Source organism: Pseudofrankia coriaricola (genome assembly GCF_032027725.1).
GTDB lineage: Bacteria > Actinomycetota > Actinomycetes > Frankiales > Frankiaceae > Pseudofrankia.
This window is the reverse complement of sequence record NZ_JASNFO010000001.1, coordinates 57672-115342: the sequence shown is the minus strand read 5'-3', so window position 1 is coordinate 115342 and position 57671 is coordinate 57672. Positions and strand designations below refer to the sequence as shown.

Genomic DNA, 57671 nt, shown 5'->3' with positions numbered 1-57671 from the left:
ATCTGCTGGCGGCCTTCGACCTCACGCCAACCGGCAACCCGACGGTGGCCGTCGCCCTTTTGGACACGTCGGGACGGGTGATCGCGGCGCGCCCGGACGGCGCGGCGATCCCCACCGCCCAGCTGGGCTCCGCCTGGGGGGACGCGCTGCGCGGCGAGCCCGGCTGGTCCTCGGCATTCGACGTGGATGGCCAGGAGGTCCGCGCCGGGCTCGCCCCGATCCACGCCGGCGGCAGCCCCACCGAGGGCTTCGCGGCTGGGAAGGGCGAGCCGCGAGCGGTGCTCGTCTCGCTGTCCATCGACACCGCCGGTGAGCGGTTCCAGGAGCGCCTCGGCGTGCTGGGCAACGGCGCCGGCGCGGGCGGGCTGTCCCAGGTGGACCGCGACGGTGTCGCGATCTCCTCGTGGGCGCCGACCGAGGTGGGCAGACGCATCGTCGACCCGGCCCGGCTGACGGACCTGCGACCAGGCCATTCCGAGGTCTGGCAGACGCGCGGCGCCGACGGCCACGAACGAACCGTGATCGCCGCCGCACAGCTGACCACCGGCTATGTGACCGTGTTCGAGGCCTCGAACGAGCAGCTCTACGGCGACCTGCGCGACCAGCAGGCCAGCCGGAACCACACGCTCGTCGGCGTGCTCGGGGGGTCGGTGTTCGGGCTGGTCCTCTTCGGCGCATTACGCGAGTTAGGAGCCCGCCGGGCCCGCGCCCGGCTGCACAACCTGCTCGGCAACACCCATGACGTGATCGTGCTCGTCCGCGACGGTTCGACCGTGGTGTTCATGAGCCCATCGGCACGGCGGCTGCTGGGCCAGGCCGACGCCGAGTGGGTCGACCGGCCGCTGCTCGACCTCGTCCATCCCGACGACCGCGACCGGGTGGCGGCATCGCTCGCGTGCCTCTCGCCAGGCGAGACGACGCTCGTCGACGTCCGGCTGCGCGCCACGAACGGTGCCGAGCACGGATCCGCCCCGGTTGACGACACCGGCGCGGAGCCAGCCACCGGCGCGGAGGCGGCCTCGGGCGCGGAGGCGGCCACGGACACCGACCCGGAGCACTTCCGGTGGTTCGATCTCACCGCCGTCGACGAACGCGGTGCCCACGACCTGGGCGGGGTGGTCATCACCTGCCACGAGGTGGGCGAGCGCAAGGCCCTTCAGGACCGCCTCGCCCACAAGGCGCGGCACGACCCCCTGACCGGCCTGCCCAACCGCGCGACCTTCCTCGCCCACCTCGCCGGCGCGCTCACGACGTCCGCCGTCGACGGCACGCGGGACGCGCTGCTGTTCATCGACCTCGACGACTTCAAGCCCATCAACGACAGGCACGGCCACGCCGTCGGCGACCACGTGCTGCGGGTCGTCGCCCAGCGCATCGTCGCCACCCTGCGCCCGGACGACCTTGCCTGTCGGTTCGGCGGGGACGAGTTCGGCGCGCTGCTGCGCGAGGCCGAACCCGCGACCGCGCGGCTGATCGCCGAGCGTCTCGCCACGGCCATCGCCCGGCCGATCAGCCTGCCCCCGCCGGACACGGGGGCCGGCGCCGCCTCGGCGCACCAGGCCGACCGCGTGCAGGTCCGCGCCAGCATCGGTGTCGCGCTGAGCACGCCGTCTCTCGACGGCCACGCTTCCCCCGCCGATGCCGACGCGCTGCTGCGGGCCGCGGACCAGGCCATGTACGAGGCAAAGCGCGCCGGCCACGGACCGCGCACGGTGTTCGCACCGGATCTCGCCCCCATCACCGGCCCCGCCGCGGCCCTCTCCGAGGCGGCCGCGGCGGCCATTCAGCCGTCGCCGCGGGCCGGCTCGGCGCCACCGTCGGCGCCGTCAGCGCGGCCGGCGACGGTGTCGCGGCGGGCCGCGGCCGGGGCCGCGGAGACAGCGCCGGCCACGGCGGGCCCGGCGCCGCGGGACGACGCCTCCGCGCGCGGAGGCGGGCCGCGCCGGGCCGCCGCGGGCCGCGCCAGACTCGCCGCTCCGATGGCCGGTCGCCGCCGGCGGGCCTGGCCCAGATGGCTGCGCTCCCTTGTCCCGATTCTCGCGGTCGCGGCGCTCCTGCTGGGCATCCTCGGCATCGGCCTGCGTCAGGAGGCCGATGCCCAGCGCACCGCGCGCGCCGCCGCCCTCGCCCAGAACCGTGCCGTGGCGGCGGCGTTCAACGACTCCGCGGCGACGATCCTGGAGCCAGGGCGGCTGGTGCCACTCGTCTCGGCCGCTCCGTGGACCTTCACGAACCCCACGATCGACCGCGAGATCCTGCGCCGGTTCGCGGCCTCCGCCATCGGCGGCCCGGACACCGATCTGCTGCTGACCTCGCCTGACGGTCAGATTCTCTCGGCGCTTCCAGCGAAGGCGACGATGCCGGTAGACACCCGAGGCACGCTGTGGCGCTCGGTCGTGGCGGGCCAGGCTCAGTGGACCCCGGTCACCGCCGACTCCACGGGGACCGAGCGGGTGTACGGACTGGAGCCGGTGATCCGCGACGGCAGGACCGTCGCGGTACTGGCCATCGGCCGCTCGGCGCACCACGGGCTACCGACGGTGATCTTCCAGTCGCTCGCCTCGCTGGGCTCCCTGGAACTGGTCGACCAGAACGGACGCGTCGGCTTCGGCTCGGACAACACCTTCATCGGGCGTCGCGTCGTCGACCCCGCGACGCTGAGCCGGCTCTCCCCTGAGGGCGAGGCGACCTCCGTGCGCTCGGCCGACCCAGGCCTGATCTCGCTCGCGATGCCGACGGGCCGGATTCCCGGCTACTACACGCTCCTGCAACGAGACCGAACCGCGGTCTTCGACGACCTCGGCAGCTCGCTGCCCGGGCTCGGGCTCCTGCTCGGCATCGTCGCGTTCACGCTGATCGCCGTGGCCGCGTCCGACGACCGTCGCCGGCGGGTGCTGCGCCGTGATGTCGACCGCTTCGAGGCGCTGCTGCGCGGCGCTCACGACATCGTCGCCGTCGCCGCCCCGGACGGCCGGATCAGCGTCGTCGGGCCATCGGTGACCCGCCTCCTCGACCAGCGGACCACCGACTGGGCCGGCCACGACGTCGCCGACCTCGCCCATCCGGACGACGCGGCGCGGCTGCGCGCGTTCGTCCGGGCCACGGCCGGCAGGCTGCCACCACCGCCGCCGCCCACCGGGGCGCCCGCCTCGCCTCGTGCCCCGGCGGCCTCACCGCCCTCCGCGGCGGCGCCGTCGCCGGCCGCGGGGGCCGGGCGGCCCGGTCCGGAGACTCTGCAGGACGTTCGGCTCCGTACCGCCGACGGCCGGCACCGGTGGTTCGACGTCACCGCGTCGGCGTTGACGACGGCGCCCGGCTCGGACGTGTCCGGTGTCCTGATCACCTGTCACGACATCGGCGAGCGCAAGGCGCTGCAGGACGAGCTGACCGCCGCCGCGTACCGCGACCCGCTCACCGGCCTGCCCAACCGGGTCGCCTTCGACCGGTGTCTCGACGAGGCCGTCCTGCGGGCGGCCAGGCGGTGTGCCGAGCGGCCAGACGGGCATGATCTCGCCGCCGGCGGCTCCGGACCCGAGGCTGGCAGCGGCGTCCCGACCGCGTCCGCCGGCGCGTCGCCCTCCCGATGTGCCTGGGAGACGGGCGCCTCGCCATTCGGCGTCCTGTTCGTCGATCTGGACAACTTCAAGCCCGTCAACGACATCTACGGCCACGGCACCGGCGACGAGGTTCTCGAGATCGTCGCGCTGCGGCTGGAAGCCACCGTCCGGGCGGGGGACACCGTGGCGCGGCTCGGCGGCGACGAGTTCGGCATCCTCGTCGCGAACACGGACGAGGGCGAGCTCGTCGAGCTCGCCGAGCGGATCCTCGCCGCGCTGCGCCAGCCACTGCGGACCAAGGTGGCCGTACTGACGGTCGCCGCGACGATCGGTGCCGCGCTCTCCACCGCCTACCCCGACCCGTTGCGGATCATCCGCGCCGCCGATCTCGCCATGTACGACGCCAAACGCCGCGGCCGAGGGAGCGCCGTGCTCGCCGGAGCCGATGGACGCGCCCCGCGACGGCGTGACCGGTGACCAGGCCGGATGACCGGGCCCGCCCCAAACAGCCAGACGTTCACGATGCGGCGTAGCCCGCATCGTATGCGTCGCAATTGGGTATAGGTTACGAGCTGGGCGTAGCCTGCCGATGATCACGCCGGCGGCATCCGGCGAGACACCGGTGGGTGCGCGAGAGGAGCGGGAGTCAGTGACCGACAGCGACGTCGCTGGGGACGGGTCGTGGAACTTCGAGTCGGTCGCGTCCGGCGGCACGGTCCTCGGGCCAGACGGTAAGCCGATCGACCTGCGCACCGACCTCCCGCATATCGCCCGGGTCTACGACTACTGGCTCGGCGGCAAGACCAACTACCCGGCCGACCGGAAGGTCGCCGAAGCGGTCATGGCCGCGATGCCCGCCGTCACCGAGAGCGTCCGCGCCAACCGCTCCTTCCTGCGTCGCGCCGTGCACCTGCTCGCCGCCGAGCACGGCATCCGCCAGTTCCTCGACATCGGCACGGGCCTGCCCGCGTCGGACAACACGCACGAGGTCGCCCAGCGGGCCGCTCCGGACAGCCGCATCGTCTACGCGGACAACGACCCGATCGTGCTCGCGCACGCGCACGCGCTGCTCACCAGCACACCCGAGGGCAGCACCACCTACGTGCATGGCGATGTGCGCCAGCCGGCCGACATCCTCGCCAAGGCCGCCGAGGTCCTCGACTTCAGCCAGCCGGTCGCCCTGATGCTCATCGCGATCATGCACTGTGTGCCGGACGGCGATGACCCGTACTCGATCGTGCGCACGCTGTCCGACGCGATGCCCCCCGGCAGCTTCTTCGTCTTCACCCATCCCGCCATCGCGACCGAGGCCCCCTCGGGCAACGTCCCGGCGGAGGACCTGGCAGCGGCGTACGCCCTGATGCGGGAGGCGTCCACCGGCAGCTTCCACGCGCGGACGCAGCAACAGATCGGCCGGTTCTTCGACGGCTGGGACCTGCTCGAGCCCGGCGTCGTGCTGGCCACGAAGTGGCGGGCCGACGAGCCCGAGTCCACCGTGATCTGGACCGGGGTCGGCCACAAGCCCGCCTGACCCGCCCGGCCGGGCCGATCAAGCGCTAACCCTCGGCGAACGGAGCTGAACAGGCCGCGCAGGTCGCGGTGGGGGCGGTGGCGGCCGAGGCCGCTCGAAGCCGGCGCGGCGGCGGGCGGCCCTCGCGGATCTGGCTGAGCACGGGTGTGCCGATCTCGTTGATGACGACGCGGGTGCCGTCGTGGCGGCGGGCGCGGGTCCAGCTGTCGATCAGCTGGTATGCGGCATGGTCGAGGTAGTCGACGGCGAGGTCGAGCTGGACCGGCGCGGCGGCGGGCAGCCGGGCTAGCTGGCGTGCCAGCCGGGGCAGCGACGGGAAGGCCAGCGTTCCCTCGATGACCACCCGCCACGGCAGGCCGCCAGCCGCTGGCGGGTGGACGTGGACGGCCGTGACGAGAGCGCGCCGCAGCGTCTGCAGCACGGCCACGCCCACTCCGAGCGCCACTCCCTCCAGGAGGTTGAGGACCACGACGCCGCCCGCGGTGACGAGGTAGGTGGCGAGGTCCCCATGACGGGACAGGACCCGGACTCCGGCGAGGTCGACGAGTTTCACGCCGATCACGACGAGCAGCCCGGCGAGGACCGCGAGCGGGATCTGGCGCAGCAGCGGCGCGAGCAGCAGGGCGAACCCGGCCATCCAGAGTCCGTGCAGGATGGTCGAGGCGCGGGTCCGGGCTCCGGCGCGGACGTTGGTGGCGCTACGGACGATCACACCGGTGACCGGGAGCCCGCCCGCGAGCCCCGAAACGGTGTTCGCGGCGCCCTGCGCGACCAGCTCCCGGTCCAGGTTCCCGCGAGGACCGCCGTGCATGTTGTCCACGGCGACGGCCGACAGCAGTGACTCGATGCTGGCGATCAGCGTGACGGTGAGGATGGCGGTCGCGATGCCCGTCGCCGGGCCGCCGGGCAGCTCGGGCAGGGCGAGTGAGCTGAGAACGTCATGGGGCAGCGCGACGCGGGGCACGTCGGATGCGAACGAGGCCATGGTCGCGAGGGTCACCGCCGCCAGCGGCGCGGGCACGCTCGCGAGCGGGCACGGCAGCCGCGGCCACGCCAGCATCAGGACGACCGTCGCCAGGCCGAGCACGGCCGCCACCGGGACGTGGACGGTCCCGAACTGGCGGCCGAGCTCGACGATGTTGTCGAGCGCCGAGGACCTCGCGGCGCCGCCGAGCACGACGTGGACCTGGCCGACGACGATCGTGATCCCGATGCCCGCGAGCATCCCCTGCACGACGGCCGGCGAGATCGCGAGCACGCCGCGGGCGACCCGGCTGACGCCGAGAAGCACCTGCAGGACGCCCGCGACGGCGGTGACGAAACACGCGGCCCGCCAGCCGTAGGTCGCCACGACCGTCGCGACCACCGAGGTGAGGCCTGCCGCCGGGCCTGAGACCTGAAGGGGGACGCCGCCCAGGGCGCCCGCCACGACACCGCCGACCACGGCGGCGATGACTCCGGCGGCGACCGGTGCTCCAGAGGCGACAGCGATGCCCAACGAGAGCGGCAGGGCGACCAGGAAGACCACCAGCGACGCCTCGACGTCGGCGCGCCACCGGGGACGCGCGTCACGCCGGTCCGGCGAGGCTCGCGGCGGGAACTCTCCCGGCTTGCTCAGGTCCCTCGGGCCTCCCGGACTGCTCAGGTTGCTCGTGTCGCTCGTGTCGCTCGTGTCGGGCGCGGGGGACTCGTCGGGCACGTGCGGACTCCAGTCGTAGGCCGGCTGCAGACACCACGACAACGCGTAGCCATAAAGCTACGTTCCGAGGTTGATTGGGTGGGCGGTGTCGAAGATGTGGGCGCCGAGTGGTCAAGTGTCGACTGTTTGCTCATCACGCCTCCCGGGAACACCGGCCCGCGTGGCGGCATGGGACAAGCGCGACGACATGATCGTCTACGAGGAGGAGCCGTTCAACGCGGAACCTCCCGCGGCGGCGCTCGCCGACAGACCGATCACGCCTCTGGACACCTTCTACAGCCGCAACCACGGCCCGATCCTTCAGATCGACCCGGACTCGTGGCGCCTGCGGGTCGACGGGGTCGTCCGCCGTCCCCTGGTGCTCTCCCTGGCGCAGCTTCGCGCCCGATTCCCCGAGCGGACGATGGTGGCGACGCTGCTGTGCGCCGGTAACCGCCGGGCCGAGCTGGCCGCGGTCCGCCCTATCCCCGACGAGGTTCCGTGGGGATCCGGCGTGATCTCCACGGCCCGGTGGACCGGCGTGAGCCTCGCGGATGTGCTGGCCGCGGCGGAGCCCTGGCCCGACGCGGGGCATGTCGCCTTCGGCGCCGCGGACGTCTCCGAACTCGCCGATCCCCCGCAGCCCTTCGGCGGGTCGGTGCCGATGTCGAAGGCGATGGCCGGCGAGGTCCTGCTCGCCTGGGAGATGGACGGCGCCCCACTGCCTCCGGCACACGGCGCCCCGGTCCGGGTCGTCGTCCCCGGCTACATCGGTGCGCGCAGCGTCAAGTGGGTGGAGCACATCCACGTCCAGGAACAGCCCTCGGACAACTACTTCCAGGCCAGCGCCTACCGGCTGCTACCCGCGGACGTCGACCCGGCGGCGGCCGCGGCCGGTGCCGGCCTGTCGCTCGGGCCCCTGGCCGTCAACGCCGCGATCCTCACCCCCGAGGACGGCCAGGCGCTCCCGCCCGGGCCGAACCGGATCAGCGGATACGCCATTGCCGGCGACGGCCGCGGTGTCGCCCGCGTCGACGTGCGGGTGGAGACGCCGGGGTCACGCCAGGGCACCGGCCCGGACGCGAACGGTGCCAGCCCCTGGCGGCAGGCCGACCTCGGCCCGGCGCCGAGCCCCTGGGCCTGGCGGCTGTGGGATACGACAGTGCGGATCCCGCCCGGGCCGGTGGACATCGTCGCGCGTGCCTGGGACACCAGCGCCACCGTGCAGCCGGAACAGCCCGCGACCTTGTGGAACCCGAAGGGCTACGGCAACAACGCCTGGACCCGGGTACGGGTCACCGGCCGAGCCGCCTGACACACGACCACCACCGGCCGTGAGGCGGGCCCCTAGGAGCCGCGAGCTCAGGGGCAGGTGGCTCGGTACGGCAGGTTCGGGAGGTAGCGGGCCCATTCCGTCGGAGTGAGGTGGTCGGCTGGGATGGCGCAGGCTCGCTGGGCGAGTTCGGCGGCGTCGACGGTCCATAGCCGGGCGGTCCAGTCGGTGCTGGTGGTGGCGAGCTGCCGGCCGTCCGGGCTGAACGCTACCCCGTAGACGCGGTCCTCATGGCCGGTGAGGGTGGCCAACGGCCGGGGCTGACGGAGGCTGGTGACGTCCCAGAGCCGGGCGGTCTGGTCACGACTGGTGGTCGCGAGCGTCCGGCCGTCCGGGCTGAACGCCACCCCGTAGAGCTCGTTGGTGTGGCCGGTGAGAGTGGCCAGCGGCACCGGCTGCCGGGGGTGGGCGACATCCCACAACCGGACTGTCCGATCGCCGCTGGCGGTGGCGAGCGTCCTCCCGTCCGGACTGAACGCCAGGTCCAGGACGAAGCTGGTGTGGCCGCTGATCGTCGCCAACGGCGCCGGCTCGCGGGGGTTGCCTATGTCCCACAGCCTGGCCTTCTGGTCGGTGGCGGCCGTGGCGAGCGTCTTCCCGTCCGGACTGAACGCCAGGCCCCAGACGGCACCGTCGTGACCGCTGATCGTCGCCAGCGGCGCCGGCTGCCGCGGGTTGGTCACATCCCACAGCCGGGCCGTGTGGTCGAGGCCGCCGGAGCTCGCCAGGATCCGGCCGTCCGGGCTGAATCTGACGCCGTACACGGACTCGGTGTGACCGGTGATGACCGCCAGCGGCGCCGGCTGGCGCGGGTTGGTGACATCCCACAGCCGAAGCGTGTGGTCTTCGCTGGCGGTGGCGAGCGTCTTCCCGTCCGGGCTGAATGCCACACCGTTGACCTCGCCGGTATGCCCGATGAGGGTGGCTATCGTCGTCGGCCCACCGGAACCGGTGAGGTCCCACAGCCGGGCGGTCCCGTCGTCGCTGGTCGTGGCGAGAACCTTGCCGTCCGGGCTGAACGCCACGTAGATGACGTTGTTGGTGTGACCGGAGAGGACCGCCAGGGTCGCGAGCTTGCTGTCCGCGGCGGCCAGCAGCGCCGCGCGGGCCTCGGACGTCGGGGCCAGCCGGTAGGCCGCCGTCGCCAGCCGGAGCGACAACGCACGGCCGGTCGGCCCGGCCGCCGTGGCCCGCGCGGCGAGTGTCCGGGAGCCGGCTGCCAGGTCATCGGCTGACGGGTCGTTCCCGCCGCTGGAACGGTTGAGCAGCACGACGGTCGTGAGCGCCGCCGCCACGACGAGAGCGACGCCCGCCGCGACCAGCGCCCGGCCGCGGCGTCGCCGGCGGCCCCACGGGATGAAGCCGGGCGGGTTGGCACCCGCGGGTAGGTGCACGTCATCGGGCCGGCCGGCCGGAGGAACCGACAGGGCCGGAGGAACCGAGCCACCCGGGGGAACCGAGCCAGCCGGCGGAACCGAGCCGGCTGGAGGAACCGAGCCGCCCGGAGGAACCGACAGGGCGGTAGGCGGGATGGTCAGCGGCGGAATCCGCGGAAGGGTCGAGATGACGGTGGCCTCGGGCCCGGCTTCGGCGTCATCTGACGGCTCCGGCGCGGCGGGCACTGACGCGCCGAGCAGCATGCCGTAGAGCTCGGCGGCGGTCGGCCGGAGCTCCGGGTCCTTGCGCATGGCGACCGCGACGATGTCCCGCAGCGGCATGGGCAGGCCGGACAGGTCGGGCGGCTTCGTCTCGATGCGGTAGAAGATCACGTCCGTGGGGCCGTCCCCGAAGGGGAGACGGCCGGTGCCGGCGTGCACGACGATGCCGCCCCAGGCGAAGATGTCGGCAGCCGGCGTCAGGTCGGTGCCCGCGACCTGTTCCGGCGCCATGAACGCCGGCGTGCCGACGCGCCGGATCTCCCGGGACAGCGCGGTGGCCGCGTCGAGTGCGCGGGCGATCCCGAAGTCGATGACCCGCGCGCCGGTCGGCGAGAGCAGGACGTTCTCCGGTTTGAGGTCGCGGTGGACCACGCCGGCGCTGTGGATGACCGTCAGCGCCGTCGCCACGCTGATCGCCAGCTGCTCGAGGTCGGGACGGGCGAGCGGCCCGCGCTCCCTGATCGCCTGGGCCAGTGTCGGGCCCTGGACGTAGTCGGTGACCAGGTAGGCGAGCTCGCCGTCCGTGTCGGCGTCGAGAACCTCAGCCGTGCAGAATCCCCGGACCCTGCGGGCATTGGCCACCTCGTGGCGGAACCGGGCCCGGAACTCGCGGTCGGCGGCGACCTCCGGACGGATCACCTTGACCGCGACCGGGCGTCCCTGCTGGCTGTGGCCGTAGTAGACCAGTCCCATCCCGCCGCGCCCGAGGCGGCGAAGCAGTGTGTAGGCGCCGACCTGGCGCGGGTCGGTCTCGCTCAGGGGGGCGCCAGCCGTGCCGCCCCCCGGCGCGCCCAGGGTCACCGCGGCCCCCGCCGCCGCGCCGTCCGCTTCCGGACTCGTGCTCACCTTGTCCCCCTGCGTCGCCTGTTACGGAACATCGTCGCGAGACCCCCGGCAGGCGGTTGCCAGAGTCGTCAACCCGTCAGTTACTCGCGGCTCGCGCGAGGCGGCAGCCCAATGCACGGACTACGTGATCACTAGTGCCTCCTCGGGCATCGTTCGCCCCCGGTGATCGCCGCGCACGTGCCGCCGTCGTCGCGGATGCGGCGGAATCGCGACGCTGGCGACACGCCGGCGGCGATCAAGGCCGGTTCCGGCTGGGGCTGACATCCGCGGCCGCGGCACCAGCTCCCGGGTGTTGACGGATGGGCCTGATGTCGGCGCAGACCGATTTGCTACCGTTACGCCTGTTCCTGGGGAGGGGTGCCCGAGGGAGTGCTTCATGACCTCTGTCTCCAGAAGTCTCACCGGCGTCATGGCCGCCGTCGGCTTGGCCGCGGTCCTCGCCTCCTGTAAGCCGGCCTCGTTGCCGCCGTCCGGCGGTGGGAACCCGCGGCCGACGGCCACCGCGACCCCGGCCATCACCACCTCGCCGGCCGCGAGCCCATCCACCACGAGCTCGCCCACGACCGGGTCGACGGCGCCCACATCGTCACCCGCCGCCCCGCCGGCACCGGCGACGACGCCGCCGAGGACGGTCCCCACGACGCGGCCGCCGACGACGTCGGCCCCACGGCCGACGACGACGTCACCCGCCGCCCCGCCGCCACCCGCCACGGGGACGAAGGCCGACGAGGTCGTCCGGCTCACCAACGTCGAACGGTCCAAAGCCGGCTGCGGCCCGCTCGCCGTCGACGCCCGCCTCACCGCCGCCGCGCAGGGCCACTCCGCGGACATGGCGCAGAAAAACTACTTCAGCCACACGAGTCTTGATGGACGCTCGTTCGCGGACCGGATCCGCGCGACCGGCTTCCCGGGAACCTCCATCGGGGAGAACATCGCCGCCGGCGGGACGACAGCGGCGCAGACCGTCGAGATGTGGATGAACAGCGCGGGGCACCGCGCGAACATGCTCAACTGCTCCTACACCCACATCGGCGTCGGCTACGCCGAGGGCGGCTCCTACCGCTACTACTGGACGCAGGACTTCGGCCGCCTCTGACGCTCCACGCGCCGCATCGAGGGCCGTCCGCGTTCACCGCCGCGGACGGCCCTCGAGGGATGGCACCGCCGGGTCAGGGCGCGAACGCCGTCAGGTCCAGCCGCCGCAGCCGGTCGGGGTCGGCGAACACGTCAATCTCGGTGATCCGTCCGCCGCGCACCGTGAAGCCGAGGATCGCGGTCGGCGTCATGCCAGTCGGGATGACCACGATTCCCGGGACTCCGTTCACCAGCGCCCGCCGCCCGAACGGAGCCATCGGCGCGAACGTCGACACCTCCGCGGCGACCGCCCGGGCGCCGCGGGCCTCGCCCGACGCGCCCAGCCGGGTGCCGGCGTCGGCGCGCAGCACGACGTCGGGGTCCAGCACGGCGAGCAGGCCGTCGAGGTCGCCGTCGCGCGCCGCGGCCTGGAACGCGTCGACGAGCTCCCGGTGCCGCGCGCGGTCGACGTCCGAGGTCACACCGGCGCCACGCACCCGGCGCCGGGCGCGGCTGGCGAGCTGCGTCGCGGCGGCCGGTGAGCGCCGGACGACCCTGCCGACCTCGTCGAACGGCACCCCGAACAGGTCGTGCAGCACGAACGCGATGCGCTCCGCGGGGGTCAGCGTGTCGAGCACCACCAGCAGCGCGAGCCCGATGGCATCGGCGAGCAGGACCTCCTGCTCGGGGTCGGTGGCGTCCTCGCGACTCACCAGGGGCTCGGGCAGGTGGACCCCGAACTGTTCCTCCCGTCGGGCCCGGCGCGCCCGGAGCATATCCAGGCAGATCCGCGCGACCACCGTCGTCAGCCAGCCGGGCAGGTTCACCACGTCCCCGCGGTCGGCACGGGTGAGCCGCAGCCACGCGTCCTGCACTGCGTCGTCCGCCTCGCTGAGGGAACCCAGCATGCGGTAGGCAACCGCCCGCAGGTGTGGCCGATGGGTCTCGAACTGTTCGGTGAGCGGGTCGCCGCCGCCGTCGGTCATGGTTCCCCCTCTGGATCCGTCATACCGATGACGAACCGCGATGGGCGGATCTGACGCGTCTGGAGCAACGATGAAACTAGCGATCTTCGCGGCCACGGGTGGCATCGGGCGGCATCTTCTCGAGCAGGCGACCGCGGCCGGTCACGAGGTGACCGCCGTCGTGCGCCGGCCGGACGCGCTGCCGCCGGTCCCGGCGCGGGTCGTCGCCGCCGACCTCGCGGCAGCCGACCCCACGGCGCTGGCGACCGCGCTCGCCGGCGCGGACGCGGTCCTGTCCGGCCTCGGCGCCCGAGGGAAGAAGGACGCCGGGGTCGCCTGGCGGGGCACGACGGCGATCGCCTCGGCGATGCGCGCGAGCGGCGTCCGGCGAATCGTCGTCGTCAGCGCGGCGCCGATCGGCCAGGTCCCCTCGCCGGGCCGGCCGCGCCCGCCCCGGCACGACGCCGGTGACGGTTTCTTCACCCGCTTCCTGCTCTCCCCCGGCATCAGGACCGTCCTGCGCGCGCACTACGCCGACCTCGCCCGGATGGAGGAGGTACTGCGCGACAGCGACCTGGACTGGACGGTCGTCCGGCCGCCGCGGCTGACCGACGGCCCGTTGACCACCACCTACCGCACGGCCCTCGACCGGAACCTGCGCGGCGGCGTCGCTGTCTCCCGCGCGGATGTGGCCCACTGCATGCTGCGCGCTCTCGACGAGCCCCAGACGGTCGAGCACACCGTCGGCGTCGCCAACTAGCCCAGCCGCGGCGCAGGTCTGCCCACCCGCGCTCATTCATGATCGTCGCGAACGTGTCGCCAGGGTCGCGATTTGACCGGATCCACGACTACGACAACACGTCACTGGTGATCTGCCAGTTGGATGCCGCCGGGCAAACGCTGCCGGGGGGCGGCGCCTGTCACAGGTAGCCACCGCAGCTGGGGACGCCGGGGATCGCCTCGTTCTGGCCGCCCTGGGCGACGGCGGTGGCCGGCAGGTACCCCCAGGCGTGGGTGTAGCCGAAGGCGTTGTCGCGGGCGGTGTCGCCCTGGGTGTAAAGCCACCAGGTGTTGGTGTTGCCCTGGATCGTCGGGTTGGCGCGGCCCTGGTACTGGCAGATCACCCATACCTGGTTGGCGGCGTCCATGTAGCCGGAGTCGTCGAGGGACCCGTCGCTGGTCCTGACGTTCGCGTAGACCGCCGAGCCGACGTAGGTCCGGCAGACGTAGCGGGTGGACCAGCTCCGGTTCCTGTAGTCGGTGGTCGTCACCGCCGACGACGCGCAGGACTCGCCGGCCGGCGGCGCCGGCGGGCTGGATTCCGGCGGCGCGGGTGGCGCCGGTGCGGGCGAGCCTCCGGGCACCGCTTCGGAGGAAGCCGCCGGCCCGCCCGCCGAGCTCTGGATCGCCCCTCCCGGATCCGCGCCCGGCGCGCCCGACGCCGCTGAACCAGACCCTGGGCCGGAGGCCCCGACGCCGGTCCGGGTCCCCGCGCCCGCCCCCGGCGGTCCTGTCACGTCGAGCGCCTCGGTGGCCGCCGCGAGTTCGTCCTTGCCGCTCAGGCCCGCCGCCTTGTCCGCGCGGTCGGTCACGCCGCGGCCGGGCGGCAGCTCGTCGCCGTCCCCGCCCGGCCGGGTCACCAGGACGGCGATCAGGACGGCGATCACCACGACCGCGACGACCGGGAGCAGCAGAACGAGTGACCGCCGCCGGGCAGGTCGGTCCGGCGAGCGGGCCGCCGACGGGCCCTCGGCCGACGTGGCCGACGTGGCCGACGTGGCTGGCTCTGGGCCGGCGGGCCCCGCCAGCGGGACGAGGCCATCGACGGTCGCGCCGCCGAATCCGTCGGTGCTCTCAGGGTGGTAGTTGTTGCCCTCAGGACGGTTGGCGCCGTCAGGATCGTCGGCGCCGCCAAGGCGGTCGGTGCTGTCAGGACCGCCGGCGCTGACAGGTGCGGCGCTGGCCGGCGCCGGCGCGTCGACGCGCGCCGTGGGGCCGCTCGGCTCCGGCCCGTCGATCGCGGCCAGCGAGGTCAGCCGCGCCGAGATCTCCTCCCAGCCCGGGCGCTGGCTGGGATCGGCGGCCAGCAGTGACCGAACCAGCGCGAGGCCATCCGGCGGCAGATCGGGACGGTCGAGCGGGGCGATCTCCCCGGCGAGAATGCGCGGCAGGATCTGCGTCGCCAGCTTCCCCGGAAACGGCGAGCTGCCCGCGAGCAGGACGAACAGGGTGGCGCCGAAGGCGAACAGGTCGGCTGGCGGGCTGGGCGGGTCGCCGGACAGCACCTCGGGCGCCGCGTAGCCGGGGGTATAGGCGGCCGACAGAGTGGCGGCATTCCCGGCGTCGAACACGCCGGCAATGCCGAAATCAGACAGGACCGGGTCGGCGGGGCCACGCAGCAGGATGTTGGCCGGCTTCAGGTCGCGGTGCACGATGCCGGCCTGGTGGGCGGTCGCGAGCGCGTCGGCGATCGGGAGCATCAGGTTCGCCACGGCCGCGACCGGCAACGGTCCCCGCGCCCGCAGGGAGTCGCCGAGCGAGCCCCCGGGGAAGTACTCCATCACGAGATACGGCCGGTTCTCCCGGGTGGTGCCGGCGTCGAACACGGTGATGATGTGCGGGTGCCCGGTCAGCCGGCCCGTCGCGCGGCACTCACGCAGGAATCGGCGCCGCGCGTCGTCGTCATGCAGATCGGCGTGCAGGACCTTGACCGCGACCTGCCGGTCGAAGACCTCCTGGTAGGCGCGGTAGACGGTGCTGAATCCACCACCCCCGACCCGCTCGAACGAGCTGTAGCCATCAATCACGGGGTAACTCCACACGGTGACCGGTTCTCACCCGTCACGCTATACCGGCCCAGTTCGGCCGATACCGGGCGGCCCGTCCGACGATCTCCACCCCGCGCTGACCGGCCGCCGCACCCGGAGACCCCAGGCCCGAGACGGTTCGGCGGACCCGACGCCCGACGCCCGTCGGTCAGCTGTCGTCCCCGTAATCGTGGTCGGGATGGTTCATGGTTCCGAGCCGCCAGTAGCCGCGGGTGGTCAGGGCGGCCGCCGGGACCTGCTTCTCCGTCAACAGGTGCCGGCGGATGCGACGCACGGCACCCGCCTCACAGGCGGCCCAGGCGCTGGTGCCGGCGGTGAAGGAGGAACCGGCCGCGGCCTCGACGAGTTCGGCGCCGTAGGCCGCGGCGTCTCGCCGCGGGTGCCAGGTGACCGAGGTCTGTGCCGGGCCTGGCAACGGAATCGCGTCGGCGGCGTCCGCGACCTCGAGATGCACCTCGGCCCGGGCCGTGGGCGGGAGCGCCTCCAGCAGGGTGGCGACCGCCGGAACGGCGCTCTCGTCGCCGGCGATCCACCAGCGCTCCGCTCTCGGGTCGAGCCGGAAGCGGCCGCCAGGCCCCGCGACGGCCACCCGGTCACCCGCTTTGGCCGCCTCGGCCCAGGACGCGGCGCGCCCGGGGCCGTGCAGGGCGAACTGCACCTCGAGCGTGCCGGTGGCCGGGTCGAAGCGGCGCGGGGTGTAGGTACGTATCACCGGCCGCGGCGCATCCGCCTGCCAGACGAGCCCTTCGGGCCCAGGAGTGGGCAGCACCAGGGCCTCGCCGGGCGGCGGGATGAACACCTTGATGTGCGAGGTGGGTGCGTCGACGGCGAACCCGGCGAGGGCGTCGCCACCGAGCGACACCGACACGAGCCACGGCGCCAGGCGCGCGACGGACACCACCTCGACCGGTCGCGGCGGCGGGCGCCGCCGGCCCGGCCCAGGCGGCCTTCCGGGCCCTGTGCCGCCTCCGCCCGGTCTGCTTCCTTGCTCTGCCATCGACGACCTCCATCGCTCAGCCGTCCGTTCCGCAACGGACGATACGCTCACGATATATCGCGAACATGGTTGCGAGAAGGGCTGGGTGATGTCCTGTGAGGAGCGGCTCAGAGGCGCCGCGGCAGTGCGATCAGCTCGCGCCCGAAGGTGTCCGCGGTGTGTTGACCGCCGCTACCGGTCCTGGTCCGTGGTCAGACGTCGGGATTCCGAGCCACCATGTTCCGGACCAGCACGTTCCGGACCAGCACCTTCCGAGACACGGCACTCACGGATTCACGATCGGGGGCTGGGTGCTCCACGGGAAGTTGATCCACCGGTCGGTGCGCCGCCAGACGTACTCGCACTTGACCAGCGACCGGGACTTCTCGTAGACCACGGCCGACCGCACATCGGCCACCTGGTCCTGGATGAAGTCCCGGACCAGTACGAGGGTCTTGCCACTGTCCGCCACGTCGTCGGCGATCAGTACCTTCTTCGCGGAGAAGTCGACCGTGCTCGGCACAGGCGGCAGCATCACCGGCATGTCCAGAGTGGCGCCGACGCCGTTGTAGAACTCGACGTTCATCACGTGCAGGTTCTTCACCGACAGCGCATAGCCGAGAGCACCCGCCACGAACAGGCCGCCGCGCGCGATCGCCAGGATCAGGTCCGGCCGGAACCCGTCGTCGGCGACCAGCTGGGCCAGCTCCCTCGAGGCGACACCGAAGGTCCGCCAGTCCAGAACCTCACGCTCGTCCGTCACGCGAATGAACGGTACAGAACAGACCTCGACACCCAGGGCCGCCTGCCCGGGCGTACGGATTCCGCACGCCATCCACCCGAACACAGCCACATCGCCCAACCACCTCTGAACGGCCACGACGCCGCTCGTCGGGCGCCATTCATGGCCCCGCGGCGCCCGCTCATGGGGCCCCGCTCGTGGCCCGGGGCGCCGCTCGTGGCGTTCAGGTCCTGGCGGCGGCGGCGAACGCCTCGATCTCGGCCGGGATATCGGGGCCGGACGGTGTGTAGACCACCTCGGTGACCCCCGCGGCGCCCGCCTCGCGCGTCCGGGCCCGGATCGAGGCGGCCTCGCCGGTCCAGCCGGTGCCCAGGATGGCCGGGCCGGCGGCGGCGATGCCGGCACGATCGGCCTCGGTGAGGGTGACGACGTGGCCCTCGTGCACCGCGAGGTGGCGCTGGCCGGCCGGTCGGCTGGCCTCCATCTCGGCCCGCCACTCGGGACCGCCGGGGAGGCTGTCGAGGACGTGTGGGTAGAGCTCCCAGACGCCATGGAAGCTGGTCGCGAACCACGGCCCGACGGCCTCGACGAGCCGAGGGCTGGTGTGGTCCTCGCCGGGGCGCAGGACGGTTCCGTGCGCGAGCAGCGCCCGCGACTTCCAGTCGGTCAGCGGCGTGTTGGGAACGACCGGGAAGATGACGCCATCGACGTCGAGGTCCCGCGCGGTCGCGAACCCCTTGGGTCCCATCGGCGCGGCCCACAGTGGTGTGGCAAGCGGGCGGGACGGTCCCCAGCCCGGCCGGTGCAGCATCTGCGCCTGCGCCCCGTCGATCTCGACGGCCTCGCCGGCGAGCAGGGCGCGCACCTGGCGGACGTAGCGCGCCAGGTCCGCCCACCTCATCGCGGGGCGGCCCAGCGCCACCCTGGCCGTGAAGCCAGTGCCGAACGCGCAGGTGAGGCGGCCGGGGGCGAGCTCCTCGACCGTGCCGACAGCGGCCGCGGTGACCATCGGATGACGCAGGCTGGGCACGGCCACCCCGGTCCCGAGCCCGATGCTTTCGGTCGCCTCGGCGACCCGGCCGAGCGCCATCCACAGGTCGCCGTACAGCGCGGGCGAATCGAACAGCCACAGCCGGTGGTAGCCCAGCCGCTCGGCCAGCCTGGCGTACTCGACCACCCGGACGTTGGGCGGAAGCCCGAGCGACAGAACCGGCTCCGCCTCCGCCGCCTCCGCCGCCTCTGCCGGCTCCGCAGGCTCCGCCGGCTCGGTTGGCTCCTCGCCGCGCGTCGGTACCTGGGACATCGAGGTCGCCACCTTCCAGCGCGCCAGCCGGTCGGTTCCGAAGTCTGGCACACCGGATCTGACGGCGCGTCAGATCCGCCTGCCGGGCGCCGCCCCGCCGACGTTCGCCCGCCAGCACGCGACCGGTAGATCACCACCGTGTCGTCATGGTTGGCGATCATGGATGGTCGCCGCGGCAGGCGGCGCGCCGTCAACGGCGGGCGGCGTAGATCCGGCGGACGACGTCCTCGATGTCGGGCTCCTCGACGGTGAAGTCGAGGACCTCGACCCGTTCGGCGACGGCCGCGAACACGCGGGCGGCGGTGGTGGCCTCCGCGTCGAAGGAGAGCCGCTGGCGCAGGCCGTGCGCCTCGCTGGACAGGTGACGGGCCGCGGGAATCCCGGTCAGGTCCGGGGACGGCCCGACGAGGTCGACGACGAGCACCCGCTCGGCGCCGGTGGCCCGCCCCAGGCCGACCAGGTCGCCGTCGTAGGCGAGACGGCCGTGGTCGATGATCAGAACCCGGTCGCACAGGCGCTGGACGTCGCCCATGTCGTGCGTGGTCAGCAGCAGCGTCGTGCCGTGGGTACGGCGCTCGGCGATGAGGAACTCCCGCAGCCGCTGCTTGGACAGGACATCGAGGCCGATCGTCGGCTCGTCGAGGATCACCAGCCGCGGGGCGTGCAGCAGCGCGGCCGCGACCTCGGCGCGCATCCGCTGGCCCAGGGACAGCTGACGGACCGGGGTGGTGAGGAAGTCGGCCATCTCCAGCCGGTCGACCAGCTCGGCGGTCCGGGCGCGCTCGGTGGCGGCGGGCAGCGCGTGGATGGCGGCCAGGATCCGGAAGGACTCACGGACGGGCAGGTCCCACCACAGCTGGGAGCGCTGCCCGAACACGACCCCGACCTGCCGGGCGAGCCGCCGCCGGTCCTTGACGGGGCGCAGACCGCAGGTGGTCACCGTGCCGCTGGTGGGCACGAGGATGCCGGTCAGCATCTTGATCGTGGTGGACTTGCCGGCGCCGTTCGCGCCGATGTAGCCGACCGCCTCGCCGGGCTCGACGCGTACGGTCAGGTCGTCGACGGCGGTCAGCCGCCGCCGGCGCCGCCCGTCGCGGACGGTGAACTCCCGGGTCAGCCCACGGGTCTCGACGATCGCGCTCATCCGCCCGTTCTCCCGTCGGTCATCTCCCTCGCCCTCTCTCATCCGCCGCCGCCGCGGTAGTGCCGGACGCCCCAGTGCCAGCACAGCAGTGCCATAGCCCACGCCCAGAGCGCGGCGAGCGGCCCGCACCAGCCGAGCCACGTCGGCAGCCACGCGGGCGCCGGCAGGTCGAGCAGCCGCAGCGTCGGAAGGAAGCCGGCGAAGGCCATCGGGAAGAAGAACCCGAACACCGCCTTGAGGGGGCGCGACCACACCGACGCCGGCTGGGTGGCGGCATAGCGCCCGCCGTAGACGAAGGCGTTGGTCATCTCCGCGCCGTCGATGAGGAAGAACTGCAGGGCACCCGCCCAGACGAACATCGCCGCGAACGTCGCGCAGCCGCTGGCCAGGGCGACCACCAGCAGTGCCACGGCGCCCACTCCCCAGGCGATGTCGTTGACGGCCAGACCGGCGATGAGCGCCACCAGGCCAACGGACGCGCGCGCCAGCCGCCGCAGGGTGATGTCGCTGGTGGCGAGTTGCAGCAGCAACGGCTGCGGCCGCAGGTAGAACACGTCGAGGGTGCCGGCGCGCAGATAGGTGGGCAGGTTGTCGCAGTGCCCGACGGCGAGGTCGGCGAGCGAGAAGGCCAGGTCGGCAAGGCCGAACACCAGCAGGATCTGGTGGAACTCCAGCCCGCCGAGGCGGGTGACGGCGTGGAACAGCACCCAGACCTCGGCCAGCTCGACAAGGGCGGCGAGAAATGAGCTGACCAGGTCGAGGGCGAAGTTCGCCCGGTAGGAGGCCTGGGACCTGGCCCGGGACGCGAGCACCGCCCGGTAGGGCCGCAGCCGGACCCGTAGGGCGAGCTCGTCAGTGACCCCAGGACGAGGGCCGCCGGACCTGCGAAGAAAGATCATTTTCGCAGGTCCTTTGGCCTTTCAGCCACCCTGCACCTCCAGATGACGGCGGCCGGCGCGGGTCAGCGCCTGGCCGAGCCCGCCGACGGCGGCCAGCCACGCGAGCTGCACCGCGAGCAGGGTGAGTGCGCCGGCCGGGCCGACGCGCCCCGCGAGGATGTCGATCGGGTACATCATCATCGACGGGAACGGCGTCGCCTGGGCGGTGAGCTCCAGCCAGCGCGGAAACAGCTGGATGGGGACGAACAGCCCGGCCAGGAAGCCCGAGACCACCATGTAGCAGATCTGCGGGCCGCGAGTCTCCACCAGCCAGAAACCGGCGACCCCGACAAGGTAGGCGGCCGCGACGGAGATCACGATCCCGAGCAGCAGGCTCAGCGCGCCGAGCGGGTACGCCGCGGGCGAGGCGGGCAGCGCCATCCCGACGAACCCGCCGATCGCGAGCATGGGGATCCCGCGCGGGATCAGCGCGAACAGCGCCCCACCGACCGCGGTTGTGACCTCGGCGGCCTGCACGTCCAGCGGGCGCAGGAAGTCGACCGCGACCTGGCCATCCTTGATCCGTTCGGCGATGTCGGTCCGGCCGGAGAGGTTGATCGAGCCGAGCAGCGCCTGGGAGAGCCAGATATAGGTGCTCATCCGCCCGAGGTCGTACCCGGCGACGTCGCCGCCCGCCGCGCGCACCGTCGCGAAGAGCACCGCCACCTTGAGCAGGCCGAACGTCGTGTTCGCGACGAGCCCGCCCAACGCCGCCAGCCGGTAGGTGGACTGGCGGCGAAACCCCGCCCCCAGCAGGCGCCAGTACACCCGGGTCATCGCGCGCATCGGAGGGCAAACGGTACACGGCCCGCCGTAACCATTCCGCGACCCGGCGCGACTCGGCAAGCCGACGAGCCCGCTCAGGAGAGCGGGTCAGGACGGAGAGGCCGCCGTCCCGCACCGGCTAGAGGGCCAAAGGGTGTGCGAAAATGATCTTCCTTCGCACACCCGGCGGCCGTTGTCCCCAGGATCACCAGAGGGCCAAAGGGTGTGCGAAAATGATCTTCCTTCGCACACCCGGCGGCCGTTGTCCCCAGGATCACTAAAGGGCGGCGGCGATCGTGCGGAGCGCGTCGACCGTCTTGTCCGGGGTGCAGCTGTCGAGGCTCAGCTGGTTCATGGCGATCGTGTACCGGTCCACGTCCTCGCGCTTGTCCAGGTAGACGGCGCCGGACAGCCGCTCCAGGTAGACGACGTCCGTCATGTCGGCGTCGGGGAAGCGCAGGATGCTGAAGGCCCCGCCGTCGGCCGCGTGGCTGCCGACGGTGAACGGCACCACCTGCAGGGTCAGCTGCGCGTGGTCCGTCAGCTCGAGAAGATGCTCGATCTGCGCCCGCGCGATCTTTGGGCCGCCGATGGGCCGGCGCAGCGCGGCCTCGTCGATCACCGCCCACACGCGGGGGGCGTCCGGCCGGGTCAGCAGCTTCTGCCGGTTCATCCGGACGTCGACCCGTCCGTCGATGACCTCCCGGGACGCCCCCCTGTTGCCGCCGGCGATGACCGCACGCGCGTAGCCCTCGGTCTGAAGCAGGCCGGGAACGAACTGGAGCTCGTAGGTCCGGATTAGCGAGGCCGACTCCTCCAGGCCGATATAGGGCTGGAACCAGGTGGGGAGGACGTCGGAGTAGGGCTGCCACCAGCCCCGTTCGTTGGCCGCGTGAACCAGTGCCAGCACCTGCGCGCGATCGTCCTCGCCGGTCACGCCGTACAGCGTGAGCAGGTCCTCGACGTCACGTTTCTTGAAACTGACCCGGCCCAGCTCCAGCCGGCTCATCTTCGACTCGGAAGCGCGGATGTGGTAACCGGCCTCCTCTCGGCCGATCCCCACGCTCTCCCGGAGCCGCCGCAGCTGGGAGCCGAGCAGGATGCGACGCACGGTCGGCCCGCCACCCCCCGGAACAGCCACGACTGGTTCCCTCGATTCACTCGCTTGAAAGTCGGATGTCAGCTTATCGGGGCGCAGCCGTTCCGCGTTGCCGCCGGCCCCACCAGAAGTACCGGAAGTGGTGAGACGTTAACAGCATAGCCGGCCGCGTCCGGCAAGAGCCTTGCCCGATCGCGCGAACATACTGGTCCGGCCGGGACAAGAAATAGACGACGTGTTTTCGACACGGTTTCGTTGCGCAACTTCACCGCTCACACCATGAATACTCTGCGTGTAGCCACAACCAGCGGAGCGTGAGTACGAACCAGGCGGCGCGCGCACGTGCTGGAAGTCCCGTCACGCGGCCCCTGCCGGCCACGCACCGTCGACCGCCCGGGCGCTGTCGGACATGGACGTGGCGCTCCACGTATCTGTACAGTCGCCTTCCGGGCACATGCGGTCCATCCGGACCCCGACCTGTCGGTACGTCCTCCCAGCGCAGGAGCCGTTCATGTGCACCGACAAGCCGACGGCGGCCGAAGCCGCCCCTGGCTACGGCCCGCACATCCCGCACGGCGCCAGGATCTGGAATTACCGGGTGGGCGGGACGGATAATTTCCCGGCAGACCGGGAGGTCGCCGAGGCCGAAGCTACGTCGTCATCAATGACAGCGTGCACGGGGACGCGGACAAGGCCGCGGACGCCATCGCCGAGGGCGGATATGAATACACCGTCCGCTACTACGAGGAAATAGCGCGGTTCTTCGACGGCACGGAGCTCGCGGAGCCGGGCCTGGTTCCGAACACCCTGTGGCGGCCGAACGCCCCGGGCGCCGAGCCGCTGCCTTCCCACTGCGGGGTGGGCGCAAGCTCTAGGCGTCCGCGAGCGAGTCGCTGACCAGGCAGTGCCGGCCGCGGGGGCCAGCACTGCCTGGTCAGGCGGAGACGAGTTCGAAAAGCCGCTTCGCCACGTCGACGGGTGTGGGCATGGCGTGCATCTCCGCCTGGACCTCCCGGGCACGCGTGCGCAGCTGCTCGTCCCCCACCAGCGCGTCCAGGACGCTGGCCGGCAGGTCGGGGTCGGCCGACAGGTCGAGCGCCATGCCCACGCCGCGCTTCACCACCAGGTCGGCGGTGTGCTGGTGGTCGAACAGGTGCGGGATGACCAGCTGCGGGATACCGACGTCGAGCGCGCCCATGCAGGTACCGGCACCGCCGTGATGGATGACCGCCGCGCAGGTGGGCAGCAGCTGGGTCAGCGGCGTGTAGCCGATGGCTCGCACGTTGTCCGGGAGCTTCCCGAGAACGCCCGGGTCCAAAGCGCCCAGCGCCAGCACGAACTCGGCGTCGACGCTGCCTGCTCGGTCGAGGATCCGCCCGACCAGGCCGTTCCCGCCGGATCGCGACAGCTCGGGGATCAGATTGCCGAGCGTCACGGCGATCCGCGGACGGGCTGGCGGTTCGGCCAGCCAGTCGGGCACCGTGGCGCCGCCGTTGTAAGGGATGTAACGCATGGACCAGCCCTGCGGCTCCTCCGCCAGCATGCTGGGCGGCGCGACGTCGATCGCGTACCGGTCGGCCGGCAGGTCCACCCCGTGCCGGTCGAACACCTCGCCGCCGAGGGTGCGCAGCAGACCGTCAATGCCCGCGGTGCGCAGGAAACCGAAACCATGCTCGACGGCGGGGACGCGCAGTTTCGCGGCGGCGGCCAGCGCGCCGACCGTCATCGGCCCATAGACGATCACGTCGGGCCGCCACCGCTCGGCGAGCGCGACGAAGCCGTGCATCATCTCGAAAAGCTCGGCGATGTCCGCCTCGGGCAGCATCTGGCTGACGCGCGGCAGGAAGCCGGCGTACGAGGGGGCCTCGGCCAGCTCGTCCCGCATGGACGCCGGCGGGGGCGTGGTGGGCTCCGGCCGAGCCGGCGGCGTTTCGGTGAGCCCCTGGTGAGTGGTCGGCCCCGGGTGGGCGGCCGGGTCCGGCTGGGCGAGCGGGTCCGCCGGCGGACCGTCGTTCGGACCGGTCAGCGCGGCCAGGTCGAAGGCCCGGAGGAAGTCGGCGATGCCGCGGCCGGGCAGGAGATCGGCAACCGGAAGACCGGCTCCGGCGACCTTGACCACGTCTCCGCCGCTCGCCACCAGAACGTCGGCGCCAGCAGCCCGCAACGCCCAGCACAACGGCACCGCCGGAAGGGCGTGACTCAGCTCGGGAAGTGTCGCCACCAGCACTCGCATCGTTACCTACCGTCTATCCCGGTTCGCGTCGCTACGCCACCGACCCTATGAGGAGCGCCGCGCCGGCCCGCGTGGGCCTCCGGGCAGCGGTCCGGTCCCAGTCCGACCCGGTTCCGCCCGGTCCGCATTCCCAGCCGGCGATCTTCGGCGCTCCCGAAGCCGCCGCGGTGGCCAGCCGCGAACCGCCCCGCTGACCATGGAAGAATGGGCGCGCTTGACCGTTTTGTGGTGTTCGCGCCGAAGGGGGCTCACCCCCCGGGGCCTGGGGTCGGCCGGATGCACAGCCAGTTCGTCACCAAGGTGAGGAGAGGCTATGCAGGAGAACGACGGGTCCGGCACCTGCCCGGAGCTCGCCGCGGACGGCACCCAGGAAGACGGCACCCAGGAAATGGCGGCGGACGCCCGCATCCGGCCCGCGGCGGCGCGCGGGCCGCGCACGCGGCCTCGCCGGCGCTGGTCGAGGCATGGTGGCGGGGCCCGGCTGGGGCTGAGCGCCGTCATCGCCGCGACCGCCATCGCAGTCGCGGGATGCCTGCCCAGCGCCGGGACACCCGGCGCGTCGGGTCCGGGTACGACGATCGCCCCCGGCGGTCCGGGAACCGTGCCGACGGCGTCCGGCACCTCGCGGCCCCCGACCGCGTCGGCTCCGGCGGCCACGGGCTCATCGTCGCCGTCCGGGCCCGCCTCGTCCTCGTCGTCCCCGACCGCATCGGTGAGACCGACCACCGCGGCGCCGAGCTCGTCCGCCGCCCCGCCACCCCCGCCCCCCGCCGCGGGCTCGGGCAAGAGGGGCATCAGCATCTGGGACTTCGGCGGCCTGCAGAAGGCGCTGAACGATGTGGGAGTGACCTGGTACTACAACTGGGCGGCGACTCCGGGAAGCGCGACGGCACCGCCCGGAGCCCAGTTCGTGCCCATGATCTGGGGCGCGGGGTCGGTCAACGCGGCAACCCTCGGGCAGGCCTCCGCCCAGGGTGACACCCTGCTGGGCTTCAACGAGCCGGACCTGGGCGGCCAGGCGAACATGACGGTCGACGCGGCGCTGAACCTCTGGCCGCAGCTGCAGGCGACCGGCAAGCGGCTCGGCAGCCCGGCCGTGGCCTACGGCGGAGCCGACCAGGGCGGCTGGCTGGACCGGTTCATGACCGGGGCGAAGCAGCGCGGCTACCGGGTCGACTTCATCACGCTGCACTGGTATGGCGGGGACTTCAACACGTCCCGCGCGGTCGACCAGCTAAGGACATATCTGCAGGCCGTCTACAACCGATACCGCCTGCCGATCTGGCTGACCGAGTACGCGTTGATGGATTTCTCCACTGGCACCGCCAAAGCACCCTCGACACAGCAGCAGGCGGATTTCGTGACCGCCTCGACCACGATGCTGGAAAGTCTTCCGTTCCTGAGCCGGTATGCCTGGTTCGCCCTCCCGGCGACGCCGGGCAGCCTCACCGGCCTGTACGACGAACAGGGCAACCCGAACGCGGCCGGGCTCGCCTACCGCCGGGCCGGTTCCACCGGGTAGCCCAAGCGAGCGGCCCACACCACACGTCACTCCCCGCGCTCCGCCGGGTCGCGGGGACCCACCCGGCCACGGTCGCGATGAGTTCCGGCGCCCAGCGGGGTCGAACGGTTATGGAAGCGACCAACCTTGCCACCCTGTACGACCTGCCCGCGCTCGACTGGTCCGGGATCACGGCCCGGCTCGACGCGGGCCTGAGCCAGGCCCCGGGCACGGGCGGCCCGGACCGCCACACCTCCTGGCTGGTGACGATCAACCCGGACGGAAGTCCGCACGCCACCGGCATCGGCGCCCTGTGGGTCGACGGCTGCTTCTGGTTCGAGACTGGCCGGGACACCCGCAAGGGGCGCAACCTCGCTCGCGACCCGCGTTGCGTGCTCAGCGTGGCCGCTCGGGAGTTCGATCTCACCGTGGAGGGCGAGGCCGATCTGGTCACCGACCCGGGCACGGTCGCCGACCTCGCGGCGCGCTGGGCCGCGAATGGCTGGCCGGCCCGGGTCGACGACACGGGCCTGGCGCTCACGGCCGAGTTCAGCGCGCCCTCGGCCGGGTCGCCCCCCTGGCACGTGTACCGCCTGCGGCCGCGCGCGGCGACCGCGCTGGCCACCGTCGATCCCGGAGGCGCGACGCGGTGGCGGTTCTAGCCACACCGCCGCGGGAACGCCGTCGCCCGCGTCGTCACCGCCCGGGCGAGCGGGCTGCGAGATCGACACCGAGATCAGGCCAACCGCCAGGAGCGTCACCGCCGGGACGTTGCGTGGTCCGCGGAAGGCCGCGAGCAGGATGACCAGCACCATCTCCAGGGCCAGCATGACGACATGTCGGTTCTTCCATCACCGAAGCCGCGCACGGGCTTCGGCGAGCAGGTCGCACTGCCGGCGCCAGTCGCCGCCCGCGAATCCCATGACGAGGTGCCGTGCGCCAGCGGCGTGATAGGCCGCCAGGCGCTCGGCCGCCTCGTCCGGGCTGCCCGTGATCGGGATCGTCGTCGCCCGGTCGGGCGGGATCTCGTAGGCCTGGCTCAGCCTGGCGGCGATCTCGTCCCGGGTCGGGAGCCCGGCGCCGTTGCCGAGCGCGCCGGTCGCACCGACGGCGATCGTGGGCACTCGCCGACCCAGCTCGACGCAGAGCTCGCCGAGACGGCCGGCGCCGGACAGGACGTCGGCGGCCGGCACGACGGAGGGAAACCATCCGTCCCCCAGCCGGGCGGCGCGGCGGATCGCGGCCGCGGAGGCGTTGCCGACCCAGAAGGGCGGTCGCGTGACCGCGGCGTCGAGGGCCACCTCGGGCTGCCCCTGCTCGTCCACGAGCTGAACGGGCCCGCCGGCCAGCAGCCTCGGCAGGAGTTCCAGCGCCGTGTCCGTGCGCCGGCCACGCTGCTCGTAGGGCACCCCGGCCGCGGCCCACTGGTCGGGGCCGCCGCCCGAGCCGACGCCGAGGACCAGCCGACCCTGTGAAAGGTGCTGCAGGCTGGCGATCTGCTTCGCGGCCCAGGCGATCGGCCGGATCGCCGGGATGAGGACCGAGGCGCCGACCCGGACCCGCTCGGTGGCCGTCGCCGCCGCGGCGAGCGCGATCGCGCAGTCCAGCGTGGCCACGCCGACCGCGAGGTGGTCGCCATGCCACACACCGTCCAGCCCGGCGCCCTCGGCGTACCGCGCTGCGGCGGGGATCCGCAGGGCCTCCCGCTGCTGGACGGCGACCGACGGAAGGATGACGCCGATTTCCAGATCGATCACGGACGTTCCTTTCCTGTGTCTCGGGTCAGCCGACGAGCAGGACGACCTTGCCGCGTCCATGGCCGGTCTCGACGTCGCGGTGCGCGTCGGCCGCGCGTTCCAGGGGGAAGGTGCGCCGGACCTCGGCGTCGATCGGTCCGGGACCGTCCTCGACGGCCAGCCCGACGCTGGCCCGGGCCCAGCAGCGCCGGCCGCCGATGGCCGCCGGGTCACCCCGCGGCACGATCGCCGCCGTCAGACGGTGTCGAGCGTGACCTCCACGTTGCCCTTGATCGCGTTCGAGTAGGGGCACACCTGGTGTGCCTTGTGGACGAGCGCCGCCGTGGTCTCACGGTCGAGGTTGGGCGCGTGCACGACGATCTCGACGGCCAGGCCGAAGCCGCCCTGCGACAGAGCTCCGATGGACACGCTGGTGGAGACCTCGGAGCCGGTCAGGTCGGCCGATTCCGCGTTGCCGACGAGCTTGAGGGCCGAGTGGAAGCAGGCCGCGTAGCCCGCGGCGAACAGCTGTTCGGGGTTGGTCGCGCCACCGGGACCGCCCATCTCCTTGGGGATCCGGACGTCGAGCGCAAGTAGTCCGTCGTCACTCTCGGTGTGGCCGTTGCGGCCGTCGCCCGATGCGGTGGCCGTGGCGGTGTAAAGGGCGTCCATCAGGTCCAGCTCCTCTCCAGATCTATCGTTTGCGATAATATTGCGCGCAATCTAACCGCGCAAGAGGAACCTGCTACCGTTTGACCATGGCGGGTCGCCTACCCCAGCTCGAACTCACGAACCAGCTCTGCTTCGCGCTGTACAGCGCCAGCCGCGCCTCGATCCGCGCCTACGGCCCGCTCCTCGCCGAGCTCGGGCTCACCTACCCGCAGTACCTGACGATGCTCGTGCTCTGGGAAGCGCCCGAGCCACTCACAGTCGGTGACATCGGGGCGCGGCTACACCTCGACAGCGGCACCCTCACCCCACTGCTCAAGCGGCTGGAAGACCTCGGTCTGGCCGACCGGACCCGCGATCCGGCGGACGAACGCCGCGTCCTCATCACCCTGACCGAGGCGGGACAGGCGATGCGCGCGAAGGCCGCCGGCATACCCGAGCGCATCTTCCCGCGGTATGGCATCGACGTGGCGACCGCTCAGCGGCTCATCCGGGAGCTGACGGAGATCACCGACTCGCTGACGCACCCCAGGTAGGACAGGACGCCAGGCGGCGACGCGTCGGCCGGCCCGGCCTCGCGGACCGACTCGGGCGACGGACCGTTCGACGGCGGCACCGTGTGTATTGGTGACAAGTACCGCGCGGGACCCCCTGGCTTTAAAACCCCGGTGCCCGGCCCCAGGGGGCGCGGCCGCCGTCGGCGACCGATGAGTCCGGGCTGGTCACGCGGTCCGAGTAGGTGAGCTTGCCGGCGGAATGCCGGCCGGGCGCCTACACAAGAGCGGGAGTCGCGTGATGGCCACTGAAACCACCGCCGCCAAGGCCAAGGGACCGGCGTCCTATTTCCCGTCGATCGAGAAGAAGTACGGCCGGCCGATCGCCGAGTGGAAGACGATCATCCGGGCGAGCGACCTCACGCGACACATGGAACTGGTCAACTGGCTCAAGGCGGAATACGGCCTGGGCCACGGTCACGCGAACGCCCTCGTCGCCGACACCCTCGCCGAACGACACTGACGCGTGCCACCCCGCCCAGGCCACCCGGGGCGACGGTGCCCCTCCCCCGTCGGCGGCCCCGGGCCACCGGCGGGCTCAGTCTCCTGAAGGCTCAGTCCTCGGTGCTTCAGAGACATCACGTGGTCGTCACGGGCGCCACTCCGGCCGGCGGGTCGAAGTAGAACACTTCTTCTCGGGTGATCGCACCGTCGGCGACCGTGTAAAGGCACATCTTCGCCGCCGTATTCCGGCGTCCGGTCGGTAGGTGGGTCTCATCGAAGGAGAATTGGACAGCGAACCTTTCACCATCGAGGAACGGCCCATCGACCTCGACGCCATGGATTCGCAGGTCATGGTTGAGCCGTTCGCTGTTCGCCATGATCTCGGCGAGCCCGCGTAGTTCCCGGCGCTCACCGCCGGTTTCCAACGGCGCGGCCCGCACCACATCAGGGGACATCAGCCGCAGGGCGACGTCCATCCGTCCCTGCCGAAACGCCGAAACATAGCTCTCGGCGATATCCGTCATCGATGTCGGCCGCAGGTCGTCCACGTGGTCGCTCGCCCACTGCTCGAAGGTGCGGGCCGGCACCCCGGTGATCTCCTCGACCGCCCCGGTCACCGGTTCGGGCGTGTCGACCAGGGAGGCCCAGTAGCTCAGCGCCGCGTCCGCGAAGTCCTCGTCGGCCCAGGTCAGCATCGAGGCGCGAGCCTCGTCGGGGGTGATCTCCTCGACTCGCGCAGGCTGGCCGGCGACCTCGCCGAGAACGCGCACCTGCTCCGCCTGGGTGATGGCCGCGGGACCGGTGACCAGATACGCGGCCCCCTCATGCCCTTCCTCGGTCAGCGCCCGCACGGCTACCTCGGCGACGTCCTTTTCGTGGATCAGCGACCTGGCCGCGCGTGGATACGGGACGCGGACGGGCTCGCCGGCACGGACGGCCCCGGCCCAGGCGAGGGTGTTGGTGGCCAGCCCGCTGGCCCGCAGGAACGTCCAGTCGAGGTTGGTACGCCGGATGGCGGCCTCGATCTGGCCCCAGACCCCGTTCTCCGCCGGCGCGCGGTCGTCGCGCACGTTGGCCGCCGAGACGTAGACGACGCGGCGGGCGTGGCGGGCGATGGCGTCGACGACCGCGGGCGCGCCATCCGCCGTCAGGAACGGCCACGGCAGAAAGACCCCGTCCACGTCGGCGAACGCATGTTCGAGGGTGGCCGGGGCGGTCAGGTCACCGACAACGGTTTCGACGCCGGCCGGAAACCGGCCCGCGGCCGGAGACCTGGACATCGCTGCGACGGCGGCACCGCGGGCATGGAGTCCGGCCACGACGTGGCGGCCGATGTTGCCGGTGGCGCCGATAACGAGGATCTTGTTGGAGTCCGCCATGGCACCAGGCTCGAACCTCAACCAAACTTCAAGTCAAGCGCCGGCCTCCGCCGGCGCAGGACCGCGACCGGACGCCGCGGTCGTCGGCACGCCGCCGCCGTAGGTTGGCCGAAGGTGTCGTTCGCAGCGCCATCGCGGTCCGCAGGCCTTCGTCGGTGGAGTCGGGCGGCAGTCGGATATCCAGGATCACGACGTCGGGACGGCTGCTCGCGACCGCGGCAGAAACCTTCTCCGATTCGCGGGCAAACCAGCCGCCTCGACCTGCTGATCCCGCCGCGAGGCGGCGCGGGAGCACGCCAGCCTCGACATGTCACGCCCGGTCTCGGCTCCGTCGTGAATGCGGCCGGGTCATGGTTGGCCATCGGCGCGTTCATGCCCGCCTTCGACGACCGCCGCCAGGCGAGACAGCATCCCGCGCCAGCCAAGCGCGGTCTGCTCCGCTTCCTCAGGCGCTACGCCGTCGTCCAGGAGCTTCACCCGGCAGCCGCCGGCCGTCGCGCTGACGGTGAAGTCATGGGCTCGGCCACTCGTTCCCGAGGCGGCGCCGAAACGGAAACGCCACGGCGGTGACCATTCGACGATCGGCATCGTGCCGGAGGCGCCCGGCGCGAACGTCAGGGTCACCGACCCCGCCGCTCCGGGCTCCACACTCGCCGCCACGAACCACGCGGAAAGCCCGGGGCCGGTGGCGATCCATTCCCAGACCTCGTCCGGCGACGCGGACACCTCCACGGACTCCTCGATACCGACCATGGACGTCAGGGCCCTCCTCGGTGTGCCGCGTTGGCGTGAACCCGCCGGGGCCGACCGTATATCGGCGCCGCCCCGCACGGAGATTCGCCCTCGGATGAAGGCAACATGGCGCCTGGAAGGCCGGCGCGACGCGGCGACGGTGTCAGGTGGCGGCCACCAGGATGTCCTCTCCGCTTGACGGGCGGAGGCCGTCGGACCGGTCGGCGAAATAACGCTCGGCGAGCATGGACCCCGCAACATGCTGGGCTTTCTTGAAACCGGCCTCGCGGGCCAGTGCCAGCATGCCGTCCGGGGCATAGAAGCTCATGAACGGTGTTCCGGATCCTTGCGCGCCTTTTTTCGACGCCTCGAGTCCGGGGCGATCGGCCTCGTCGACGAGGTCGATGGCAGCAGGAACGTCATGGCGAGGGTCGAACCGGGGGCGAGCGCGGCGATCTGGCGCAGGGTCGCCGCGGTGGCCTGCCTGGTGAGGTACATGGTGACGCCGGTGGAGACGACGACCGCCGGCCGGCCGGGATCGAAGCCGGCGACCGACAGCTGCCTGAGCCAGTCCCCGTCCACCTCGAAGTCGACCGGCACCAGCCGCAGCCAGTCGGGGATGCCGTAGCCCGGCCGGTCGGCGGCGTTAGGCGCGAGCGGGCTGGTCGTCCAGCTCTGGAGCCAGGACGGCGGCGAGCAGGCCGGGGAATCGCGCCTCGAGATCTTCGTGGCGGATCGTGACGACTCGGCGGCGCCCCTCCACGGTGGTCGAGGTGAGGCCCGCCTCGCGCAGCACCCGGTAGTGGTGGGAGATCGTCGGCGCGCCGACCTCGATCCCGTCGGCGACGACGGCACAGTCGTGCGCGCCCGGTCGCGCGTACATCGCCCGCATCAGCGTGAGCCGAACCGGATCGGCCAACGCCGCCAGGATCGTGATCAGGTCGAGCGAGTCACGGCTTGGCTGCGGAAGCTGTCGAGGCACGGTCGGCCGCCCCGTTCAGCTGCTCGGTCGGCCGATGCGCCGACCCAAATACTTTGACACCCGTCGAACGTTACCCCTAGCCTCACGTTGTGACGATTCGACAAGCATCGAATGAAAGTGCCGTCGCGCCCGCCGACGGGCTGCGTGGCTGGCAGCTCGGCGTGCTGGCGGCCGGCACCTTCGTACTGGGCGTCGACGGGTTCGTGCTGAGCGGCCTGCTCCCTGGGATCGCCACCGACCTGTCCGTGAGCGTGTCCACGGCGGGCCAGCTCACCACGATCTTCTCGATCACCTACGCGCTGGGGTCGCCGATCATCGCGACCCTCACGGGACGCTGGGACCGGCGCGTCCTGCTCGGTGGCGGGCTCGCGCTGTTCCTGCTCGGCATGGCGGGCCAGGCGCTCGCCACCTCGTTCGCCGTCATGGCCGCCGGCCGGGTCGTCGCGGCCGTCGGCGCCGCCGCCTTCCAGTCCAACGCCTACGTCATGGCCGGCCTGCTGGCCAGCGAGCAGCGCCGTGGCCGCGCGCTGGCCGCCGTCACCGCGGGGACCTCGCTGTCGACGGTGCTGGGAGTCCCGTTCGGCGTCCTGATCGGGCAGTGGTGGGGATGGCGGGTGGTGCTCTGGACGATCGCGGCGCTCGCGGCGCTTACCGCGGTCGCCGTGCCGAGACTGCCGAGGGCGCATGTCCCGCCGACGTCGATGCGCACTCGGCTGGGTGTGCTGACGCGGCCCGCGGTGCTCGCGGTCCTGGCCGCGACGGTCGCCGTGGTCGCACCGGCGTTCGTGCTGATCTCCTACCTTCCCGCGGTGCTCGGCGGGTCCGGCACGGGTGGCCGGCTGGTGATCGTCCTGCTGGCGTCCGGGCTGGGCGCCGTCCTCGGCAACCGGCTGGTGGGAAACCTGGTCGACAGTCGCGGCGCGCTGCCGGTGCTGCTGGTCGGCGTCGGCGGGGTCGCCGTGTTCGACGGCCTGCTGGTGCCGGCGCATTCCTGGTACGTCCCGGCGCTGGCCCTTGTCTTCGCCGTCGGGGCCTTCGGCGGACTGACCATCACGCCGCAGCAGCACAGGCTGTTCGTCGTCGCCCCGGATGTCGCCACCGTCGCGCTCGGCCTCAACGGGTCCGCGATCTACCTCGGCGCGGCCCTCGGCGCGGCCCTCGGTGGCGTGACCCTCGATGTGGCCGGCGCCTCGGCGATACCGGCCGCGGCGGCCCTGCTCGCCGCGGTGGCATTCCTGCTCGTCGCCGCCACCGCCCCGGAGCGGCGGGCGCGAGCCGCCCAGGGCCTCGGGGCGGAGCCGGCCGGACCGACCGTGGCCGCGCGCCCGGCCAGGCTTCCGTAAAACCGGCCAGGCGGCCGTGAAACCGAACAGGCGTCCGTGAAACGGTCGGACGTCCGTGAAACCGTGCTGAGGTCACGGTGAAACCGGTCGCCCACAGAGTCGTTCCCAAGGGCCGGTCATCAGAGAACGGCCCGGAAGGAGCAACTCGATGACAGCCGCGGTCAACGCGCATGGTCTGGTCAAGGCGTTCGGCGACGTCCGAGCCGTCGACGGCATCGACCTTGACATCGGTGAGGGCGAGATCTTCGGCGTGCTCGGCCCCAACGGGGCCGGCAAGACGACGATGCTGAAGATGCTGGCGACGCTACTCAAGATCGACGAGGGCGAGGCGTCCATCTTCGGCGTCGACGTCCGCCGGGAGCCGCACCGGGTGCGGCAGCTGATCGGCGTCACCGGCCAGTACGCCTCCGTCGACGAGAACCTCACCGCCACCGAGAACCTGTGGATGTTCGGGCGCCTGCAGGGCCTGAGCTCGCGCCGGTCCCGGGACACCGCCGCCCAGCTGCTCGAGCAGTTCGGTCTCACGGACGCCGCGGACAAGCGGATCGCGCAGTTCTCAGGCGGGATGCGGCGACGGCTCGACCTGGCCGCGAGCCTGATCACCCGGCCTCCGCTGATCTTCCTCGACGAGCCGACCACCGGCCTCGACCCCCGCACACGCGGGCAGATGTGGGAGACCATCCGCGACCTGGTCGCCAGCGGGTGCACCGTCCTGCTGACCACGCAGTACCTCGACGAGGCCGACCAGCTCGCCGGCCGGATCGCGGTGATCGACCGCGGCCGCAAGGTGGCCGAGGGCACCCCGGACGAGCTGAAGACCTCGGTGGGCAACCTGACGCTGCAGCTGCGCCTGGCCCCGGGCGCGGACTTCTCCCTGGCCGCGGACGTGGTGCGCCGCCAGCTCGGCGAGGAGCCGGTCCTCACCCCGGAGTCCGGGCAGCTCAACGTCGCGCTCGAGACGGCCGACCGGGTGGCCGACGTGCTGATCGGGCTGCGCCAGGCCGGCGTCCACATCGCCTCGGTGGGCGTCGACAAGCCGACGCTCGACGAGGTCTTCCTCGCGCTCACCGGCCACGACACCGCCGAGGACGAGAGCGAGCAGCCGGACGCGACCGTGCCCGGACCGATGCGCAAGGAGATCCCACAGGAGGTGGCCCGATGACCACGATCACCATCGACTCCCGCGCGGCGGTCGCCCGCGCCCAGAGCCGGCCCAGCCCGGCGGACACGTTCCGCCAGATCATGACCATGGCCTGGCGCGCCACCAAGAAGATGCGCCGCAACCCGGAGCAGTTCTTCGACGTGACCCTGCAGCCGATCCTGTTCACGGCGATGTTCGCCTACATCTTCGGCGGGGCGATCTCCGGCAGCGTGAAGAGCTATCTGCCGCTGATGATCCCCGGCATCCTCGCGCAGACCGTCCTGACGACCAGCATGGCCACCGGCACGCAGCTGCGCGAGGACATCGACAAGGGCGTCTTCGACCGGTTCCGGTCGCTGCCGATGGCCCGGATCGCTCCGCTGGCGGGGCCGATGGTCGCCGACCTGCTCCGCTACACGATCGCGGCGACGATCACCTTCGGCATGGGCCTCGCGCTCGGCTACCGGCCCGGCGGCGGCGTGCTCGGCGTGGTCGGCGCGATCCTGCTCGCGGTCATCACCGGCTGGTCGCTGGCCTGGGTGTTCACCTGCCTCGGCACCGTCGCGCGCAGCGCCCAGAGCGTCCAGGGCATCTCCATGATGATCATGTTCCCGTTGACGTTCCTGTCGAACGCGTTCGTGCCCGTCGACACCCTGCCGGGCTGGCTGGCCGCGTTCGTCAAGGTCAACCCGGTGTCCCACCTGGTCTCCGCCGACCGGGACCTGGCCAACCACGCCCACGTGTCCGTTGAGGCGGGCTGGACGCTGGTCGCCTGTGTGATCGTCATCGCGGTGTTCGCGCCGCTGTCCGTCAAGCTCTACAAGCGGCACCTCTAGAGGACCGAGGGTGCGCGGCAACGCCCCGCTCTCGCGGACCCCGCGGACGCCCCCGCCGGAGTCACGGGAGGCGATGGTGGTGGCGGTGGTGGCGGGCTCAGCCGGCCTGGCCGACGAGGCGACGTGCCTCGCCGGTCAGGTCGGGCCCACGCCGGACGCCGTACTCGGCGCGCAGCTCGGCGATCCGGCCGGGCTCGCGCTCCTCGGCGCAGGACGCGATCTTCTCCCAGGACATCGTCGGAATGGTCCGGCTGTACGCGAACCGCTCGGCCAGCACCAGCAGCCGCACCGCCTCGGCCGGTGGCATCGCGGACCGCAGCAGACCCCATACCCCCAGCGCGAACAGCGCCATGCCGCACACCGGGTAGTCGAGGTAGGGGTCGACCAGGCCCAGGACGCGCTCCGTCCGGGCCAGGCACCCGCGGAACACCTCCGCCCCCTCGGCGATCTCCTCGCCCGTGCCGTGGTACGCGAGCGCGGTCAGCAGGCTGGCGTCGGCGAACATCAGCCAGGGCTCCACGCCGGTCGGCCGCTGACCCGGAAAGACGAAGGCGCGCATGCGCGTGGAGGCCCGCCGGAACGCCGCGAGCCCGGCGGCCACGTCGCCCCGCGCGAGCGCGACCTCCCCCGCGACCGTCCCGAGCGCCAGCAGGCCACCGAGGACGTTGTCCGACTCCAGGAGCCGGTTCACCGTGTGGACGTGCTGGTCGGCCTCGTCGAGGCGGCCGGCGGCCACCGCGCACAGCCCGAGGACCGAGCGCAGCTGGATCTGGTCGTCGAGGGCGCCGAGCCGTTCGAGCACCGGCAGCGCGGCCTGCGCGTGCGGGCGGGCGATGGCAGGATGCCCCAGCTGCATGTGCAGGCCGGCGAGGTGCGCGTGCAGCATCGCCACGGCCCACGGGCCCTCGGCCGTCTCCCGCACCAGCGCAAGCGCCCGCTCGGCCGCGTCGATCGCGGCCGCCGGGTCGCCGGCGTTCTCCAGAAGGTAGCTGCGCCACTGCAGCGCGGCGATCGCGACGGACGGATCCGGGGAGGCGACGAACTCGTCCAGCCGCACATCCAGGCGGGGTTCGGCGTCGGGCCGATCCGGGTCGAAGGCCAGCAGCACCGTCGCCATGGCGTTGATCCGCGGGTCGCCGCGGTCGTCCGTCCCGAGCCGGACGAGCAGTTCACGGACCGGCCTGGCCCGGTCCCCCGGCGTCCCGATCATCGCGTTCTGCAGCACGATCACCATGGCCGCCCGGGTCTTGTCGGCCAGCTCGTCCGGTGGTTGCCAGCCGGCCACCACCTCCGCGACGGTACCGGCCAGCGTGGCCACCCTCGCGTGATCGCCACGCAACGACCACAGCCCGCCCAGGCCGCGCAGCACCTCGACGACGACCTCCCGGTCGGCGTGGGCGAGCGCGTGGCGCAGTACATCCGCGAGGTTCGCCTCCTCCTCGCCGAGCGCGTCGATGCCGGCGAACTGGTCCGGCCCGAACAGCAGCTCCGCCGCGCCGGCGGCGTAGCGGATCGCCCACTCCCGCCGCGCCAGCAGCGCCTGCTCCTCCTCGCCGGCCTGGGTGAGCCTCATCCGGCCGAACTCGCGCACCGTCTCCAGCATCCGGTAGCGGACGCCGGCGCTCGTCTCGGCGACCGTCAGCAGCGACTGGTCGACCAGCGCCTGCACCGCGCCGAACGCGTCCTCGCCGAGCACCTCCTCGGCCGCGGCCAGCGTCACTCCGCCCTGGAAGACCGCCAGCCAGCGCAGCGCGCGGCGTTCCGGGTCGGTCAGCAGGTTCCACGACCAGTCGATGACGGCGAGCAGGGTCTGGTGCCGGTCCGGGGCGTTCCTGACCCCGCCGCGCAGCAGGGCGAACCGGTTCTCCAGCCGCCGGCTGATCTCCTCGACGGACATCATGCGGGCCTTGGCGGCGGCGAGCTCGATGGCCAGCGGGAGGCCGTCCAGGCGGGTCACGATGTCGGTCACGGCCTCGTCGGGAAGCTGGACGTCGGGCCGGGCCGCGACGGCTCGCTGCCGGAAGAGCTCGCCGGACTCGGTCTCGCGCAGCGAGCCGAGCGGGTAGACGCGTTCCGCGCTGATCGCGAGCGGCGCGCGCGACGTGGTGACCACGCGCAGGTCGCTGGTGGTGGCGACGAGGAACGCGACCAGGTCGGCCACGGCGTCGACGAGATGCTCGCAGTTGTCGAGGATCAGCAGGCTCGGCGCCGCGCTGAGGTGCTGGGCGATCCGCCCGCGCACGTCGGCGAGCTGCTGGGGTGTCAAAGTCCGGCGACCGTGCACCGAGTCGCGCACCCCCAGCGCCGAGCCGACCTCGCCGATCAGGTCCTCCGGCGAGGTGACTCCCACCAGCCCGACGAAGTGCACGACCGGCAGCTCGACGGACCGGCCGAGCACATGTGCCAGCCGGGTCTTGCCCAGCCCGCCCGGGCCGACGATCGAGACCACGCGGGCCGTGTTGACGAGCGCGGTGAGCTGCCTGAGGTCATCCGTGCGCCCGATCAACGCGCTCGTGTCGTAGTGCAGGCCCGCGCGCACCGGCTCGTCGAGGCGGAGCAGCTCCTGGTGCACCCGCTCGAGCCCGGAGCCAGGGCTGACGCCGAGCCGCTCGCGAAGCTCGGCCCGGTATCTCTCGTACCGGTCGAGCGCCGCGCCCGCGCCCCGCACCGCCGCCTCGCTTCGCAGCAGGCAGACGAGCACCGCCTCGTCCGACGGATCTCGGTCGAACGCCTCACCCAGGCGCGGCAGCGCGGACGTGTGCTCTCCGCTCAGGCTCAGCGCGCGGCCCAGCAGCCCGGCGAGCTCCGCCCGGTGCGCCGAGGCGCCCCGGCGCAGCTCCGCCAGCGGGTGGTCGTCCCCGTCCTGGGCCGCCGTCCGCGCCTCCGTCAGCGCCATGGCCTCGGTCGCGACCGCGCGGGCCGCGAGCACGTCGCCGGCCGCGAGCAGGCGCCGTGCGCGCAGAGTCAGGTCTCGCAGCCGTAACGCGTCCACCTGGTCGACGGGGACGCCGAGCCGGTAACCGTCGCCGTCCCGGACGACGGCGTCCGGGCCGCACTGGGCGCGCGTCCGCGAGATCAGGACCTGCAGCGCCTTGCCGGCGTTTCCCGGGCCGTTCTCGCCCCAGACCGCCTCGGCCAGCCGGTCGCTCGGCACCGCCTGGCCGCCGCCGACGACCAGGGCGGCCAGCAACGCCTGCGGGCGCTCGCCGACCACCGGCTGACCGCGCCAGCGCACGCGGTCGAGGACGGTCAGGACGATCGGCACCCGCTCAGTCTAGGGAGGGCCAGATCAGCCGGAGGCCTTGTCAGCTCCCCCAGATCCTCGCTGGCACCGACATCGGGCGCCGCCAGCAGCGGCGCCGGTCAGGCGGTGGGGACCGAGGCGTGCCCGTCGAGCTGGGCGAAGTAGGCGGCCATCGCGTCGGTGTGCGTGGGGAACACGAGCGGCCGCGGCTCTGTGAGCACCAGCCACTCCGTGGTCTCGTCCGTGGCGGTCACCGGCGGCAGCTCGGCCCACGGCCGCTCCGGCAACAGGCCGAACACCAGCAGGACCCCGCCGTCCCGGCCGCTGTGCACGTCGAACAGCCGCACGTCGGCCGCGTCCGCGAGGATTCCGGTCTCCTCACGCAGCTCCCGGACCGTGGACTCCCGCCAGACCTCGCCGACCTCCATGAAGCCGCCGGGCAGCCCCAGCTCACCACGACCGGGGTCGATGTCGCGGCGTACCACCACCAGACCGCGCCCACCCTCGGGCATGACGACGGGCAGCAGCGCCACCGCGACCGGAGTCGGATTGCGCCACGTCGTCTCACCGCAGGCGGCGCACACCCGTGGCCACGTCGCGTCGGGCCCATACCTCGTACCACAGTACGAGCAGAACGAATTCTGCATGGGCCCCGACCATAATCGGTCCACCCTGGATGCCGCGACCGGCGACGGAGCAGCCCGACGGCGAGAGCGCTCGCCGGTGCGCCGCACAGCCGCCCCCAAGGGCGCACCCAGGTCACCGAATGTGCTCTAGCACACCCTTTCCGTCATGTGGCATAACGCATAGTGGTGACGACGTTGAGGGGAATGTCATAGCCTGACATTGGCTTTCGGGCGGCGGTGCCCTCCAGGTGGGCAGCGGGCCCTTGAGGCGACTGGACACGTCCGGGAGGTCCGATGACCGCGCCGCTGCTTCCCTCTCAGCCGTTTCAGTTGCCCCCGCCCTCGGGCCAGCCGCGGGACGGCGCTCGCCCGGCGCCGGGCCCGCGGGCCGGCGGCGCCGGGGACTCGGGCAGACCGGAGGACGCCGGGGAGGGCTCCAGCGAAGGCAGGGTCGCGTTCGTCCTGCAGGGCGGGGGCAGTCTCGCCGCGGCCCAGGTCGGCATGCTGCGGGCGTTGACCGAGGCGGGCATCGTCCCGGACCTCGTCGTGGGCGCCTCGGCCGGCGCGCTCAACGCCGTCGCGTACGCCAGTGACCCCACCGTCGAGGGCATCGAACGGCTCGCCGGAGTATGGGCATCGATGCGTCGCAAGGACGTGGCGCCACTGTCCCCCCGCGCGTTGGTGGGTGGCCTGATCGGCCGGCAGGACGGGCTGGCCTCCAGCACCGGGCTGCGCCACCTGCTGGAAAGCGGGCTGGTGGTGTCCCAGCTGGAGCAGACGGTCATCCCGGCCCACGTCGTCACCACCGACCTGGCGACCGGGCACCCGGTCGTGCTCTCGAACGGCGACGCCGTCGAGGCCCTGCTGGCGACCTCGGCCTACCCGGGTGTCTTCCCCCCGGTCACCATCGAGGGGCGACGGCTCATCGACGGCGGCGTGAGCGCCGACACGCCGGTCCGGCAGGCCGAGAGCCTGGGGGCGACGACGACCTACGTGCTGCCCTCGGTCGGCCCGACCCCGAGCGCCGCCACCCCCGAGCTCGTCCCGCGCGGGGCGTTCGCGCTGGCGCTGCGCGCGGTCAACCAGATCCTCGGCAACGCCGCCTGGGCCGACATGTCCGCCGTCCGCGGGACCGTGTACCTGCTGCCCACACCCGGCTCGGCGACCGTGAACCCGTTCGACTTCCGCGGCACCCGGAACCTGATCGCGGGCGGCTACCGGCTCACCGTGGACTGGCTGCGTGATCCGGCACCGGTCCCGGCGCCGTCTCCGGCCCCATCGCCGGCCTGGCTCCGCCGCACGATCACGGCGCCAGCGCCCGGACTGGCCTGACGGCCACGGCCACCGCGGCCGCCATGGATGCCTGGTGCCGCTTCAGCGAACGTTCGCCCCGCGGCCTGCTCCAGCAGGTCAACGATCAGTCAGACGCTACGCGTCACCGAACTTGACGCGGCCGGGCCGCTGCCTCGTCGTCAACGTGGAATACCCGGGGCTCAGCTGCGTCATCGCCGGTCCCTGGCCGAATCACCGGCCGCTGGCCGACGCGGCCTGGCCGACGCGGCCTGGCCGGCGATGTCGCGCCGGGAGGAGCCGAGGCGGGCGGGGCCATGGAGGTGTTGCGGCCAGACGGCGCGGCGAACTCGCGGCGAACTCGTTGAAGGGGCGCCGTCGCATTGAGCCAAGGCCGGCATCGCGGATTTGGGCTGATTCCTCGGTCCGCTCGTTCTCCCGCCGCGCCTCTGCGCCGCAGGCTACGCACACCGCCCCGTCGGATCTCGGTCGCCTCAGCGGCGCGTCAACGCCTGAACTGTTTCGGAATGCCCGCTCCGGAGCCCACCGCGGACCGGGCAGCCGCATTCCGGGCGCGCGGGATGTGACGCGACGGACGCGACGGACAGACCCGCGACCAGCGCTTCGGCGGTGCGCGGGGCCGAACGGGAGGTATCGGATGGACGGCCTCGCCGCCGGGCGCCGATCCGCGGTGTTTACCCCCGATGCTCCCGGGTACCGCAGCGGACGTAGCAGGAGAAACGTAACAGGCAGGCAGTGATCATACGGAGGTTGCGCCGTGTCGGCATTGGGATGGACCATTCTGGCGCTCTGTGTGATTGCGCTGGCTGCGGTCGCGCTCGTGTTCGTCCACCGTATCGGCCGGCCCGGGGGCGGAACGCATATGCTGCGCCGCCGGTTCGGCCCGGAATACGACCGCGCGGTCGAGCAGAGCGGTGACCGGCGCACGGCCGAGCTCAAACTCGCGGAAATCGCGCGCCGCCGCGACGAACTCGACATCCGCCCCCTCGACGACCGCGAGCGCGCCGGCTACGTCGCCCGCTGGGACGGGCTGCAGAGCCAGTTCGTGGACGACCCGGCCGAGGCCACCCGGCAGGCGGACCTGCTCATCGCGGACGTAATGCGGACCCGCGGCTATCCGGAGGCGGGCTTCGACGAGCGCGTCGAGCTGATCTCGGCCGACCGTCCCGAGGTCGCCGGGCCCTACCGGCAGGCTCAGGCCGCGGCGTCCAGCCAGGTCAACGGTGGGGGCACCGAGAAGCTGCGGTCGGCCTTCGTTCAGTACCGGGAGCTGTTCGCGTGGCTCGTGGACGGCTCGGAGCGGGCGACGCCGCAACGGGCGAGGTTGCAACGGGCGGGCGCCGAAGACCGTGGCCGGCCCCCGGCCATGTCCGGGATTCGGCGACGCGCCGCCGTCCCGCCCGCGGCCGGGCACGAGTCCGTCCGCCGGTGGGCGAAGGAGCCGACAAGCCCCGATGCCGACGCCGGCATGGCGGGCATGCACCGCCCGCCGGCCCATGAGCCGCGCGTGCGGCCCTGAGCGAAGGAGCCGGGCGGGAACCCCCGCCAGCATGACCCCGAGGAGGACGCGATATGAGCCTGTTCGAACGACGACCATCCGCGGACGAGGCGGCGTCCCCGAACACGCCCAGGCCCGTACCGACGAACCAGCCAGTGCCCGCGGATACCACCGCGGAGCATCGGATCGTGGCCCTGGACGGGGCGATGGTGCCGACTCCGCAGGTCTCGCCCCCCGGCATTCGTGGCGCCACCGGCGACAGCCGCGCGGATGAGCCGGCGGCCGCGGGTCTCCCGGGTACCCGGGCATTCGACAAGGCGAACGCGCCTGAGGCCGGCACCGACGTGGACGACACCGGCACCGCTGCCGACACTCCTGTCGGCACCGACTCCCGCGCCCGCACCGATGCTGGCACCCCCGTCGGCGTCGGCACCGCCGCCGACACCGACACCGACACCGACACCGACTCTGCCGCCGACACCGACATCGCTGCCGACAAGGGCACCGCGGGCGACGGGCAGTCTGGAGCCTGGCGGCAGGTGCTGCTGGAGTTCGTCGACCATCCGCGGGAGGCCGTCGAGAAGGCCGATCGACTCGTCGACGACGCCGTGCGGACGCTGACCGAACGGATCAACCGTGAGCACTCGGGACTGCGGGACGCGTGGCACACGCACGGCGAAGCGTCCACGGAGGACCTGCGCCGGGCACTACGCGGCTACCGGGACTTCTTCGAGAAGGTCCTCAGCAATCGCTGAGTACCCGACCGACCGCCCGACCGTCCCATTGACCTGACGCGTCGCCATCCCACGCCCCGTCCAGGCTCGGACCACAGGTCCCGCCCGGCCGGGGCGTCGGCGTTGCATCCGCGCCGTCGAGCCGCCCTGGTTCCGTCATCGTCATCGTGCTGGCGGTCCGCTGGTAGTGCCGGGGCCTACGTAAGCTCGGGGCAAGCCCTGTGGAGATGCCCGGTCCCGGGTAACGGCCCCTGGGAGGGGCGATGCTGGTCGTGCACGGCGTCCGCGCGGCCACCGGCGGGGTCCGGCTGTGGGCCGAGGACACGCGGCGATGGGGCCAGGCGCCGCGAGGAAGCGACGGCGGGCCGTCACCCCATCCCTTCGCGGCCCGGCCCTCGGAGCTGGCGCCGTTCGTCACCGGCGGATCCGCCGCGGCCGGGCAGCTCGCCGTGCTCCTGCCGAGCGCGGCCACGGGACCGCTGGCGTCGCCGGACCTCGCGGCCGCGGTGGCCGACGCCGCGCCTGGGCCTGGCGGGGAGGGGGCGGATGCCCACAGCCCGGTCCTCCGCCGCTGGCTGGTCGACACGATCCGCCTGGATGCCCCGCTGGCACTCGGCCCACCGCGGGAGTCGGGCGAATCGTTCCAGCTCGGGGCCTCCGCGCTGTTCCTGCTGGCCGTCGACGCGTTCGCGGCGGGTCTGGTCGACCGTGGCCGGGTCCTTCCGGCGGTCGGGTGGGACGGCGCGCAGCCGCTGGCACACTGGCGGCCGGTCCTCACCGGGCCGGACGCCGAACGGTTCGACGAACTGACCGCCGCCATGCCGCCGGCGTTCCGGGCCGCCGGCGAGGACGCCGCCGCCGGGAACGATCCGGCCGAGGCACTGGGCGCCACGCTCGACGATCTCGTGGACGCCCACGCCCGCGGCCGGCTTCGGCGGGCCCGCCTTGCGCCAAGGGCCCCGGCGGACCCGGCGGCGCCCAGGGCACGGCGCTCGCCGCTGGGCAGCGCGACGGCCGGCTGGCTGCGGGCCCTCGGCGGCGACCCGCGCTTCACCACCGCCGCCGGCACCACCGCGGGCGCCGCGGCCGGCGAGCTCGCCGCGAAGGTCGGTGCGTGGCATTCGGGCGGCACCAGGGCGTGGCCGGTGCGGGTGTGCTTCCGGCTGGGCGAACCGGGCGCCCTGTCGAGGACGGCCCCGGGCGACGACGAGGCCTGGCGGGTCGACTTCCTGCTGCAGGCGGTCGAGGACCCCGGTGTCCAGGTGTCCGCCGGCCAGGTCTGGCGGCGTCGGCCCGCCGGGCCGGCGGCGTGGGCCACCGACGCCGAGGAGTCGCTGCTCGCCGGGCTCGGGCGGGCCGTCGCCGTGTGGCCCGGGCTCGGCCGGGCCCTGCGCGAGGCCCGTCCGACCGGAATGGACCTGACCCTCGAACAGGCACAGGAGTTCCTGGGCGTGACCGGTGCCCTCGAGCAGGAGGGCTTCGGGGTGCTCGTGCCGTCCTGGTGGACGCGGCCAGTCCGGCCGGCGCCCCGGCTCACTGTGCGCGCGGTGAATCCGGTGACGCCGATCCTGCGTGACATCACGACGGACCTCGGCCAGATCGTCGACTTCCGCTGGGCCGCCAGCCTGGGCGATGTCGAGCTCAGCCGCGCCGAGCTCGACGGCCTGGCGGCGGCCAAGGCCGAGCTCATCAAGGTCAGGGGCCGGTGGACCCGGGTGGACCCGGGCACGCTGGCCGGGCTCGACCTGGCTCGGCAGTCCGCCGGCGGCCGGATGACCGTCCGGGACGTCCTCGCCTACACGGGTCTTGGCCCCGGCTGGGACGGTGACGAGGCCTCCGGCGCGGAGGTCGAGGTGGCGGCGGACGGCTGGCTCGGCGCACTGCTCGCCGGCGCGGACCGCCAGCCGGGCGCGGGGCCGCCGCCGCTGGTCGAGCCGCCCGCCGGCCTGGGCGTGCGCCTGCGCCCCTACCAGGCGCACGGCCTGGCCTGGCTCGCCCTGCTCGACCGGCTCGGGGTCGGCGCGCTCCTCGCCGACGACATGGGCCTGGGCAAGACCATCCAGGTCCTGGCGCTGGAGCTGCTCACCCGGGGCACCGCACAGGGTGCCGCCCGCCGCGAGCCCACCCTCGTCGTCTGCCCGGTCTCGGTGCTGGGGAACTGGCTGCGAGAAGCGGAGCGGGTCGCGCCTGGCCTGGGAGTCCATATCCACCACTCGGCCCACCAGCCGCGGAACGTGGCGATGGCCGATGCCGCCGCCGGGCATGACCTGATCCTCACGACCTACACGCAGCTCGCCCGCGACGTCGACGAGTTCCGCCCGGTCGCGTGGGAGCGGCTCGTCCTGGACGAGGCACAGCAGATCAAGAACTCCGCGACCGCCCAGGCCCGCGCGGTCCGCCAGCTGACCGCCCGCCACCGGATCGCGCTGACCGGCACTCCGGTGGAGAACCGGCTCGGCGACCTCTGGTCGATCATGCACGTGGTCAACCCGGGCCTGCTCGGCTCGGCCAGCTCGTTCCGCGCCCGCTACGCGGTGCCGATCGAGCGCTACGGCGACACCGACGCGACCATCCGGCTGCGCCGGCGGATCCGCCCGGTCGTGCTGCGCCGGGTGAAGACCGACCCGTCGGTGCTGCGTGACCTGCCGGCGAAGGTGGAGCTGCGCCAGCTGTGCACGCTGACGACGGAGCAGGCGTCGCTGTACCGGGCGGTCGTCGACGACATGATGGCGCGGCTGCGGGACGCCTCGTCCCCGGTGCGCCGCAACGGCGTCGTACTCGCGGCGATGACGCGGCTCAAGCAGGTCTGCAACCATCCGGCCCACCTGCTCGGGGACGGCTCGGCGCTGCCCGGCCGGTCCGGGAAGCTCGCCCGGCTGGAGGAGGTGCTCGCGCAGGTTGTCGCGGGCGGCGAGCGAGCGCTCTGCTTCACCCAGTTCGCCCGCTTCGGCGCCATGCTCGCGCCTTACCTGTCCACCCGGCTCGGGGTCGAGGTGTCCTTCCTGCACGGCGGCCTGCGGGCCACCGAGCGGGACGCGCTCGTCGAGCGCTTCCAGACCCGGCGCGGACCGGGCGTGTTCCTGCTCTCCCTCAAGGCCGGCGGCACCGGCGTGAACCTGACCGCGGCGAACCACGTCATCCACATCGACCGTTGGTGGAACCCGGCGGTGGAGGCGCAGGCGACAGACCGTGCCCACCGCATCGGGCAGCGGCGCGACGTGTGGGTCCAGACGCTGCTGTGCATGGGCACGCTCGAGGAGCGCATCGACCGGATCCTCGCGGACAAGGCGGCGCTGGCACGGACCATCGTCGGCGGTGGGGAGAGCTGGCTGGCGTCGCTGTCCACCGACGAGCTGCGAGATCTCGTCGCACTCGCGCCCGAGGCCGTCCATGACTGACCCGGGCGCCCGCGGGGGCGGCGGAGGCCGCGGCCATCGAGGCGGGCGGGCCTGGTGGTCGTCCCGGTTCCTCGCGCTGATCGAGGGCATGAGCCTGCCCGATCCGCTGCGTGCCGGTCGCGTCCTGGTACGCACCGAGGCCGTGCTGAGCGTGCGGCGATCGGGCAACCTCGTCGTCGCGATGGTCCGCGACCAGGGCGAGGACCTGCACAAGGCCCGGCTCGCCGTCCGGACGTTCGGCGACGCCGACTGGCGCCGCGTCGAGGACGCGCTCGCGTCCGAGGCGCGGTACGCCGCCGCGCTGCTGGCCGGCTCGATGCCGGCGGGTATCGAGCCGGCCTTCGCCGCGCTCGGGCTGTCCCTCTTCCCCACCCGTGCCGACGACCTCGCGATGGACTGCACGTGCTCCGACTGGCAACGGCCATGCGCGCACCTCGTGGCGGCCTGCCACCAGCTCGCCGACACGATCGACCTCGACCCGTTCGTGCTCCTGGCGCTGCGCGGCCGGGAGCGCGACGCCCTCCTGGGGGAGATCCGACGCCTCCGCCCGCACCCCGCCGCCCGCGCGGGACGCGGCACGCGCACCTTTTCCTGGCCGGCGGGACCGGGATGGCCGCGGGCGGAACCGGGCCCGCCGGACACCCCGACGATGGCGGCGACGACGGCGACGGGCCCGGCTGACGAAGGCGCGGAGCCGCTCCCCCGGTCTGTCTCCGCGTTCTGGTCATCACCAGTCCCGGCCGATCGCCGGGGCGCCGCATCTGATCGACACGCGCCGGCGGCGCGCCCCGACATCCTGCTGGAGTTGTGCGGGCCACTGGCGGTGGAACCGTTCGGCGACCTCCGCGAGGCGCTGCGCCCCGCATACCAGCTCTTCACGGCACAGCGACGAGCGACGAGCACGCAGGACACGCCGAGAGACCCAGGCTGACCCCGCGGGTGCGGGGTGGGGAGTCAGGCCACCAAGTGGGTCAGCACGCAGCTGTACGCGCCCCCGACCCCCGACGCCAGGTCAGCGTCTACGGCGCCCTCGCCCGCAAACCCTGATCCCGCTTTCCTCCGGCCCCAGGCCCAGGGGCTCAGGCATGTGCTCGCCTTGTACGGGTTTGGCGACCGCCCAGATGTCCGCGCCGCGTCGCGGGACGCCTCTGGGCCCCGGATCGCGAACAAGACTCCGCGTCTCGCCAGCTTCCTGCCCGATTTCGGGCAGGAAGCTGGCTTTGGCGCCCGACGGGCCGGCATCGTGGCCCGCATGCCCGTGTCGCTGCCCGCCGACCTCGTCGCTCACGTGGCCCAGACGACGGACCTGAGCCAGGCCGAGGCGGCCCGGGTCGTCGCCGATGTTCTCGCCTACTACGACGAGACGCCCGACTGCTGGGTCCGCCGCCGGCACCGCGAGCTGCAGCGCCAGGGACTGACCAACGACACGATCTTCGGGCAGATCGGCCGGGAGCTGGCCGACCAGCGGTTCCGGTCCGACGGCCTGACCTCGCGGCAACTGCGTCGCCTCGTCTACGGCTGAGGACCTCCCTGCTCAGGACATCTCGACGTCCACTAGCACCCCGGAAGGGGCAGATCACATGTGCGGGATCGTCGCCTACATCGGCCGCCGGCCAGCCGTCCCTCTCGTCGTCGACGGGCTGCGGCGGCTGGAATACCGCGGCTACGACTCGGCCGGTCTCGCCATTCCGGACCGCGGCGACAAAATGGCGGTGCACAAGACGGCCGGCCGGGTCGACGACCTCGCCGCGCGGCTGCCGAAACGTCTGACGGCGACGACCGCGATCGGGCATACCCGCTGGGCGACCCACGGCGTGCCCAGCGACGTCAACGCGCACCCGCATCTCGACACCGCGGGCCGGGTCGCGGTCGTGCACAACGGGATCGTCGAGAACGCCGCGGAGCTGCGTGCCCGGCTCACCGCGGAAGGCGTCGTGTTCGCCTCCGACACGGACACGGAAGTGCTCGCGCACCTGATTGCCCGAGAGTTCGCCGCGGGTGAGCGGGGACTCGCCGACGCGGTCCGGATCACGCTAGGCCACATCGCCGGTACGTACGGCATCGCCGTGCTGGACGCGACCCGGCCCGACGAGATCGTCGTCGCCCGCAACGGCAGTCCGCTGCTGCTCGGCGTCGGCGAGCGCGAGGTACTGGCCGCCTCCGACCTGTCCGCGCTGGTGACCCACACCCGCCGCGTCGTCCACCTTCAGGACGGCGACCTGGCCGTCCTGCGCGCCGGCGGCTACGAGGTACATCGCGACGGTGCGCCGGCGAGCCGGGTGCCGGAGGTCGTCGACATCGAGCCGATGGCCTACGAGCTGGGCCCACACCCGCACTGGATGCACAAGGAGATCCACGAGCAGCCCGCCGCCGTCGAACGGGCACTCACCGGCCGGATCGACGACCGGTTCGCCACTGCGCACCTCGGCGGCCTCGGCCTCTCCCCGCGGGAGACGAGGGAGATCCGCCGGGTCGTCATCCTCGGTTGTGGCTCTGCCTACCTCGCGGGCCGGCTCGGCGCGCAGCTCGTAGAGGAGATCGCCCGCATCCCCGCCTCCGCCGAGCCGGCCGCCGAGTTCCGCTACCGCAATCCGGTCATCGAGCCGGACACGCTGTACGTCGCCGTCAGCCAGTCCGGGGAGACCTACGACACGCTCTCCGCGGTCCAGGAGGTCCAGCGCAAGGGCGGCCGGGTCGTCGGCGTGGTCGGCATGGTCGGCAGCGCGATCGCCCGGGAGTGCGGCAGCGGCATCTACCTGCACGCCGGGCCGGAGGTGTCGGTGACGTCCACGAAGACCTACACGGCGACCGCGGTCGCCTTCGCGCTGCTCGCGCTTCACCTGGGCCGGGTGCGGGATCTGTCACCCGCGGACGGGCGGCGGCTGATCGCCGGGCTGCGGGCGCTGCCCGGCCAGATCGCCGAGATCCTCGCCTCCGAGGAGCAGATCCGGGAGGTCGCGGCCCGCTGGGCCTCCTACCCGGGAATGCTGTACGTCGGCCGGGTCCGCGGCGCGGTCGTGGCCTCGGAGGGCGCCCTGAAGCTCAAGGAGGTCGCGTACCTGCACGCCGAGGCCTATCCGGCGTCCGAGCTCAAGCACGGCCCGCTCGCGCTGATATCCCCCGACCGGCCCGTCGTCGCGGTCATCCCCGACGACGAGCTGCGGGACAAGAACCTGGGGACGGTCGCCGAGGTGAAGGCACGCGACGGCCGGGTCCTCGCCGTCGGCCATGACCCCGAGCTGAAGGCGGCCGCCGACGAGGTGCTCGTCGTCCCTCGGAACGAGCCCGAACTGGACCCGGTCCTCCTCGGCATCCCCCTGCAGCTGCTCGCCTACCACGCCGCCGTGACACTCGGCCACGACGTTGACCGCCCCCGCAACCTCGCGAAGTCCGTCACCGTCGAGTAGCCCACCGGCGGTCGCGTCGACGACGGCACAGTCGGCGACGTCCAGTAGTCGTGAGAGCTCTACCTCCGCGCCCGTCTACCGCTGCCGCCCCGTCGCTGTCGGTTCGGTGGTCCCAGTCGCGGCCCAGGCCGAGGCGGTTCGGCTTCCGGCTTCACCTCCGTAGCGGGGCGTGGGCGAAGGTGGTGATGCCCTCGGTGAAGGAAACCGCCGCCTGGTAGCCGAGGAGCTCGCGGGCGCGGTCGGACGAGGCGACGATGTGCCGGACGTCGCCGGCCCGGTACTGGCCGGTGACGACGGGCACAGGCCCGCCGAAGGCGCGGGACAGTACGCACGCCATCTCGCCGATGGTGTGGGCCTGCCCGGAGCCGACGTTGACCGGTACGAGCCGGCCAGGCATGGAACTGTGCCGCAGCGCAGCCACGTTGGCGCGGGCGACGTCGTGGACGTGGACGAAGTCGCGGAGCTGGCCGCCGTCCTCGAACACCCGGGGTGGCTCGCCCCGTTCCAGGGCGCTTCGAAAAATCGACGCGACGCCGGCGTAGAACGTGTCCCGAGGCATCCGCGGGCCATAGACGTTGTGGTAGCGCAGCGCCAGAACGGTGCCACCGGTGGCCGCGGCCCAGGCGGCCGCGAGGTGTTCCTGAGCGACCTTGGTGGCCGCATAGACACTCCTCGGGTCCAGCGGCGCGTCCTCGGTGACAGGCGTCGATCGCAACGGGGCACCGCAGCATGGGCAGGGCGGTTCGAACCTGCCGCCGTCCAGGTCGGGTGGCTGCCGGGGGCCGGGGCGCACCGGCCCGTCGGCCGCGCAGCGATATCCACCTTCGCCGTAGACGACCATCGAGCTGGCCAGTACGAGCCGCCCTATGCCGCGGCGGGCCATCGCGGCGAGCAGGACCGCGGTGCCAAGGTCGTTGTGGGTGGTGTAGACGGGCAGGTCGTCAAGATCGACCCCGAGGCCGACCATGGCCGCCTGGTGGCAGACGGCGTCCACCCCGTCGAGCGCCGCGTCCACCGCGGTCTGGTCGGTCACGTCCCCGGTGATGAACTCGGCGGCGTCGTTGACTGAGGGTTTCGTGCGGTGCACGGCTGGAAGCAGGGCGTCGAGCACCCGTACGGCATGACCAGCGTCGACCAGTGCGTCGACGATATGGGAACCGATAAAGCCGGCGCCGCCGGTGACAAGGACCCGCATGTCCGCGACGCTAGCGGCGCTGGGGCCCGCCGGATCTTACGAGCCGCGGAAGCCTGCTCCTCCCGAGGAGCTCCCGAGGAGCTCCGGAGGAGCTCAGGCGGCCGGGAGGGCGACGACGAAGCGGCAGCCGCCGTGCTGGTTGTGGACGGTGACGTCGCCGCCGTGGGCCTCCACGATGCCTCGGACGATGGCCAGCCCGATGCCGGACCGTACCCGCGGCTGATGAGGATGATCGCCACCGTCACCCGGGGTACGCGCGGTCTCCCCGCGGAAACCGAGGTCGAACAGCCGGGGCAGGTCCTCGGCGGGGATGCCGCCGCACCGGTCGGCGACCGCGACGATCGCCCGGCTGTCGTCCGCCGCGCCCTCCCCGCCGCCGCGTGCCGCACCGCCCGCCCGCTCGACCTGGACCTCGACCGTGCCGTCGTCGGGGGTGTGGCGGATGGCGTTGACCAACAGGTTGATCAGCGCCCGGCCGACCTGGGTGGCGTCCGCGTCGACATAGACGGCGTCGTCGGCGCTACCGGTGACGACGACCCTCCTGGCGCGGGCGATGGGATCGACGGTGGCGACGGCGTCGGACACGATGTCGGCCAGGCAGACCTTCTCCAACGCCAGCTCGAGCGCTCCAGCCTGGAGCCGGGCGAGCTCGAAGAGGTCGTCGACCATGCCGGTCAGCCGCTCGGCGTCGGCGAGCATCTGCCGGTGGTAACGCGCCGTCGTCCCGGCGTCCGTGACCAGGCCGTCCGAGAGCGCTTCCGCCGTGGCCCGGATCCCGGCCAGCGGCGTGCGCAGGTCGTGGCTGATCCAGGCCACCAGTTCGCGCCGGCTGGCTTCCAACGCGCGTTCGCGTTCGCGCGCCTCCACGAGGCGAACGTGTGTCGCGTCGAGCGTGCGTGCCAGGGCGGTCAGCTCGGCCGTCGGGACCCGGTCGGCCCGCTGGTAGACCGGGCCGCCCAGTGTGTCCGCCGCGCGGGTCAGTGAACTGGTGGCCGCGACGACCGGCCGGCCGAGGCGCACCGCGGATGCGGCCGCGACCACCGCGGAGACGGCGACGACGATCAGCACGACCCGTAGGTCGTGATGCGAGAGGAACATGGCGCGGGCGGTACCGGCCACGCCGGCCGCGACCGCCAGGATCGGAACGACGCAGAGCACGCCCGCGGTGGCCCACAGCGGCCGGGCGCGCAGCAGGCGAAGCAGCGGGACACCGGTCAGCGCTGCCACCGCCGAGCAGGCCAGGGCGATTCCGACGACCTGCAGGTCCGCGCTCATGACAGCGTCTCCCTCCTGGCGAACGGCAGGACCTACCCACCGGCCTTCTGGCCGGCCTGCCGGGACCTACCCGTCGGCGGCGTGGGACCGGCCCGCGGGATCTGGGTCAGCCGCGGCCGGCGGGTCATATCGGTAGCCGACGCCCCACACGGTGACCAGCAGCCGTGGGGTCGTCGGGTCGTCCTCGATCTTCTCCCGCAGTCGGCGGATGTGCACGGTGACGGTCGACGGGTCACCGTAGGTCCAGCCCCATACCTGTTCCAGCAGCTCAGCCCGGGTAAGGGCGCGGCCGGGGTGGCGCAGCAGGAACACCAGCAGGTCGAACTCACGGACGGTGAGCCCGAGCGGAACGCCGTGGCGGGTGGCGGTGCGGGCGGCCGCGTCGACGACGAGGGTGCCGGCACGCAGGACCCCGGCCCCGGCCGGCGGTGGCTCGCTCGCCCGGCGCAGCACGGACCGTACCCGCAGCGTGAGTTCTCGTGGGGAGAACGGCTTGGTCACGTAGTCGTCCGCGCCGCACTCGAGGCCGGCGATGCGGTCGCCCTCCTCGCCCCGCGCGGTGAGCATGATCACCGGGATGGGGGCCCGCTCCCGCAGCCGGCGGCAGACCTCGATGCCGTCGAGACCGGGGAGCATCAGGTCCAGGACAACCAGGTCGGGGGCGGTGGCCTCCGCCATCCGCAGTGCCGCGAGCCCGTCCGCGGCCCGGTCGACGTCGAAGCCGGCGTTGCGCAGGTAGCGGTCGACGACCTCGGCCACAGTGGCGTCGTCATCGACGACGAGGACACGGGGCACACCGTCACCATAGGTCGCCGGAGCCCGATACGGGCCGCGCCGGGCAGGCCGTCACAGGTTCGTAAGCAGACCTAGGCCCGCCCTCGAGTGATGGTCGCCTGCCTGCCGGATTTCCTTATTCGGTAAGGGTCGATGTTGGCGGACGGTCACTAGAGTCGCGATCATGCTCACGCAAAGTCACCAGGGGTCGGTGTCGGTGGACGTCGTGCTCCCCTGCCTGAACGAGGCCGAGGCACTGCCCTGGGTCCTCGACCGGATACCACCCGGATATCGCGCCGTCGTCGCCGACAACGGCTCCCGCGACGGTTCGGCGCGGCTGGCCCGCGAGCGGGGCGCCGTGGTCGTCGACGTGCCGCAGCGCGGCTACGGGGCGGCGGTGCAGGCGGGCCTGCTCGCGGCGGACGCCGACGTGGTCTGCGTATGCGACGCCGACGCGTCGCTGGATCCCGCGCAGCTTCCCCGGCTCCTCGCCGAGCTGGTGGCCGGACGCGCCGACCTCGTCCTGGGACGCCGCCGGCCGACCTCCGCCCGGGCCTGGCCGCCGCATGCCCGGATCGGCAATGCGATCGTCGCCCAGCGGCTGCGCCGTCGCGGCGTCGGAGTCCACGATCTCGGGCCGATGCGGGCCGCGCGCCGTGAGGAGCTGCTGCGCCTGCCGGTCACCGACCGCCGCTTCGGCTACCCACTGGAGCTCCTGCTGCGCGCCGCCCAGGCCGGCTGGCGCATCGTCGAGACGGACGTCGACTACCACCCCCGGGTCGGCCGGTCGAAGGTGACCGGGACGCCGCTCGGCACTGCCCGCACGGTGCGGGACATGACGGCCGCGCTGGCGAGTCTGCGGTGACCTCTCATCAGTGGCCCGTGGAGCCGGCTCCCGCGGTGACGTTGCTGGTGGTGGCGAAGGAACCGGTCCCCGGCCGGGTGAAGACCCGGCTGACGCCGCCGTTCACCCCGGCTCAGGCCGCGGCCGTGGCCGAGGCGGCCATCGCGGACACGTTGACCGCCGTCGACTGTCTTACCCGGCTTCCCGGCATCGGGCCGGTCAGGCCCGTGCTCGTGCTCGACGGCGCGGTCGGCCCGTGGCTGCGGACGCCGATCGAGGTGGTCCCGCAGGCCCCGGGACCGTTCGACGCCCGGCTTGCCGCCGCGTTCGACGCCGCCGCCGGCCCAGCGCTCCTCATCGGCATGGATACCCCACAGGTGACCCCGGCGCTGCTCGCCGACGCCTGCCGCGCGCTGGCCCGCGCGGACGCGGTGTTCGGCCCCGCCGCCGACGGCGGGTGGTGGGCGCTCGGCCTGCGCCGCCCCGACGGCCGCCTGCTGCGCGGTGTCGCCACCTCCCGGCCGGACACCGGGGCCCGGCAGCGGGAACGACTGGCCCAGGCCGGCCTGCTGGTCACGACGCTGCCTGTCCTGCGGGACGTTGACACGGATGCCGACGCCGACGCGGTCGCGCGGCTCGTCCCCCACGGCCGGTTCGCCGCGGCCGTGCGGACCATCCGGACCGGCGAGGCAGGGACTGGCGCGGCCCGTCCGCTGGTCCGGCGATGACGACGGCCGCGGCCGATCGCCGAGCGGCCGCCGCGGCGGACAACCGGCGCGGCGGGCCAAGCCTGCCGGTCGCGCGGGGCAGCTCGCCGACAGCGGTGTACGAGGCGGCCCTGCGGTCCGCGGACGGCCGGCTGTGGGTGAGCCACCCCGACGGGCGGCGGGACCTGTTGCCGGTGCTCGCCTGGCGTGGCGGGCTGGCTCCGGGTGACGCGTCCCTGCTGCGGCGCTGCGCCGGTCCGACCCTCGACATCGGCTGCGGCCCGGGCCGGTTGGCCGCGACCCTCGCCGCTCGCGGGGTGCCCACGCTGGGCATCGACGTGGCGGCGTTCGCGGTGCGGCTTGCCCGCCGGGCTGGCGCGACCGCGCTGCGCCGCGACGTCTTCGGCCCGCTTCCGGCGGAGGGACGCTGGTCGACGCTGGTGCTGGCCGACGGCAACATCGGTATCGGCGGCGACCCGGGCCGGCTGCTCACCCGCGCCGCCGAGCTGCTCGGCCCGGCCGGCCGGGTGCTCGTCGAGCTACAGCCCCACCCGGCGCCGCCCGGTCAGCTACTCGTCCGCCTGGAAGGGCCGGACGGGCAGATGTCGAGATCCTTCCCCTGGGCATTCGTCGGATCCGGGGAAATCCACGGCTACGCCTCGATCGCCGGGCTGAGCCTCGCGGAGACCTGGCACAGCAAGGGCCGGCACTTCGCGGCGTTGGGCTGGCCGTAGACCTCGGTGAGCTGGGTGCCTCGCGTGGTCCGCGTTCAGGACGGGTCCGGCGGGGCACCCCGCGCCCGCCGGGCCCGCATCATCCGGACGGCGATCAGGGCCGCCGCGCCGGCCCACACGGCGCCGAGCACGATCGCCAGGTTCCGCCCGTAGGGCAGCGGGTTCACCGTCGGGTTGTCCGGCGAGCCGCCGTAACCACGCCAGAGCGGGAGGGAGGCCAGGGCGACGGCCGCGCTGACCAGCAGCGCGCCCTGCACGACCGCTCGGTACGGCGCACGCACGAACCTGATGAGCAGAAGCCCCGTGGCGGCCGTCACCGGGACGATGACCAGGTCATGTACCAGGATTCCACCGATCAGCCAGCGAGCTGCCTGCGGCGGGTGGGTGGCCCGCGCCATCGTGACCAGCCCGTGGATGCCGTATCCGATCACGGCCAGGCCGGCCGCCGCGAGCACGATGCGCGAGATCGCGGCCAGCGGCGCCCTCACAGCATCACCACCCGGTGCACCCACTTGGTCTGCAGCACCCCTGGCCGGTTGGGGGCGATGAGCCGGGCCGGGTATCCGTGGTCGAGGTCGAGCTCGGCGCCGTTCAGCCCGGTGGCGAGCAGCGTCAGCGGGTCCCGGGCATGTGGCGGGTTCACCTCGCTGGTGCGGTAGCCGCCGCGCGCTTCGAGCGACTCGACCCGCACCGTCGCGTCGGGCGGGATGCCCGCGGCGTCGAGCAGGTCACGCAGCCGCGGGCCGTGCCAGGTCGCGTCGGCGGCCCATCCCTCCACGCAGGTGATCGGCAGCTTTGACGTGTGCTGGCCGAAGGCCCGCAGCTCGTCGAGGCTGAGGGCGAATGGGCGAGGCCCGACGATCTCCAGCTGGTAGTTCGGGTCGCGGGCGACCGCGGCGACCCTCGCGGCGGCCGCGGTCCGGTTGACCGGCAGCCGCTGCGGACCGATGTCGGGCCGCCGCGGCGCGAGCAGGTCGAGCCGGGACAGCCCGGGCACGAACTGACCGGCGGTGGTCAGCGTGATGACTCCGGCCGCGGTGCCGACGGCGATCCCGAGGCCACGCCGGGACAGCCCGTCCCCCGGGGGTTCCGGCTCGCTTCGCCGGTCGGTGAGGTGCGCGCGGCCGGCCCGGCCCGCGCCGACGTTCGCCCGCACCACCGCGACCTTCGCGGCGACGTGCACCAGCAGCGCGCCGATTGTGATCCAGGCGACCCAGTAGTGGGTGACGGTGAAAAAGAACCGGAAGCGGTACCACTGGGCGATGTTCGCTATGCCGGTGGCAAGCTGGAAGACGGCGCCCGCGATGAGCGGCACGATTGTCAGCCGCTCCAGCGCGTGGGCGGCCGAACGCACCGGCGGCCATTCCCACAGCCTCGGGTAAACGGTCCACAGCTTCGCGAGCAGCAGGGGAACGCTTGCCAGCCCGGTGGCCACGTGCAGGCCCTGCGTCACCCGGTACAACCAGACCGGACGGGCAGGCCACACCACCCACGACGGCGGGTGCTGCATGAAATGCGAAACCAGGCCCGTCAGGAAGCACACCCCGAACGCGATCCCGAGCCATATGCCCAACAGCGCGGCGACCCGGGGATCATGTAGTCGGCTCGAGAAAGCGCCCTCACGTAGCGGGCCCTGCCGCAGGACCGCGGGTGGATGCGGAAATCGTCTGGTCAGCACGCGCACCCACGCACCGTAGGTCCCCATCGCCCGGCACAGCGGGCCACGAAGCCTTACGGAACGGAGAAACCCCGGCTCGGCATGCCCACGCCGGCCGGAATGGCTGCCACTGTCGCTGCATGCCGAGTGCCCTCACCACCGCCGAGAACCAGGGCATTCCCCCGCCCGCGGCCGGGCGGGCGGCAAGGTCGCGACCAGGGCGCCTGGGGCGCCCGCTGCGCCTGGCGGCGCTGATCGGGGCAGCCGTCGGACTCGCGGG

Annotated in this window: 52 protein-coding genes (2 of these 52 cut by a window edge); 25 read left to right on the top strand and 27 right to left on the bottom strand. The window is 73.0% G+C overall.

The window, feature by feature from the left end:
• Positions 1-4034: the 3' portion of a diguanylate cyclase domain-containing protein gene (locus QOZ89_RS00475; RefSeq protein WP_312622646.1), read on the top strand. It extends 445 nt beyond the left edge of the window; the window shows 4034 of its 4479 coding nt (coding positions 446-4479); its start codon lies beyond the left edge, outside the window; the stop codon is at positions 4032-4034.
• A gap of 172 nt (positions 4035-4206) precedes the next feature.
• A complete protein-coding gene (locus QOZ89_RS00470) occupies positions 4207-5088 on the top strand; it encodes an SAM-dependent methyltransferase (protein WP_241841790.1) in 882 nt (293 codons plus the stop codon).
• A gap of 25 nt (positions 5089-5113) precedes the next feature.
• On the opposite strand, the gene QOZ89_RS00465 is transcribed toward QOZ89_RS00470, so the two are convergent.
• On the bottom strand, positions 5114-6787 hold the full coding sequence (locus QOZ89_RS00465) for a SulP family inorganic anion transporter (RefSeq protein ID WP_312622645.1): 1674 nt from the start codon (positions 6785-6787) through the stop codon (positions 5114-5116).
• Positions 6788-6947: 160 nt separating this feature from the next.
• Here QOZ89_RS00465 and QOZ89_RS00460 point away from each other — a divergent pair, with 160 nt between their 5' ends.
• Entirely contained in the window at positions 6948-8081 is a 1134-nt protein-coding gene (locus QOZ89_RS00460; RefSeq protein ID WP_241841789.1) for a sulfite oxidase, read from the top strand.
• A 47-nt stretch (positions 8082-8128) separates the two neighbouring features.
• Here QOZ89_RS00460 and QOZ89_RS00455 read toward each other — a convergent pair whose 3' ends face one another.
• Complete coding sequence (locus tag QOZ89_RS00455) at positions 8129-10603, bottom strand: WD40 repeat domain-containing serine/threonine protein kinase (protein ID WP_312622644.1); 2475 nt, start codon at positions 10601-10603, stop codon at positions 8129-8131.
• A gap of 376 nt (positions 10604-10979) precedes the next feature.
• Here QOZ89_RS00455 and QOZ89_RS00450 point away from each other — a divergent pair, with 376 nt between their 5' ends.
• Positions 10980-11699, top strand: coding sequence for a CAP domain-containing protein (locus QOZ89_RS00450; RefSeq protein WP_312622643.1), 720 nt, complete (start codon positions 10980-10982; stop codon positions 11697-11699).
• A 73-nt stretch (positions 11700-11772) separates the two neighbouring features.
• On the opposite strand, the gene sigJ is transcribed toward QOZ89_RS00450, so the two are convergent.
• Positions 11773-12663 carry an RNA polymerase sigma factor SigJ gene (gene sigJ / locus QOZ89_RS00445; protein WP_071049367.1) on the bottom strand — a complete coding sequence of 297 codons (891 nt, stop codon included), beginning with the start codon at positions 12661-12663 and terminating at the stop codon, positions 11773-11775.
• Positions 12664-12733: 70 nt separating this feature from the next.
• On the opposite strand from sigJ, the gene QOZ89_RS00440 reads away from it, so the two are divergent.
• Positions 12734-13402 carry an NAD(P)-dependent oxidoreductase gene (locus QOZ89_RS00440; RefSeq protein WP_071049366.1) on the top strand — a complete coding sequence of 223 codons (669 nt, stop codon included), beginning with the start codon at positions 12734-12736 and terminating at the stop codon, positions 13400-13402.
• Between the two features lie 160 nt (positions 13403-13562).
• Here QOZ89_RS00440 and QOZ89_RS00435 read toward each other — a convergent pair whose 3' ends face one another.
• The 8 genes from QOZ89_RS00435 to QOZ89_RS00400 all read right to left on the bottom strand — a co-directional run bounded on the left by QOZ89_RS00435 (position 13563) and on the right by QOZ89_RS00400 (position 22479).
• Complete coding sequence (locus QOZ89_RS00435; RefSeq protein WP_071049365.1) at positions 13563-15449, bottom strand: serine/threonine-protein kinase; 1887 nt, start codon at positions 15447-15449, stop codon at positions 13563-13565.
• Positions 15450-15618: 169 nt separating this feature from the next.
• Positions 15619-16368: a siderophore-interacting protein gene (locus QOZ89_RS00430; RefSeq protein ID WP_241841788.1), complete on the bottom strand. Its 750-nt coding sequence runs from the start codon at positions 16366-16368 to the stop codon at positions 15619-15621.
• A 364-nt stretch (positions 16369-16732) separates the two neighbouring features.
• Complete coding sequence (locus QOZ89_RS00425; RefSeq protein WP_071049363.1) at positions 16733-17209, bottom strand: phosphoribosyltransferase; 477 nt, start codon at positions 17207-17209, stop codon at positions 16733-16735.
• 202 nt (positions 17210-17411) lie between these two features.
• On the bottom strand, positions 17412-18542 hold the full coding sequence (locus QOZ89_RS00420) for an LLM class flavin-dependent oxidoreductase (RefSeq protein ID WP_312622641.1): 1131 nt from the start codon (positions 18540-18542) through the stop codon (positions 17412-17414).
• A gap of 139 nt (positions 18543-18681) precedes the next feature.
• Positions 18682-19635, bottom strand: a complete 954-nt coding sequence (locus tag QOZ89_RS00415) for an ABC transporter ATP-binding protein (protein WP_071049362.1) — start codon at positions 19633-19635, stop codon at positions 18682-18684.
• Positions 19636-19673: 38 nt separating this feature from the next.
• Positions 19674-20534 (bottom strand): ABC transporter permease, encoded by an 861-nt coding sequence (locus QOZ89_RS00410; protein WP_071049361.1) that lies wholly within the window; start codon positions 20532-20534, stop codon positions 19674-19676.
• A gap of 21 nt (positions 20535-20555) precedes the next feature.
• Entirely contained in the window at positions 20556-21359 is an 804-nt protein-coding gene (locus QOZ89_RS00405) for an ABC transporter permease (RefSeq protein WP_312622640.1), read from the bottom strand.
• A gap of 256 nt (positions 21360-21615) precedes the next feature.
• Positions 21616-22479 (bottom strand): Sco1979 family transcriptional regulator, encoded by an 864-nt coding sequence (locus tag QOZ89_RS00400; RefSeq protein ID WP_312622638.1) that lies wholly within the window; start codon positions 22477-22479, stop codon positions 21616-21618.
• 367 nt (positions 22480-22846) lie between these two features.
• On the opposite strand from QOZ89_RS00400, the gene QOZ89_RS00395 reads away from it, so the two are divergent.
• Both QOZ89_RS00395 and QOZ89_RS00390 read left to right on the top strand, forming a co-directional pair.
• Positions 22847-23191, top strand: coding sequence for an SAM-dependent methyltransferase (locus QOZ89_RS00395; RefSeq protein ID WP_312622637.1), 345 nt, complete (start codon positions 22847-22849; stop codon positions 23189-23191).
• Positions 23110-23334 (top strand): SAM-dependent methyltransferase, encoded by a 225-nt coding sequence (locus QOZ89_RS00390; protein WP_071049358.1) that lies wholly within the window; start codon positions 23110-23112, stop codon positions 23332-23334. Before QOZ89_RS00395 ends, QOZ89_RS00390 begins: the two co-directional genes overlap by 82 nt.
• A gap of 37 nt (positions 23335-23371) precedes the next feature.
• Here QOZ89_RS00390 and QOZ89_RS00385 read toward each other — a convergent pair whose 3' ends face one another.
• Positions 23372-24670, bottom strand: coding sequence for a nucleotide disphospho-sugar-binding domain-containing protein (locus QOZ89_RS00385; RefSeq protein WP_312622636.1), 1299 nt, complete (start codon positions 24668-24670; stop codon positions 23372-23374).
• A 313-nt stretch (positions 24671-24983) separates the two neighbouring features.
• Between QOZ89_RS00385 and QOZ89_RS00380 the strand changes: the two genes are divergently transcribed.
• Positions 24984-26192 carry a glycoside hydrolase family protein gene (locus QOZ89_RS00380; RefSeq protein WP_312622635.1) on the top strand — a complete coding sequence of 403 codons (1209 nt, stop codon included), beginning with the start codon at positions 24984-24986 and terminating at the stop codon, positions 26190-26192.
• Between the two features lie 110 nt (positions 26193-26302).
• Complete coding sequence (locus QOZ89_RS00375) at positions 26303-26833, top strand: pyridoxamine 5'-phosphate oxidase family protein (RefSeq protein ID WP_312622634.1); 531 nt, start codon at positions 26303-26305, stop codon at positions 26831-26833.
• A 189-nt stretch (positions 26834-27022) separates the two neighbouring features.
• Here the strand turns inward: QOZ89_RS00375 and QOZ89_RS00370 are convergent, their stop codons facing one another.
• Genes QOZ89_RS00370 through QOZ89_RS00360 form a run of 3 tightly spaced genes read right to left on the bottom strand, consistent with a single transcriptional unit; the run spans position 27023 to position 28579 of the window.
• Positions 27023-27928, bottom strand: a complete 906-nt coding sequence (locus QOZ89_RS00370; protein ID WP_198543278.1) for an LLM class flavin-dependent oxidoreductase — start codon at positions 27926-27928, stop codon at positions 27023-27025.
• Positions 27929-27953: 25 nt separating this feature from the next.
• A complete protein-coding gene (locus QOZ89_RS48180) occupies positions 27954-28151 on the bottom strand; it encodes a zinc-binding dehydrogenase (RefSeq protein ID WP_071049355.1) in 198 nt (65 codons plus the stop codon).
• Positions 28152-28162: 11 nt separating this feature from the next.
• Positions 28163-28579, bottom strand: coding sequence for an organic hydroperoxide resistance protein (locus QOZ89_RS00360; RefSeq protein WP_071049354.1), 417 nt, complete (start codon positions 28577-28579; stop codon positions 28163-28165).
• 86 nt (positions 28580-28665) lie between these two features.
• Here QOZ89_RS00360 and QOZ89_RS00355 point away from each other — a divergent pair, with 86 nt between their 5' ends.
• Positions 28666-29112: a MarR family winged helix-turn-helix transcriptional regulator gene (locus QOZ89_RS00355; RefSeq protein WP_312622632.1), complete on the top strand. Its 447-nt coding sequence runs from the start codon at positions 28666-28668 to the stop codon at positions 29110-29112.
• A 259-nt stretch (positions 29113-29371) separates the two neighbouring features.
• Entirely contained in the window at positions 29372-29593 is a 222-nt protein-coding gene (locus tag QOZ89_RS00350) for a DUF4287 domain-containing protein (protein WP_312622631.1), read from the top strand.
• Positions 29594-29708: 115 nt separating this feature from the next.
• On the opposite strand, the gene QOZ89_RS00345 is transcribed toward QOZ89_RS00350, so the two are convergent.
• The 5 genes from QOZ89_RS00345 to QOZ89_RS00325 all read right to left on the bottom strand — a co-directional run bounded on the left by QOZ89_RS00345 (position 29709) and on the right by QOZ89_RS00325 (position 32667).
• Entirely contained in the window at positions 29709-30953 is a 1245-nt protein-coding gene (locus QOZ89_RS00345; RefSeq protein WP_312622630.1) for an NAD(P)H-binding protein, read from the bottom strand.
• A 348-nt stretch (positions 30954-31301) separates the two neighbouring features.
• Positions 31302-31706: an SRPBCC family protein gene (locus QOZ89_RS00340; protein ID WP_312622628.1), complete on the bottom strand. Its 405-nt coding sequence runs from the start codon at positions 31704-31706 to the stop codon at positions 31302-31304.
• 142 nt (positions 31707-31848) lie between these two features.
• The gene (locus tag QOZ89_RS48175) at positions 31849-32013 is read right to left on the bottom strand and encodes a hypothetical protein (protein ID WP_312622627.1); all 165 of its coding nucleotides are present in this window, start codon (positions 32011-32013) and stop codon (positions 31849-31851) included.
• Positions 32010-32285: a class I SAM-dependent methyltransferase gene (locus tag QOZ89_RS48170; protein WP_312622626.1), complete on the bottom strand. Its 276-nt coding sequence runs from the start codon at positions 32283-32285 to the stop codon at positions 32010-32012. The genes QOZ89_RS48175 and QOZ89_RS48170 overlap by 4 nt, the downstream gene beginning before the upstream one ends.
• 46 nt (positions 32286-32331) lie before the next feature.
• Positions 32332-32667, bottom strand: a complete 336-nt coding sequence (locus tag QOZ89_RS00325; protein ID WP_071049350.1) for an ArsR/SmtB family transcription factor — start codon at positions 32665-32667, stop codon at positions 32332-32334.
• A gap of 89 nt (positions 32668-32756) precedes the next feature.
• Here QOZ89_RS00325 and QOZ89_RS00320 point away from each other — a divergent pair, with 89 nt between their 5' ends.
• The 3 genes from QOZ89_RS00320 to QOZ89_RS00310 all read left to right on the top strand — a co-directional run bounded on the left by QOZ89_RS00320 (position 32757) and on the right by QOZ89_RS00310 (position 35987).
• A complete protein-coding gene (locus QOZ89_RS00320; RefSeq protein WP_083418757.1) occupies positions 32757-34010 on the top strand; it encodes an MFS transporter in 1254 nt (417 codons plus the stop codon).
• A 148-nt stretch (positions 34011-34158) separates the two neighbouring features.
• The gene (locus QOZ89_RS00315) at positions 34159-35172 is read left to right on the top strand and encodes an ATP-binding cassette domain-containing protein (protein WP_071049349.1); all 1014 of its coding nucleotides are present in this window, start codon (positions 34159-34161) and stop codon (positions 35170-35172) included.
• Complete coding sequence (locus tag QOZ89_RS00310) at positions 35169-35987, top strand: ABC transporter permease (RefSeq protein ID WP_071049348.1); 819 nt, start codon at positions 35169-35171, stop codon at positions 35985-35987. Before QOZ89_RS00315 ends, QOZ89_RS00310 begins: the two co-directional genes overlap by 4 nt.
• Positions 35988-36084: 97 nt before the next feature.
• Here the strand turns inward: QOZ89_RS00310 and QOZ89_RS00305 are convergent, their stop codons facing one another.
• Positions 36085-39252: an ATP-binding protein gene (locus tag QOZ89_RS00305; RefSeq protein ID WP_071049347.1), complete on the bottom strand. Its 3168-nt coding sequence runs from the start codon at positions 39250-39252 to the stop codon at positions 36085-36087.
• A gap of 98 nt (positions 39253-39350) precedes the next feature.
• Positions 39351-39815, bottom strand: a complete 465-nt coding sequence (locus tag QOZ89_RS00300) for an NUDIX domain-containing protein (protein WP_241841785.1) — start codon at positions 39813-39815, stop codon at positions 39351-39353.
• Positions 39816-40151: 336 nt separating this feature from the next.
• On the opposite strand from QOZ89_RS00300, the gene QOZ89_RS00295 reads away from it, so the two are divergent.
• The 7 genes from QOZ89_RS00295 (at position 40152) to glmS (ending at position 50205) form a co-directional block, all read left to right on the top strand.
• Entirely contained in the window at positions 40152-41189 is a 1038-nt protein-coding gene (locus tag QOZ89_RS00295) for a patatin-like phospholipase family protein (RefSeq protein ID WP_071049345.1), read from the top strand.
• A gap of 736 nt (positions 41190-41925) precedes the next feature.
• Positions 41926-42687, top strand: coding sequence for a hypothetical protein (locus QOZ89_RS00290; RefSeq protein ID WP_312622625.1), 762 nt, complete (start codon positions 41926-41928; stop codon positions 42685-42687).
• Positions 42688-42740: 53 nt separating this feature from the next.
• The gene (locus QOZ89_RS00285; RefSeq protein ID WP_312622624.1) at positions 42741-43421 is read left to right on the top strand and encodes a hypothetical protein; all 681 of its coding nucleotides are present in this window, start codon (positions 42741-42743) and stop codon (positions 43419-43421) included.
• Positions 43422-43663: 242 nt separating this feature from the next.
• Positions 43664-46798, top strand: a complete 3135-nt coding sequence (locus QOZ89_RS00280) for a DEAD/DEAH box helicase (protein WP_312622623.1) — start codon at positions 43664-43666, stop codon at positions 46796-46798.
• Positions 46791-47729, top strand: a complete 939-nt coding sequence (locus tag QOZ89_RS00275; protein WP_071049343.1) for an SWIM zinc finger family protein — start codon at positions 46791-46793, stop codon at positions 47727-47729. Before QOZ89_RS00280 ends, QOZ89_RS00275 begins: the two co-directional genes overlap by 8 nt.
• A 321-nt stretch (positions 47730-48050) precedes the next feature.
• Positions 48051-48320, top strand: a complete 270-nt coding sequence (locus QOZ89_RS00270) for a hypothetical protein (protein ID WP_312622621.1) — start codon at positions 48051-48053, stop codon at positions 48318-48320.
• A 58-nt stretch (positions 48321-48378) separates the two neighbouring features.
• Positions 48379-50205 (top strand): glutamine--fructose-6-phosphate transaminase (isomerizing), encoded by a 1827-nt coding sequence (gene glmS, locus QOZ89_RS00265; RefSeq protein ID WP_312622620.1) that lies wholly within the window; start codon positions 48379-48381, stop codon positions 50203-50205.
• Positions 50206-50356: 151 nt separating this feature from the next.
• Here the strand turns inward: glmS and QOZ89_RS00260 are convergent, their stop codons facing one another.
• The 3 genes from QOZ89_RS00260 to QOZ89_RS00250 all read right to left on the bottom strand — a co-directional run bounded on the left by QOZ89_RS00260 (position 50357) and on the right by QOZ89_RS00250 (position 53470).
• Positions 50357-51400 (bottom strand): SDR family NAD(P)-dependent oxidoreductase, encoded by a 1044-nt coding sequence (locus QOZ89_RS00260; protein ID WP_071049341.1) that lies wholly within the window; start codon positions 51398-51400, stop codon positions 50357-50359.
• Positions 51401-51493: 93 nt separating this feature from the next.
• On the bottom strand, positions 51494-52675 hold the full coding sequence (locus QOZ89_RS00255) for a sensor histidine kinase (protein WP_071049340.1): 1182 nt from the start codon (positions 52673-52675) through the stop codon (positions 51494-51496).
• 66 nt (positions 52676-52741) lie between these two features.
• Positions 52742-53470: a response regulator transcription factor gene (locus QOZ89_RS00250; RefSeq protein ID WP_312622619.1), complete on the bottom strand. Its 729-nt coding sequence runs from the start codon at positions 53468-53470 to the stop codon at positions 52742-52744.
• A 163-nt stretch (positions 53471-53633) separates the two neighbouring features.
• Between QOZ89_RS00250 and QOZ89_RS00245 the strand changes: the two genes are divergently transcribed.
• The 3 genes from QOZ89_RS00245 to QOZ89_RS00235 are packed head-to-tail and all read left to right on the top strand — an operon-like array spanning position 53634 to position 55734.
• On the top strand, positions 53634-54314 hold the full coding sequence (locus QOZ89_RS00245) for a glycosyltransferase family 2 protein (protein WP_071049338.1): 681 nt from the start codon (positions 53634-53636) through the stop codon (positions 54312-54314).
• Positions 54315-54364: 50 nt separating this feature from the next.
• On the top strand, positions 54365-55021 hold the full coding sequence (locus tag QOZ89_RS00240) for a TIGR04282 family arsenosugar biosynthesis glycosyltransferase (RefSeq protein ID WP_491723636.1): 657 nt from the start codon (positions 54365-54367) through the stop codon (positions 55019-55021).
• Complete coding sequence (locus QOZ89_RS00235) at positions 55018-55734, top strand: class I SAM-dependent methyltransferase (protein WP_083418713.1); 717 nt, start codon at positions 55018-55020, stop codon at positions 55732-55734. Before QOZ89_RS00240 ends, QOZ89_RS00235 begins: the two co-directional genes overlap by 4 nt.
• Positions 55735-55769: 35 nt before the next feature.
• Here QOZ89_RS00235 and QOZ89_RS00230 read toward each other — a convergent pair whose 3' ends face one another.
• Both QOZ89_RS00230 and QOZ89_RS00225 read right to left on the bottom strand, forming a co-directional pair.
• On the bottom strand, positions 55770-56222 hold the full coding sequence (locus QOZ89_RS00230; RefSeq protein WP_083418712.1) for a hypothetical protein: 453 nt from the start codon (positions 56220-56222) through the stop codon (positions 55770-55772).
• Entirely contained in the window at positions 56219-57418 is a 1200-nt protein-coding gene (locus QOZ89_RS00225; RefSeq protein WP_083418723.1) for a molybdopterin-dependent oxidoreductase, read from the bottom strand. The genes QOZ89_RS00230 and QOZ89_RS00225 overlap by 4 nt, the downstream gene beginning before the upstream one ends.
• A 113-nt stretch (positions 57419-57531) precedes the next feature.
• Here QOZ89_RS00225 and QOZ89_RS00220 point away from each other — a divergent pair, with 113 nt between their 5' ends.
• Positions 57532-57671, top strand: partial view of a hypothetical protein gene (locus tag QOZ89_RS00220; protein ID WP_312622615.1) — the start only. 1381 nt of this gene lie beyond the right edge of the window; only the first 140 of its 1521 coding nucleotides appear in the window; its start codon is at positions 57532-57534; its stop codon lies off the right edge, out of view.

Excerpts from the sequence above, each read along its gene's own strand:
- QOZ89_RS00395 (WP_312622637.1), top strand. The coding sequence starts at position 22,847 with ATGGACGTGGCGCTCCACGTATCTGTACAGTCGCCTTCCGGGCACATG.
- QOZ89_RS00350 (WP_312622631.1), top strand. The coding sequence starts at position 29,372 with ATGGCCACTGAAACCACCGCCGCCAAGGCCAAGGGACCGGCGTCCTAT.
- QOZ89_RS00340 (WP_312622628.1), bottom strand. The coding sequence starts at position 31,706 with ATGGTCGGTATCGAGGAGTCCGTGGAGGTGTCCGCGTCGCCGGACGAG.
- QOZ89_RS00270 (WP_312622621.1), top strand. The coding sequence starts at position 48,051 with ATGCCCGTGTCGCTGCCCGCCGACCTCGTCGCTCACGTGGCCCAGACG.
- QOZ89_RS00415 (WP_071049362.1), bottom strand. The coding sequence starts at position 19,635 with ATGAGCGCGATCGTCGAGACCCGTGGGCTGACCCGGGAGTTCACCGTC.
- QOZ89_RS00285 (WP_312622624.1), top strand. The coding sequence starts at position 42,741 with ATGAGCCTGTTCGAACGACGACCATCCGCGGACGAGGCGGCGTCCCCG.
- QOZ89_RS00310 (WP_071049348.1), top strand. The coding sequence starts at position 35,169 with ATGACCACGATCACCATCGACTCCCGCGCGGCGGTCGCCCGCGCCCAG.
- QOZ89_RS48175 (WP_312622627.1), bottom strand. The coding sequence starts at position 32,013 with ATGAGCTTCTATGCCCCGGACGGCATGCTGGCACTGGCCCGCGAGGCC.
- QOZ89_RS00315 (WP_071049349.1), top strand. The coding sequence starts at position 34,159 with ATGACAGCCGCGGTCAACGCGCATGGTCTGGTCAAGGCGTTCGGCGAC.
- glmS (WP_312622620.1), top strand. The coding sequence starts at position 48,379 with ATGTGCGGGATCGTCGCCTACATCGGCCGCCGGCCAGCCGTCCCTCTC.
- QOZ89_RS00280 (WP_312622623.1), top strand. The coding sequence starts at position 43,664 with ATGCTGGTCGTGCACGGCGTCCGCGCGGCCACCGGCGGGGTCCGGCTG.
- QOZ89_RS00275 (WP_071049343.1), top strand. The coding sequence starts at position 46,791 with ATGACTGACCCGGGCGCCCGCGGGGGCGGCGGAGGCCGCGGCCATCGA.
- QOZ89_RS00245 (WP_071049338.1), top strand. The coding sequence starts at position 53,634 with ATGCTCACGCAAAGTCACCAGGGGTCGGTGTCGGTGGACGTCGTGCTC.
- QOZ89_RS00405 (WP_312622640.1), bottom strand. The coding sequence starts at position 21,359 with ATGCGCGCGATGACCCGGGTGTACTGGCGCCTGCTGGGGGCGGGGTTT.
- QOZ89_RS00255 (WP_071049340.1), bottom strand. The coding sequence starts at position 52,675 with ATGAGCGCGGACCTGCAGGTCGTCGGAATCGCCCTGGCCTGCTCGGCG.
- sigJ (WP_071049367.1), bottom strand. The coding sequence starts at position 12,663 with ATGACCGACGGCGGCGGCGACCCGCTCACCGAACAGTTCGAGACCCAT.
- QOZ89_RS00375 (WP_312622634.1), top strand. The coding sequence starts at position 26,303 with ATGGAAGCGACCAACCTTGCCACCCTGTACGACCTGCCCGCGCTCGAC.
- QOZ89_RS00385 (WP_312622636.1), bottom strand. The coding sequence starts at position 24,670 with ATGCGAGTGCTGGTGGCGACACTTCCCGAGCTGAGTCACGCCCTTCCG.
- QOZ89_RS00450 (WP_312622643.1), top strand. The coding sequence starts at position 10,980 with ATGACCTCTGTCTCCAGAAGTCTCACCGGCGTCATGGCCGCCGTCGGC.
- QOZ89_RS00410 (WP_071049361.1), bottom strand. The coding sequence starts at position 20,534 with ATGATCTTTCTTCGCAGGTCCGGCGGCCCTCGTCCTGGGGTCACTGAC.
- QOZ89_RS00360 (WP_071049354.1), bottom strand. The coding sequence starts at position 28,579 with ATGGACGCCCTTTACACCGCCACGGCCACCGCATCGGGCGACGGCCGC.
- QOZ89_RS00380 (WP_312622635.1), top strand. The coding sequence starts at position 24,984 with ATGCAGGAGAACGACGGGTCCGGCACCTGCCCGGAGCTCGCCGCGGAC.
- QOZ89_RS00235 (WP_083418713.1), top strand. The coding sequence starts at position 55,018 with ATGACGACGGCCGCGGCCGATCGCCGAGCGGCCGCCGCGGCGGACAAC.
- QOZ89_RS00345 (WP_312622630.1), bottom strand. The coding sequence starts at position 30,953 with ATGGCGGACTCCAACAAGATCCTCGTTATCGGCGCCACCGGCAACATC.
- QOZ89_RS00260 (WP_071049341.1), bottom strand. The coding sequence starts at position 51,400 with ATGCGGGTCCTTGTCACCGGCGGCGCCGGCTTTATCGGTTCCCATATC.
- QOZ89_RS00355 (WP_312622632.1), top strand. The coding sequence starts at position 28,666 with ATGGCGGGTCGCCTACCCCAGCTCGAACTCACGAACCAGCTCTGCTTC.
- QOZ89_RS00440 (WP_071049366.1), top strand. The coding sequence starts at position 12,734 with ATGAAACTAGCGATCTTCGCGGCCACGGGTGGCATCGGGCGGCATCTT.
- QOZ89_RS00295 (WP_071049345.1), top strand. The coding sequence starts at position 40,152 with ATGACCGCGCCGCTGCTTCCCTCTCAGCCGTTTCAGTTGCCCCCGCCC.